The organism is Mesorhizobium sp. Root157 (assembly GCF_001427385.1).
Lineage (GTDB): Bacteria > Pseudomonadota > Alphaproteobacteria > Rhizobiales > Rhizobiaceae > Mesorhizobium.
Window position 1 is genome coordinate 229412 of the sequence record NZ_LMGJ01000033.1, and the last position, 49527, is coordinate 278938.

53 protein-coding genes, 1 other RNA gene and 1 pseudogene (1 of these 55 running past the window's edge) are annotated in these 49527 nt (G+C 62.0%); 27 read left to right on the top strand and 28 right to left on the bottom strand.

The window, feature by feature from the left end; genetic code table 11:
• From ASD64_RS15265 to ASD64_RS15275, 3 genes are all read right to left on the bottom strand, one after another.
• On the bottom strand, positions 1-521 hold the 5' portion of the coding sequence (locus tag ASD64_RS15265) for a carbohydrate ABC transporter permease (RefSeq protein WP_056106641.1). 409 nt of this gene lie to the left of the window's left edge; 521 of the gene's 930 nt are visible here — the first part of the coding sequence; it begins with the start codon at positions 519-521; its stop codon lies off the left edge, out of view.
• Between the two features lie 191 nt (positions 522-712).
• Positions 713-1972, bottom strand: a complete 1260-nt coding sequence (locus tag ASD64_RS15270) for an ABC transporter substrate-binding protein (protein WP_056106499.1) — start codon at positions 1970-1972, stop codon at positions 713-715.
• Positions 1973-1996: 24 nt separating this feature from the next.
• Positions 1997-2935: an N-acetylmuramic acid 6-phosphate etherase gene (locus ASD64_RS15275; RefSeq protein ID WP_056106501.1), complete on the bottom strand. Its 939-nt coding sequence runs from the start codon at positions 2933-2935 to the stop codon at positions 1997-1999.
• A 199-nt stretch (positions 2936-3134) separates the two neighbouring features.
• Here ASD64_RS15275 and ASD64_RS15280 point away from each other — a divergent pair, with 199 nt between their 5' ends.
• Genes ASD64_RS15280 through nagA form a run of 4 tightly spaced genes read left to right on the top strand, consistent with a single transcriptional unit; the run spans position 3135 to position 6985 of the window.
• Positions 3135-4016, top strand: coding sequence for an N-acetylglucosamine kinase (locus ASD64_RS15280; protein WP_056106503.1), 882 nt, complete (start codon positions 3135-3137; stop codon positions 4014-4016).
• The gene (locus ASD64_RS15285; protein ID WP_056106505.1) at positions 4009-4797 is read left to right on the top strand and encodes a GntR family transcriptional regulator; all 789 of its coding nucleotides are present in this window, start codon (positions 4009-4011) and stop codon (positions 4795-4797) included. The genes ASD64_RS15280 and ASD64_RS15285 overlap by 8 nt, the downstream gene beginning before the upstream one ends.
• Positions 4794-5825 (top strand): SIS domain-containing protein, encoded by a 1032-nt coding sequence (locus tag ASD64_RS15290; protein ID WP_056106507.1) that lies wholly within the window; start codon positions 4794-4796, stop codon positions 5823-5825. Before ASD64_RS15285 ends, ASD64_RS15290 begins: the two co-directional genes overlap by 4 nt.
• On the top strand, positions 5822-6985 hold the full coding sequence (gene nagA, locus ASD64_RS15295; RefSeq protein ID WP_056106510.1) for an N-acetylglucosamine-6-phosphate deacetylase: 1164 nt from the start codon (positions 5822-5824) through the stop codon (positions 6983-6985). The genes ASD64_RS15290 and nagA overlap by 4 nt, the downstream gene beginning before the upstream one ends.
• Before the next feature lie 21 nt (positions 6986-7006).
• Here the strand turns inward: nagA and rpe are convergent, their stop codons facing one another.
• Positions 7007-7684 carry a ribulose-phosphate 3-epimerase gene (gene rpe, locus ASD64_RS15300; RefSeq protein ID WP_056106512.1) on the bottom strand — a complete coding sequence of 226 codons (678 nt, stop codon included), beginning with the start codon at positions 7682-7684 and terminating at the stop codon, positions 7007-7009.
• A 165-nt stretch (positions 7685-7849) separates the two neighbouring features.
• Between rpe and ASD64_RS15305 the strand changes: the two genes are divergently transcribed.
• Entirely contained in the window at positions 7850-8173 is a 324-nt protein-coding gene (locus ASD64_RS15305) for a hypothetical protein (RefSeq protein ID WP_056106643.1), read from the top strand.
• A 111-nt stretch (positions 8174-8284) separates the two neighbouring features.
• Here ASD64_RS15305 and ASD64_RS15310 read toward each other — a convergent pair whose 3' ends face one another.
• From ASD64_RS15310 to ASD64_RS15340, 7 genes are all read right to left on the bottom strand, one after another.
• Positions 8285-9235 carry a 2-hydroxyacid dehydrogenase gene (locus ASD64_RS15310; RefSeq protein ID WP_056106513.1) on the bottom strand — a complete coding sequence of 317 codons (951 nt, stop codon included), beginning with the start codon at positions 9233-9235 and terminating at the stop codon, positions 8285-8287.
• A 16-nt stretch (positions 9236-9251) separates the two neighbouring features.
• Complete coding sequence (locus ASD64_RS15315; RefSeq protein ID WP_056106515.1) at positions 9252-10880, bottom strand: ABC transporter ATP-binding protein; 1629 nt, start codon at positions 10878-10880, stop codon at positions 9252-9254.
• Positions 10877-12028, bottom strand: a complete 1152-nt coding sequence (locus tag ASD64_RS15320; protein ID WP_056106517.1) for an ABC transporter permease — start codon at positions 12026-12028, stop codon at positions 10877-10879. The genes ASD64_RS15315 and ASD64_RS15320 overlap by 4 nt, the downstream gene beginning before the upstream one ends.
• Positions 12028-13131, bottom strand: a complete 1104-nt coding sequence (locus ASD64_RS15325; RefSeq protein WP_056106519.1) for a microcin C ABC transporter permease YejB — start codon at positions 13129-13131, stop codon at positions 12028-12030. The genes ASD64_RS15320 and ASD64_RS15325 overlap by 1 nt, the downstream gene beginning before the upstream one ends.
• Positions 13132-13179: 48 nt before the next feature.
• The gene (locus tag ASD64_RS15330; protein ID WP_056106521.1) at positions 13180-15048 is read right to left on the bottom strand and encodes an extracellular solute-binding protein; all 1869 of its coding nucleotides are present in this window, start codon (positions 15046-15048) and stop codon (positions 13180-13182) included.
• Positions 15048-16901 carry an extracellular solute-binding protein gene (locus ASD64_RS15335; RefSeq protein ID WP_244480806.1) on the bottom strand — a complete coding sequence of 618 codons (1854 nt, stop codon included), beginning with the start codon at positions 16899-16901 and terminating at the stop codon, positions 15048-15050. Before ASD64_RS15335 ends, ASD64_RS15330 begins: the two co-directional genes overlap by 1 nt.
• 185 nt (positions 16902-17086) lie before the next feature.
• Positions 17087-17755 carry a c-type cytochrome gene (locus tag ASD64_RS15340; RefSeq protein ID WP_056106525.1) on the bottom strand — a complete coding sequence of 223 codons (669 nt, stop codon included), beginning with the start codon at positions 17753-17755 and terminating at the stop codon, positions 17087-17089.
• A gap of 191 nt (positions 17756-17946) precedes the next feature.
• On the opposite strand from ASD64_RS15340, the gene ASD64_RS15345 reads away from it, so the two are divergent.
• Together ASD64_RS15345 and ASD64_RS15350 are read left to right on the top strand one after the other, a co-directional pair.
• A complete protein-coding gene (locus tag ASD64_RS15345) occupies positions 17947-18675 on the top strand; it encodes a 3-deoxy-manno-octulosonate cytidylyltransferase (protein ID WP_056106527.1) in 729 nt (242 codons plus the stop codon).
• Positions 18676-18687: 12 nt separating this feature from the next.
• Complete coding sequence (locus tag ASD64_RS15350) at positions 18688-19554, top strand: prephenate dehydratase (protein WP_056106529.1); 867 nt, start codon at positions 18688-18690, stop codon at positions 19552-19554.
• A gap of 95 nt (positions 19555-19649) precedes the next feature.
• Here the strand turns inward: ASD64_RS15350 and nudC are convergent, their stop codons facing one another.
• Together nudC and ASD64_RS15360 are read right to left on the bottom strand one after the other, a co-directional pair.
• Entirely contained in the window at positions 19650-20597 is a 948-nt protein-coding gene (gene nudC / locus ASD64_RS15355; protein WP_056106531.1) for an NAD(+) diphosphatase, read from the bottom strand.
• A gap of 40 nt (positions 20598-20637) precedes the next feature.
• A complete protein-coding gene (locus ASD64_RS15360) occupies positions 20638-21057 on the bottom strand; it encodes an HIT domain-containing protein (protein ID WP_056106532.1) in 420 nt (139 codons plus the stop codon).
• 231 nt (positions 21058-21288) lie between these two features.
• Between ASD64_RS15360 and ffs the strand changes: the two genes are divergently transcribed.
• From ffs to ASD64_RS15385, 6 genes are all read left to right on the top strand, one after another.
• Positions 21289-21385, top strand: an RNA gene (ffs, locus tag ASD64_RS20720) — signal recognition particle sRNA small type.
• 145 nt (positions 21386-21530) lie between these two features.
• On the top strand, positions 21531-23363 hold the full coding sequence (locus ASD64_RS15365) for a DNA polymerase III subunit gamma/tau (RefSeq protein WP_056106533.1): 1833 nt from the start codon (positions 21531-21533) through the stop codon (positions 23361-23363).
• A 36-nt stretch (positions 23364-23399) separates the two neighbouring features.
• The gene (locus tag ASD64_RS15370; protein WP_056106645.1) at positions 23400-23723 is read left to right on the top strand and encodes a YbaB/EbfC family nucleoid-associated protein; all 324 of its coding nucleotides are present in this window, start codon (positions 23400-23402) and stop codon (positions 23721-23723) included.
• A gap of 242 nt (positions 23724-23965) precedes the next feature.
• Complete coding sequence (locus ASD64_RS15375) at positions 23966-24748, top strand: cell wall hydrolase (protein WP_244480807.1); 783 nt, start codon at positions 23966-23968, stop codon at positions 24746-24748.
• Between the two features lie 74 nt (positions 24749-24822).
• Positions 24823-25428 (top strand): recombination mediator RecR, encoded by a 606-nt coding sequence (gene recR / locus ASD64_RS15380; RefSeq protein WP_056106535.1) that lies wholly within the window; start codon positions 24823-24825, stop codon positions 25426-25428.
• Positions 25428-26687 carry a lytic murein transglycosylase gene (locus tag ASD64_RS15385; RefSeq protein WP_056106536.1) on the top strand — a complete coding sequence of 420 codons (1260 nt, stop codon included), beginning with the start codon at positions 25428-25430 and terminating at the stop codon, positions 26685-26687. Before recR ends, ASD64_RS15385 begins: the two co-directional genes overlap by 1 nt.
• A gap of 15 nt (positions 26688-26702) precedes the next feature.
• Here the strand turns inward: ASD64_RS15385 and ASD64_RS15390 are convergent, their stop codons facing one another.
• Positions 26703-27704 carry an LLM class flavin-dependent oxidoreductase gene (locus ASD64_RS15390; RefSeq protein ID WP_056106537.1) on the bottom strand — a complete coding sequence of 334 codons (1002 nt, stop codon included), beginning with the start codon at positions 27702-27704 and terminating at the stop codon, positions 26703-26705.
• Between the two features lie 248 nt (positions 27705-27952).
• Here ASD64_RS15390 and ASD64_RS15395 point away from each other — a divergent pair, with 248 nt between their 5' ends.
• Positions 27953-28381, top strand: a complete 429-nt coding sequence (locus ASD64_RS15395) for a DUF6481 family protein (protein WP_056106538.1) — start codon at positions 27953-27955, stop codon at positions 28379-28381.
• 218 nt (positions 28382-28599) lie between these two features.
• Here the strand turns inward: ASD64_RS15395 and ASD64_RS21855 are convergent, their stop codons facing one another.
• Together ASD64_RS21855 and ASD64_RS15400 are read right to left on the bottom strand one after the other, a co-directional pair.
• Complete coding sequence (locus tag ASD64_RS21855; protein ID WP_274533364.1) at positions 28600-28725, bottom strand: hypothetical protein; 126 nt, start codon at positions 28723-28725, stop codon at positions 28600-28602.
• Between the two features lie 90 nt (positions 28726-28815).
• Positions 28816-30084, bottom strand: a complete 1269-nt coding sequence (locus ASD64_RS15400) for a DNA recombination protein RmuC (protein WP_056106539.1) — start codon at positions 30082-30084, stop codon at positions 28816-28818.
• Positions 30085-30187: 103 nt separating this feature from the next.
• Between ASD64_RS15400 and def the strand changes: the two genes are divergently transcribed.
• Genes def through truA form a run of 4 tightly spaced genes read left to right on the top strand, consistent with a single transcriptional unit; the run spans position 30188 to position 32932 of the window.
• Positions 30188-30718, top strand: a complete 531-nt coding sequence (def, locus tag ASD64_RS15405) for a peptide deformylase (protein ID WP_056106541.1) — start codon at positions 30188-30190, stop codon at positions 30716-30718.
• A 6-nt stretch (positions 30719-30724) separates the two neighbouring features.
• Positions 30725-31660: a methionyl-tRNA formyltransferase gene (gene fmt, locus ASD64_RS15410; RefSeq protein ID WP_056106543.1), complete on the top strand. Its 936-nt coding sequence runs from the start codon at positions 30725-30727 to the stop codon at positions 31658-31660.
• Positions 31657-32166 carry a GNAT family N-acetyltransferase gene (locus tag ASD64_RS15415; RefSeq protein ID WP_056106545.1) on the top strand — a complete coding sequence of 170 codons (510 nt, stop codon included), beginning with the start codon at positions 31657-31659 and terminating at the stop codon, positions 32164-32166. Before fmt ends, ASD64_RS15415 begins: the two co-directional genes overlap by 4 nt.
• 13 nt (positions 32167-32179) lie before the next feature.
• Positions 32180-32932: a tRNA pseudouridine(38-40) synthase TruA gene (truA, locus tag ASD64_RS15420; protein WP_056106547.1), complete on the top strand. Its 753-nt coding sequence runs from the start codon at positions 32180-32182 to the stop codon at positions 32930-32932.
• 2 nt (positions 32933-32934) lie between these two features.
• Here truA and ASD64_RS15425 read toward each other — a convergent pair whose 3' ends face one another.
• From ASD64_RS15425 to dapD, 4 genes are all read right to left on the bottom strand, one after another.
• The gene (locus ASD64_RS15425) at positions 32935-33528 is read right to left on the bottom strand and encodes a hypothetical protein (protein WP_056106549.1); all 594 of its coding nucleotides are present in this window, start codon (positions 33526-33528) and stop codon (positions 32935-32937) included.
• Positions 33512-34720 (bottom strand): succinyl-diaminopimelate desuccinylase, encoded by a 1209-nt coding sequence (gene dapE, locus ASD64_RS15430; RefSeq protein WP_056106551.1) that lies wholly within the window; start codon positions 34718-34720, stop codon positions 33512-33514. Before dapE ends, ASD64_RS15425 begins: the two co-directional genes overlap by 17 nt.
• A gap of 108 nt (positions 34721-34828) precedes the next feature.
• Positions 34829-35200 (bottom strand): DUF805 domain-containing protein, encoded by a 372-nt coding sequence (locus ASD64_RS15435; RefSeq protein WP_056106553.1) that lies wholly within the window; start codon positions 35198-35200, stop codon positions 34829-34831.
• 24 nt (positions 35201-35224) lie between these two features.
• Positions 35225-36079 (bottom strand): 2,3,4,5-tetrahydropyridine-2,6-dicarboxylate N-succinyltransferase, encoded by an 855-nt coding sequence (dapD, locus tag ASD64_RS15440; RefSeq protein ID WP_056106554.1) that lies wholly within the window; start codon positions 36077-36079, stop codon positions 35225-35227.
• Positions 36080-36223: 144 nt separating this feature from the next.
• Here dapD and ASD64_RS15445 point away from each other — a divergent pair, with 144 nt between their 5' ends.
• Entirely contained in the window at positions 36224-37063 is an 840-nt protein-coding gene (locus tag ASD64_RS15445; protein WP_156460173.1) for an LOG family protein, read from the top strand.
• On the opposite strand, the gene ASD64_RS15450 is transcribed toward ASD64_RS15445, so the two are convergent.
• Together ASD64_RS15450 and ASD64_RS15455 are read right to left on the bottom strand one after the other, a co-directional pair.
• On the bottom strand, positions 37041-37934 hold the full coding sequence (locus ASD64_RS15450; protein ID WP_056106556.1) for a DUF817 domain-containing protein: 894 nt from the start codon (positions 37932-37934) through the stop codon (positions 37041-37043). The genes ASD64_RS15445 and ASD64_RS15450 overlap by 23 nt on opposite strands.
• Positions 37931-38638, bottom strand: coding sequence for a pyrimidine 5'-nucleotidase (locus ASD64_RS15455; RefSeq protein WP_056106559.1), 708 nt, complete (start codon positions 38636-38638; stop codon positions 37931-37933). The genes ASD64_RS15450 and ASD64_RS15455 overlap by 4 nt, the downstream gene beginning before the upstream one ends.
• 162 nt (positions 38639-38800) lie before the next feature.
• On the opposite strand from ASD64_RS15455, the gene ASD64_RS15460 reads away from it, so the two are divergent.
• The 3 genes from ASD64_RS15460 to ASD64_RS15465 all read left to right on the top strand — a co-directional run bounded on the left by ASD64_RS15460 (position 38801) and on the right by ASD64_RS15465 (position 41287).
• A complete protein-coding gene (locus ASD64_RS15460; RefSeq protein WP_056106561.1) occupies positions 38801-39562 on the top strand; it encodes a GGDEF domain-containing protein in 762 nt (253 codons plus the stop codon).
• 130 nt (positions 39563-39692) lie between these two features.
• A complete protein-coding gene (locus tag ASD64_RS21405) occupies positions 39693-39851 on the top strand; it encodes a hypothetical protein (protein ID WP_200957836.1) in 159 nt (52 codons plus the stop codon).
• The gene (locus ASD64_RS15465; RefSeq protein ID WP_056106564.1) at positions 39848-41287 is read left to right on the top strand and encodes a GMC oxidoreductase; all 1440 of its coding nucleotides are present in this window, start codon (positions 39848-39850) and stop codon (positions 41285-41287) included. Before ASD64_RS21405 ends, ASD64_RS15465 begins: the two co-directional genes overlap by 4 nt.
• An 18-nt stretch (positions 41288-41305) precedes the next feature.
• On the opposite strand, the gene phhA is transcribed toward ASD64_RS15465, so the two are convergent.
• The gene (gene phhA, locus ASD64_RS15470; protein ID WP_200957837.1) at positions 41306-42139 is read right to left on the bottom strand and encodes a phenylalanine 4-monooxygenase; all 834 of its coding nucleotides are present in this window, start codon (positions 42137-42139) and stop codon (positions 41306-41308) included.
• Positions 42140-42276: 137 nt separating this feature from the next.
• On the opposite strand from phhA, the gene ASD64_RS15475 reads away from it, so the two are divergent.
• Positions 42277-42753: an Lrp/AsnC family transcriptional regulator gene (locus ASD64_RS15475; protein ID WP_056106566.1), complete on the top strand. Its 477-nt coding sequence runs from the start codon at positions 42277-42279 to the stop codon at positions 42751-42753.
• Positions 42754-42768: 15 nt separating this feature from the next.
• Here the strand turns inward: ASD64_RS15475 and argB are convergent, their stop codons facing one another.
• Positions 42769-43662, bottom strand: a complete 894-nt coding sequence (argB, locus tag ASD64_RS15480) for an acetylglutamate kinase (RefSeq protein WP_056106568.1) — start codon at positions 43660-43662, stop codon at positions 42769-42771.
• A gap of 150 nt (positions 43663-43812) precedes the next feature.
• Between argB and ASD64_RS15485 the strand changes: the two genes are divergently transcribed.
• The 4 genes from ASD64_RS15485 (at position 43813) to msrB (ending at position 46384) form a co-directional block, all read left to right on the top strand.
• Positions 43813-44352 (top strand): sigma-70 family RNA polymerase sigma factor, encoded by a 540-nt coding sequence (locus ASD64_RS15485; protein ID WP_056106648.1) that lies wholly within the window; start codon positions 43813-43815, stop codon positions 44350-44352.
• Positions 44349-45056: an anti-sigma factor domain-containing protein gene (locus ASD64_RS15490; protein WP_156460175.1), complete on the top strand. Its 708-nt coding sequence runs from the start codon at positions 44349-44351 to the stop codon at positions 45054-45056. The genes ASD64_RS15485 and ASD64_RS15490 overlap by 4 nt, the downstream gene beginning before the upstream one ends.
• A gap of 119 nt (positions 45057-45175) precedes the next feature.
• On the top strand, positions 45176-45733 hold the full coding sequence (locus tag ASD64_RS15495) for a fasciclin domain-containing protein (protein WP_056106572.1): 558 nt from the start codon (positions 45176-45178) through the stop codon (positions 45731-45733).
• A 150-nt stretch (positions 45734-45883) separates the two neighbouring features.
• On the top strand, positions 45884-46384 hold the full coding sequence (gene msrB, locus ASD64_RS15500) for a peptide-methionine (R)-S-oxide reductase MsrB (protein ID WP_056106574.1): 501 nt from the start codon (positions 45884-45886) through the stop codon (positions 46382-46384).
• Between the two features lie 95 nt (positions 46385-46479).
• On the opposite strand, the gene yihA is transcribed toward msrB, so the two are convergent.
• The 4 genes and pseudogenes from yihA to ASD64_RS15515 all read right to left on the bottom strand — a co-directional run.
• Positions 46480-47133: a ribosome biogenesis GTP-binding protein YihA/YsxC gene (gene yihA / locus ASD64_RS15505; RefSeq protein ID WP_056106576.1), complete on the bottom strand. Its 654-nt coding sequence runs from the start codon at positions 47131-47133 to the stop codon at positions 46480-46482.
• The gene (locus tag ASD64_RS15510; RefSeq protein WP_056106652.1) at positions 47130-47768 is read right to left on the bottom strand and encodes a CatB-related O-acetyltransferase; all 639 of its coding nucleotides are present in this window, start codon (positions 47766-47768) and stop codon (positions 47130-47132) included. Before ASD64_RS15510 ends, yihA begins: the two co-directional genes overlap by 4 nt.
• A gap of 232 nt (positions 47769-48000) precedes the next feature.
• Positions 48001-48340: formate--tetrahydrofolate ligase (locus ASD64_RS21745; protein ID WP_244480808.1), on the bottom strand; the 340-nt coding region annotated here is incomplete at its 5' end.
• 1 nt (position 48341) lies between these two features.
• Positions 48342-49527, bottom strand: a pseudogene (locus ASD64_RS15515) (formate--tetrahydrofolate ligase); the annotation flags it as partial.

Consider the following 49527-nt stretch of genomic DNA (forward strand, 5'->3'; position numbering starts at 1 on the left):
CACACCGAGATCAGGCCGAGTGTGGTGAGGGCGTAGTCCTCCTTGCCGAGCCAAGGTGTGAAAAGACTCTTCAAGCCTATCAGGTCGAGCAGGTTGGGCGCCACGCCCCAGAGCGGCGACAGGATCAGCTTCCAGGCGAAACCTACGATGACGAAGGACAGGATTGTGGGAATGAAGATGGCGGTTCTGTAGAAGGCGGAAAAGTGCAGCTTGGGGCTGGACAGAAGTGCTGCAAGCACGACCCCGATGGGGTTCTGAACCAGCATGTGAATGATGAAGAACCAGACATTGTTCCTCAGCGCATTCCAGAAATTCACCGACCAGTTGGGATCGCCGAACAAGGTGCGGAAATTGTCCAGACCGACAAAGACCTGACTCTGCGCAATGTTACGAAACAGGGCAAGCTGCAGCGTGCCGAACAGCGGCAGGATCATGATCGCCGTATAAACCAGCACCGCCGGCGCCAGAAAAATGGCGATGTGCCAGCGGAAAGGTCGCTTTGATGCTGCGGGTGCAGTCATGTGTTCGGTCTCCGCCCGGTCGCGGTCCAGTTCAGCGTGTACATAGAACGCCTTCATCGCGTCGAGGCGAACGACGTTGCCGCGCACGCCAACTGGCCCACTGCCGTGGAGCGTAAGGATCATGGCACGCGCATGCAATCGAGATCAGGTCCGGCCGGAGCAACACGCCCGGCCGGACCGCGAAGATCGACTTACTTCGCCGGCTTGTACCAGCTGTCGAGACCGTCCTGCAGCTTCTTGGCAGCGACTTCCGGCGTATCGGTTCCGTTGATGACGTTTGCCGATTCAACCCAGGTCTCGTTTTCCAGGTTCGGCGTACCGCGCGACAGGATCTGGTAGGTCGAACGGATCGTCGACTTGCACTTGTCGCGCCAGGACACGAATTCCTGGGCCAGCGGATCCGCCATTTTCACCGGTGTCGAATTCAAGCTGAAGAAGCCCGGCAATGCGTTCGCATAGATTTCCGCGAACTCGGGCGAAGCGACCCATGTCAGGAAGGTCTTGGCCGCGTCCGGGCTTTTCGAGGCGGCGTTGAGGCCGATACCGATGTCGGTGTGGTCGGAAATATAGCAGGTATCGCCTGCCTTCTTCACCGGCGGCGGAAACGCACCCATCTTGAACTGGGCCTGGGTGTTGAAGACCGAGATTTCCCACGAGCCGGCCGGGAAAATCGCCGCGCGGCCGAGCGTGAACAGGTTCTGGCTGTCAGGATAGGTCTGGGCTTCGAAGCCATCGCCGAGGTAAGGCTTCCACTTGGCCAGCGTCGCGAACGGTTCGACCCACTGCGGGTCGGTCAGCTTCTGTTCGCCCTTGAGCAGAGCCAGGCGGCCTTCCTCGCCATGCCAGTAGTTCGGGCCGATATTCTGGTAGCCCATGGTGGCTGCTTCCCACAGGTCCTTGGTGCCCATCGCCATCGGCACGAAGGTGCCGTCCGCCTTGATCTTGTCGAGGGCGGCGAAGAACTCATCCTCGGTCGCCGGCGGCGTGATGCCGAGCTGATCGAAGGCATCCTTGTTGTAGATAAAGCCATGGATGACGGATGCCATCGGCACGCAGAACGTTGCCTTGCCATCGTCGGTCGTCCAGGCGGATTTAGCGACGTCGGAGAAGTTCTCCATGCCGGACAGGCTGGTGAGATCGGCGAGCTTGCCCTTGGTGTAGAGGTCGAGCGAGGCGTCGAACGGCCGGCAGGTGATGATGTCGCCGGCCGAGCCCGCATCGAGCTTGGCGTTCAAGGCTGCGTTGTATTCGGTCGGTGCCGATGGTGAGAACACCACCTTGATGCCTGGGTTTTTGGCCTCGAACGCCGGGATCAACTTGTCCTGCCAGATAGCAAGGTCGTCGTTGCGCCAGCTTTCGATGGTCAGCGTAGCGTCCTGGGCGAAAGCGGCTCCGGCGGAGCAAAGAACGCTCGATCCCAGAAGAATTGCCGTCAAGAGTTTCGTGTTCATGCTCAGTCTCCCTGTTGACCTTTGTCAGGTTCGGTTTTTGACGAGATCGGAGGTCGCCTGCCCCCTGCTCCCCTCAATTGCGGAAAGGGCAGGCCTAAGCTTCTGGCCTGTCCCGTCCAGTAGTTTGCGAGCCGCCTCGGCGCTGCCGGCGCCTGCCGCAAGCAGGACGGCCGTCTTGACCTCTCCGCCGCCACGTTCCAGCAACGCCTGGGCTTCGTCCCCGTCGCGGCCGGTGATTGCGGAAACGATGCGGCTGGCGCGGTCGCGCAGCTTCTTGTTGTCGGCGGTAAGGCTGACCATGTAGCCGTCATGGACATGGCCGAGATGAATGGCGGCCAAAGTCGACATCATGTTGAGAGCGATCTTCTGGGCAGTACCGGCGCCCATACGGGTCGAGCCGGCAATCACTTCCGGCGGCGTCTCGATGAGAACGGCCACATCGGCCTTCTCGAACAAGGGAGCGCCCTTGTTGTTGGCGATGGCGATGGTGGCGGCACCGCTGGACTTCGCCTCCTCGAGCGCCCGCACCGCATAAGGCGTAGAGCCGCTGGCCGAGATGGCGATGACGCAATCGGCGGAACCGACACCGCAGTCCCCGATTGCCTTGGCGGCATCGGTCGCATCGTCTTCAGGCCCACCGGCAAGATTGTGAAGCGCTTCGTCGCCACCCGCGATCAGTATCGCGATGCGGTCGCGGGCAATGCCAAAGGTGCCAGGCAGTTCCAGGCCGTCTGCCAGCGCCATCAGGCCCGAGCTGCCGGCAGCCGCATAGACCAGCCTTCCCCCGCTGCCGAGCCTGTCGGCGATCAGCCGCGCTGCGACCGCGATCTGCGGTATGGCCTGGCGCACCGCACTTGCCGCCTCGACCTGAGCATCGGCCAGCGCGGAAAGCACGGCGTGCGGCGGCTGAATATCCAGCCCCCCGGCACTTCGGTGCAGCGCTTCCGTGCGCATTTCCGCCATCCCATTTCCTCCGATAGCAAAACAATACCAAAAAAATACCACTTGTCTACACGCATTAACGATTTCTCTCGCCTCAAACGAGCATTATCGTAAAAACATGTTATTTTTCAATAAAATACGCCTTAATCTTTTCGAAACAGAAATTAAGGCTTGGCTATTGGTATTTTATTGGTATCATCAAAACAGTGGAGGCATCGCGTTGGATTTCGTGCTCGGCATAGACGGCGGCGGCACCAGTTGCAGGGCGGCCCTTGCGACAGCGGATGGCGTTATCGTCGGGCGCGCCAAGAGCGGCGCGGCGAACATCCGCACAGATTTGACCGGCGCGCGGGCGCATATCGTCGAAGCTGCCAGACTGGCATTCCTCGACGCAGGCAAGGACCCGAACCTCATCCCCGACACGCCGGCCGTACTGGGCTTGGCCGGCGCCAATGTCGGAACCTATCGCCAGCAATTGCAGGCAATCCTGCCATTTAGCCAAAGCCGCGTCGAGACGGATGCGGAAATTGCGCTGGAAGGGGCGATCGGCGATGGCGACGGCGCGATCGCCGTGCTCGGCACCGGCACGGCCTACATGGCGCGCAAGGGCGGGGTATCGCGGGCCATCGGCGGTTGGGGATTCCAGGTCGGCGACCAGGGCAGCGGCGCGCGCATCGGCCGCGATCTCCTGGAGCAGACCTTGCTGGCCCATGACGGCATCCGCAAGGCTTCCCCGCTGACGCACGAGATGCTTGCCGTCTTTCGCGGCGATCCGCAGGATGTTGTCGAGTTCACAACCAATGCCAAGCCCGGCGACTTCGGCGGCTTTGCGCCCAAGGTGTTCGAGCACGCCGCCAAGGGAGATGCGGTGGCCAGTTGGATCATTGACCGGGCAGTAGCCGACGTCGAGGCATCGCTTGCAGTCCTCGACCTCAAGGCGGGCGATGCCTTGTGCCTGCTTGGCGGACTGGCCGGGCTTTATGCGCCGCGCCTGTCGGCCAACTACCAGGCGTTGCTGCGTCCGCCGCTCGGCGATGCGCTGAATGGTGCCGTGCGCATGGCCGCGCGCCTGTTCGCGCCCTCGGAGGCCGCGAATGGCTGACGTCTCCGATCAGATCTTCGCCGGGCTGAAGCAAGCGGGGCAAAGCGGGCTACCGCTCTACCTTCAGCTTCGCAAGAATATCGAGGACGCCGTCAAAACCGGACTGATCGGCCCCGGCGACGCCTTGCCGTCGGAGCGCGACATTGCCACCAAGGCCGATATTTCGCGCGTCACCGTGCGCAAGGCGGTGCACGATCTGGTCAAGGGCGGCATCCTCGTCCAGCGCCATGGATCGGGCACCTTTGTCGCGCCGCGCGTCGAGCGCGTGGAGCAATCCCTGTCGCGGCTCACCTCCTTCACCGAAGACATGGCCCGGCGTGGCATGACGGTTCGCTCGGCCTGGCTGGATCGAGGCATCTTCGCGCCCTCACCGGAAGAAATGATGGTGCTTGGCCTGTCGTCCAAGGAACTGGTCGCGCGCATCGCGCGCCTGCGCATTGCCGACGATACGCCGCTGGCGATCGAACGGGCGTCGCTTTCGACATCCATCCTGGCCGATCCGGCGGCAATCGATTCTTCGCTCTACAGTGCGCTTGAGAAAACGGGCAACCGGCCGGTTCGCGCCGTTCAGCGGATATCTGCCGCAAATTTGAACGAGACCGATGCCAAGTTGCTCGATGTACAGGCCGGTGTCGCGGGCCTCCATATAGAGCGCATCTCCTATCTGGCGAGCGGCAGGGTGGTCGAATTCACCCGCTCGATCTATCGCGGCGACGCCTATGATTTTGTCGCGGAGTTGCGGCTGAGCGGCCCTGACAACGAACTGGGAGGCCGACCATGACGGCACAGAAAACCCATATGCGCCGGGAGATCGAGGAGATACCACAGGCGGTCGCCCGCTTGCTCGATGGTTCGGCCCCTTCGCTGACTGAGGCGGGGCGCGGAATACGGGAACGCGATCCGAATTTCGTCGTTACCGTTGCGAGAGGCTCGTCCGACCACGCGGCGACTTTCCTGAAATACGCCATCGAACTGACCGCCGGACTGGCCGTGGCGTCGGTCGGGCCATCGGTGGCGTCCATCTACGGCGCCAAGTTGAGGCTAAACGGTTCCGCCTGCCTCGCCGTCTCGCAGTCTGGCAAAAGCCCCGACATCGTCGCCATGGCCGAGAGTGCCGGGCAGCGTGGTGCGCTGACCATCGCCTTGACGAATACGGCGGACTCGCCGCTCGCGCGAGCCTGCAACCACTCCATAGATATTCTGGCCGGGCCGGAGCGCAGCGTGGCCGCGACCAAGACATTCGTGAATTCCGCAGTCGCAGGCCTCGCCCTGATGGCCCATTGCACGAACGACGAGACTTTGCTCGCCGCGCTGCGGGAATTGCCCGGCAAGCTCGAACTGGCGATCGGCTGCGACTGGATGGCGCTTGCCGGCGCGCTGGAGGGTCAGAAATCCTTGTTCATATTGGGTCGCGGCCCATCCTTCGCCATCGCCAGCGAAGCAGCGCTGAAATTCAAGGAAACCTGCGCCATGCACGCGGAAGCCTACAGCACTGCCGAGGTGATGCACGGGCCGCTTGCCCTGGTAGGCCCGAAATTTCCTGTGCTGGCCCTTGCCTCGCGCGATGCCGCAGAACGGTCGGTCGCCGATACCGCCGACGCGCTGGCGGCAAAGGAAGCGGCGGCATTCGCCACCACCGGGTTGGCGAAACGCGCCCGGCATCTGCCGTTTGTCGCGACAGGCCATACGCTGACAGAGCCGTTGGCGCTGATCGTGTCGTTCTATTCCTTTGTCGAGGCCTTCGCCCGCCATCGCGGCCTCAATCCCGATGCGCCGCCCAATTTGCACAAGGTCACCGAAACCGTATGAACGGCCGCTTCGCCCTTTTCGCCGCGCGGATTTTCGACGGCGACGCCTGGCATGAAGACGCGGCGCTGGTCATTGCAAATGGCAGCATCGAAGCCATCTTGCCGCAAGGCTCGCTACCTGCCGACCTGAACCTGGTCGACGGCAAGGACGCCATCCTCGCGCCCGGCTTCACCGACCTTCAGGTCAATGGCGGCGGCGGCGTCATGCTCAACGACCACCCCGATGTCGCCTCGATCGAAACGATCTGCGCGGCCCATGCGCCGTTCGGAACCACGGCGCTGTTGCCGACCCTCATCACCGACACGCCGGAAATCACGGCGGCCGCAGTGTCGGCAGGCAAGGAGGCCGCAAAGCTTGGGGTTCCGGGGTTTCTTGGCCTGCATCTTGAAGGCCCGCATCTGTCGCTGGCCCGCAAGGGCGCACACGATCCCAAACTGATCCGACCGATGACTGGCGCGGACCAGTCGGCGTTGATTGAGGCAAAGGCCGGCCTGCCGGTGCTTTTGACGACCGTGGCACCGGAATCCGCGACCACGGACCAGGTCAGGGCGTTGGCGCAGGCCGGCATCGTCGTCAGTCTCGGCCATTCCGATGCCGGCTATGCCACCGCCGGCTCCTATGCCGAAGCTGGCGCTTCCGTCGTCACCCACCTGTTCAACGCGATGAGCCAGATCGGCAACCGCGAGCCAGGCCTAGCAGGGGCTGCCATCGACACGGGAACGCTCGCGGCCGGCCTGATCGCCGACGGCATCCATGTCGAGGCTGCAACCATCGGCATCGCGCTGCGCGCCAAGCTGGGACCGGCGCGGATCTTCCTCGTCACCGACGCCATGGCGACCATCGGCACCGACATGACGTCGTTTGCGCTTAACGGTCGCACCATCTACCGCAAGGAAGGCCGCCTGACACTTGCCGACGGCACCCTGGCAGGCGCCGATCTCGACATGATCTCGGCAGTCCGCTTCATGCACGAGGTGATCGGGGTGGAATTGGGAGAGGCGCTGCGCATGGCCTCGGCCTATCCGGCCCAGGCAGTCGGGCAATCGCACCGCATCGGTCGGCTGGCCAAGGGGCAGGCGGCAAATGTTGTCGCTTTGTCCGAAGACCTGGCCGTCAACGGCGTCTGGATCGGCGGCGACAAGGTGTTTAGCGCGAGTTGAGCCGTCGCGCGGCCGTGGTGTTCAGCGGATTGCGCCGTCTGCCGTGGAGCGGATCGCTTCGATATTCTTGCGATACGCCTCGACACCATCGCCTTTGAATACGGCAGCCCCTGCCACAAGAACGTCGGCCCCGGCAGCGGTCACCAGCGGCGCCGTCTCCGGGGAAATGCCGCCGTCGATCTCGATATGGATCGGCCGGTTGCCGATCATCGCCTTCACGCGCTTCACCTTATCGACCATTGCCGGAATGAAAGCCTGCCCTCCAAAGCCCGGATTGACCGTCATGATCAGGATCAGGTCGAGCCGGTCCAGCACATATTCGATGGCGCTCTCAGGCGTCGCCGGATTGAGCGAAACACCTGCCTTCTTGCCCAGGTTGCGGATGGTCTGCAGCGAGCGGTCGAGATGCGGCCCTGCCTCGGCGTGGACGGTGATGCCGTCACAGCCGGCATCGGCGAAGGCGGCCAGGTAGGGATCGACAGGCGCGATCATCAGATGACAGTCGAAATAGGCCTTGGTGCGGTTGCGGATCGCCTTGATGACCGGCGGACCGAAAGTGATGTTGGGCACGAAATGGCCGTCCATCACGTCGAGATGCACCCAGTCCGCACCGGCGGCAACGACGGCCTCGACCTCGTCGCCGAGCCTCGAGAAATCCGAAGCCAATACCGATGGCGCTATCAGGGTTTTTCCGCTCATGGCTGGCCTTCCCGGTTCGTGTAATTGTGGGCCTGCCTAAAGCCACGGGCCGCACTTGTCGAGTGGGCCGACGAGCGTTCCCCATCTTAGGGATTCTGGCCGCTGCCCACACAAAGCCAAAATCCTGCGCCACGGACATGGTGAAATCATCCATCGGAGTTGAATGTGAGATCGGCTATCGCGGCATCCGTTCTTTGCCTGACCGTTACCGGCTGCGCCAATTCGCTTGTCGTGGAGCAGGATCGCAATGTCGCCTCTTCGCTGCCCTACGACAGCGTTTCCTGTTCATCGCTTTTAACCGAGCGCGATCAATTGGCGCGAAGATACAATCTGCCGACGAATGCCAAGCCGATCTTCTCCAACCAGCCAATGGGGTTGGGACCTGTCATTCCAGATGTCCGTTCCGACCGCCGTCGGGGGATCGAAAAGGCAAGCGGCGAGATCGATGCGATGAACCGCTCGCTGGTTCGCCGCAGATGCGCCGGTTAAGCTAAAATCGGGCTACAGCATTGGGCCGAAAAGTGGACCCGGTTTTTGGATTGTTCCGACACTCCATCAAAGTGTTAGTGCGCCCTTTGTGCGTTCGAAAGGACGCACGACCTAGTAGCCGGCGGTGCGGTCGACGAGATTCTGCAGCGGTTCGCCACGCTCGAAGGCGGACATCTGCCGCAGCATGATCGGCACCAGATGGTTGGGGTCCGAAGTCGCAGCCGCATGCGGCGTGACGAAGATCTTCGGGTGGCTCCAGATCGGGCTGGTCCTGGGCAGCGGCTCGACCTCGAACACGTCGAGGCTTGCCTCCTTCAACGTACCGTCGTCCAGCGCCCGCAATATGTCGGCATCCTTCTGCAACCGGCCTCGACCAGCATTGATCAGCACCGCACCGCCGAGCCCATTGCGTTTGCGCAGTTCCTTGAGCAGGCCGTAGTTGACGATGCCTTTCGTCGCCGGCGTCAACGGCAGCAGGACGACCAGAATATCCGTTGCGTTGAGGAACGGGACCAGGCCGCTGTCACCGTTGAAGGTCGACACATCCGCCACCTGCTGTTCCTTGCGCGACCAGCCATTGACCCGGAAGCCCAGCGACAGCAACGCGCTAGCGGCCGCCCTGCCCAGGCTGCCAAGCCCCATGATGCCGACGGAAATGTCGTTGGCCGTGCGCTGCGGCGGCTCGTGCCAGATCTTCTTCTTCTGCTGGCCTTGATAGAGCATCGCCTGGCGATGATGTTCGAGCACCCGCCAGACGACGAACTCGACCATATGCTGGGTCAGGTTGTCGGCCACCACCTTGACGATCGGCACATCCGGAACGGTGGGGTCGGCCATGATGTGGTCGACGCCGGCGCCGATAGAAAAGATCGCACGCAGGTTCGGCAGATTGGTGAGGAGATTGGGCTTCTGCTTCCACACCACCGCATAGGCGATCGAGGGATCGGAAGGCCCATTCGGCTCAAGCACCACCTCGCGCTCCGTGGACAAAAGCTCATGCCAGCGCTGCGGATGAAAGCCGGTAACGGCGAGCAGGACACGGCCCTTGTCGAGTTTAGGCATTTCTAGCTTCTCCGCCCTAGTCGCTCACAACGCCGACCGGCGCCGTCTCGATCCTGAAGGCAGCCGACATCAGCGCCCGAGTATAGTCAGTCTGCGGGTTTCCGAAAATCTGCTCGGACGGTCCAGCCTCGACGATCTTGCCGTTGCGCATGACGATGACGTGGTTGGCGAGCGCGCGAACCACTTTCAGGTCATGGCTGATGAACAGGTAAGCCAGATTGTGCCTGGCCTGCAGGTCGCGCAACAGGTCGACGACTTGCGCCTGCACGCTCATGTCGAGCGCCGAAGTCGGCTCGTCTAGCATGACGAAACGCGGCTTCAGCACCATGGCGCGCGCGATGGCGATACGCTGTCGCTGGCCGCCGGAGAATTCATGCGGATATCGAAAGCGCGTCGCGGGATCGAGACCCACCTCGTCGAGCACGTCGACGACGCGCCGGTCACGGGCTTCCGGCGAAAGCTTCGGCTCGTGAATCTTCAAGCCTTCTTCGATGATCTCGGACACCGACATGCGCGGGCTAAGCGAACCATACGGGTCCTGGAACACGATCTGCAGTTCGCTGCGCAAAGGCCGCATGTCGTTGAACGACAGTTCGTTGATGTCCTTGCCGTCGAAGCGGATCTTGCCCGTCGAGGAGATCATGCGCGCCAGGGCAAGGCCGAGCGTCGTCTTGCCGGAGCCGGATTCGCCGACAACGCCGACGGTCTGGCCTTCGCGCACGGTGATATCGATGCCATCGACCGCCTTTACATGATCGACCGTCTTGCGGAAGAAGCCTTGCTTGATGGGAAACCAGACCTTGACGTCGTCGCCCGCCATGACCGGACGGGCTTTCTCATTCGCAGCCGGCGGCTTTCCCTTCGGCTCGGCGGCAAGCAGGTGGCGCGTATAGGCATGCTGCGGATTGGCGAATATTTCTCCGGTCGGACCTGTCTCGACGATCTTGCCCTTGGTCATCACGCAGACGCGGTCGGCGATCTTCCTGACGATGCCCAGATCATGGGTGATGAACAGCATCGACATGCCGTTCTTTTCCTTGAGATTGGCCAGCAATTCGAGGATCTGCGCCTGCACGGTGACATCCAGCGCCGTCGTCGGCTCGTCGGCAATCAGCAGTTCCGGCTCGTTGGCAAGCGCCATGGCAATCATCACACGCTGGCGCTGACCGCCGGAAAGCTGGTGCGGGTAAGCCGAGAGACGCTTTTCCGGCTCGCGGATGCCGACTTCGTTCAGCAGGTCGAGCGTGCGCTGCCTGGCCTGGCGATCCCCCATGCCCCGATGCAGCTTGAGCACTTCCACGATCTGCTGCTCGATGGTGTGGAGCGGATTGAGCGAGGTCATCGGCTCCTGAAAGATCATGGTGACCTTGTTGCCGCGCACCGAACGCAGACTTTTCTCGCCAAGGCAAAGCAGGTCCTTGCCGTCGAACAGGATCTGCCCGGACGGATGGCTGGCAGTCGGATACGGCAGCAACTTCAGCACCGACAGCGCCGACACCGACTTGCCCGAACCAGACTCCCCGACAAGCGCCACCGTCTCGCCCTTGGCGATATCAAACGACACACCGTCGACGGCCAGGGAGGTATTGCCCCCTTGCGAAAAGGCGACCGACAGGTCGCGGACTGCAAGCAGAGGCGCGCTCATCTGAACGTCTTCCGCGGATCAAAGGCGTCGCGGGTCGCCTCGCCGACGAAAATCAACAGCGACAGCATGATCGACAAAGTGGCAAAGCCGGTCATGCCCAGCCAAGGCGCATTGAGATTGCGCTGGCCCTGCTTGAGCAGTTCGCCGAGCGAGGCAGAGCCGGGCGGCAGGCCGAAGCCGAGGAAATCGAGCGAAGTCAGCGTCGAGATCGAGCCGTTGAGGATGAACGGAAGGAAAGTCAGCGTCGCCACCATGGCGTTGGGCAGAAGGTGGCGAAACATGATGGTGCGATTGGGTACGCCAAGCGCACGCGCCGCGTTGACATATTCGAAGTTGCGGGCGCGCAGGAATTCCGCCCGCACCACCCCGACAAAGGCGACCCATGAGAACAAGAGCATAAGGCCAAGCAGGATGAAGAAACCGGGCGGCAGGATCGCCGCTACGATCAGCAACAGGTAAAGCACCGGGATCGCCGACCAGATTTCGATGAAGCGCTGGAAGATCAGATCGGTCCAGCCGCCGAAATAGCCCTGCACGGCCCCGGCAGACACGCCGATGATTGCCGAGCCGAGTGTCAGTATGAGGCCGAACAGGACCGAGACACGAAAGCCGTATATGGCGCGGGCGAGAACATCGCGGGCCTGGTCGTCGGTGCCGAGCCAATTCCAGTTACCGGCGACACAGTTGGGGTCGGCTTCGCCTTGCGGATACTGGTTGCAGCGCGTCTTGGCGTCATATTGCCAGGATGGCCTGGCGGGCGCTGCCTCGGGAACCGAGTTGTTGACGGTGCGATAGGAATAGCGGATCGGTGGCCAGACCATCCAGCCATTGGCGTTGATCTCGTCCTGAATGACCGGATCGCGATAGTCGGTGACGGCATAGAAGCCGCCAAACTTCTCTTCCGGATAGGCGACCAGCACCGGGAACAGGATTTCGCCCTTGTAGGAGGCGATGACCGGCTTGTCGTTGGCAATGAACTCCGCAAACAGCGACAGCACGAACAGAGCGAGGAAAATCCACAACGACCAGTAACCGCGCCGGTTCGCCTTGAAATTCGCCCAACGCCGCTTGTTGAGCGGTGAAAGCCAAGGGCGCTTTACCCGGCCTGTCGGAACTTCAGCGCCGTTGCTCAACTCGAGGTTTGTCATCAGACGTCCCGCCGCTCGAAGTCGATGCGCGGATCGATCCAGGTATAGGTGAGGTCGGAAACCAGGCTGATGGCCAACCCGATGAGCGAGAAGATGTAGAGGTTGGCGAACACGACCGGATAGTCGCGCTCCACCACCGAGCGGAAGCCGAGCAGGCCCAGCCCATCGAGCGAAAAGATGTTCTCGATCAGCAGCGAGCCGGTGAAGAAGGCCGAAATGAAGGCGCCCGGAAAACCGGCAATGACGATCAGCATGGCGTTTCGGAACACGTGTCCGTAAAGAACCTGCCGCTCAGAGAGGCCTTTGGCGCGCGCCGTCACCACGTATTGCTTGCGGATTTCGTCGAGGAAGGAATTCTTCGTCAACAGTGTCGTGGTGGCGAAGGCCGACAGCACCATGGCCGTCAGTGGAAGCGCCAGGTGCCAGAAATAGTCGAGGATACGGGCCGGCCACGACAACTGCCCCCAATTGTCGGAGGTCAGGCCGCGCAGCGGAAACCAGTCGTAGAACGAGCCTCCCGCGAACAGCACCATCAACAGGATGGCGAACAGGAAGCCCGGAATGGCGTAGGCGACGATAACGATGCCGCTGGTCCACACATCGAATGCCGACCCGTCCTTGACCGCCTTGCGGATGCCGAGCGGGATCGAAATCAGGTAGGAAATCAGCGTTATCCATAGGCCGAGCGAGATCGACACCGGCATTTTCTCCAGGATCAGGTCGATCACCGAAATGTCGCGGAAGTAGCTGTCGCCGAAGTCGAAGCGAGCATAATCCCATATCATCTTGCCAAAGCGCTCTAGCGGCGGCTTGTCGAAACCGAACTGCTTTTCCAGCTTGGCGATGAATTCCGGATCGAGGCCCTGGGCGCCGCGATATTTGGAACTGACGTCGCCGCCGACATCGAGATTGCCGCCGACAATGTCGCCTCCGCCACCCCCGCCAATCCGGTCGCTAGCGTCGCCGCCCTGACCGGTCAGTTTGGCGATGACCTGCTCGACAGGGCCACCGGGGGCGAACTGGATGACTGCGAAAGAGATGGCCATGATGCCGAGCAGGGTCGGAATCATCAAAAGAACGCGACGCAGGATATAGGCACCCATCAGGCCGCTCTCACGGTCGCTCTAGGTGGCCGGCGCTTCGTTGCAATTTCACCCCTTACCAATCTTCGCCGCCTTGTCCTTGTCGAACCACCAAAGAGCCTCCATCGCAAACCCGTAATCCGGCTTCGGCTCCTTGAACCCGAACATATCCCAGAACGCGACGCGGTGATTCGCCGAATACCAACTTGGAATCCAGTCCATGCGCGCGCGCAAGACCCGATCGAGCGAACGCAGCACTGTTGTCAATTGCGCACGGTCCTCGACCCGGTCGATCGCTTCAACGAGCGCGTCGACCGCCGGGTCGACCGTACCGGGCAGGTTGCGCGATCCCTGGATATTGGCTGAGCGCGAATGGAAGATTCCGTCCATGCCCTCGCGCGTCGGCGTTGGCGAGAACAGCACCGCCATTGCGATCATGTCGAAATCGAAACTGGCCTGCCTGGCCTGATGTTGCGCCGATTCGACCAGGCGAATCGAGGCATCGAAACCGATGGTCTTCAAATTCTCCACCCACGGCGTGTAGACGCGCACCAAACCTTCATCGTCGGCAAGGAATTCCAGCTTGAAGGTATCGCCGCTGGCGTTCTGGAAGAACTCGCCGCTCCGTTTCCAGCCGGCGTCCGTCATCAGTTCTTGCGCTTGGCGCAGGAGCTTGCGGTCGCGTCCGCTGCCATCGGAAGCAGGCAAGGAATAGACCTCGCCGAAGACCTCGGGCGGAAGCTTGTCGCGCAGCGGTTCCAGCAGCGCCAGTTCCTCCGCGGAAGGAACGCCCGTTGCCCTGAAGTCCGACTTCTCGAAATTTGACTGGGAGCGTTCGTAAAGGCCGTAAAACAGCGATTTGTTGGTCCACTCGAAGTCGAAGCACAACCCGATGGCGCGGCGCACCCTGACGTCGCGAAACCGCTCGCGCCGCTGGTTCATGGCTGTCCCATACAGGAGCGGGCGCTTTTCCGAAGGAAACTCGCGTTTAACAACCTTGCCGGCGGCGAGCGCCGGAAAGCCGTAACTGGTCGCCCATACGCGCGAAGTCGCCTCCTCGCGGAAAGCGACGTCGCCCTTCTTGAAGGCCTCGAAGGCGGCCTGGCGGTCGCCGTAAAACTCGATGCGTAGCGTGTCGAAGTGGAACAGCCCCCTGTTCACGGGTAGATCTCGACCCCAATAGCCGACGACGCGCTCGAATTCGATGGTCTGGCCGGGCTGCACGTGCCCCACCTTGTAGGGGCCTGAGCCGAGCGGCGCCTTCATGCGCGAACTGTCGAACGGCGCGGTCGCGAAATAGGCCTTCGACAGGATCGGGAACGTCGCCACGTCCAGAATGGTGCGTTGCGACTGCTTGCCGGAAAAAGTGATCCGCAACGTTCCGGCATCGACGGCGGCAGCCGCCGTCATTTCCTTCAACGGCAAGGACAAGTCCGGATGCCCCTGTTCCTTGAACAGGTTGTAGGTGAAAGCGGCATCCTCCGCGGTCAGCGGCGACCCGTCATGCCAGCGCGCCTCCGGTCGCAAGGCAAAATCGAAACTGTTGCGGTCTGCCGCGATTGTAACCGTTTCAGCTAGCAGTCCATAGATCGAATCCGGTTCGTCCAGCGCACTGACCATGAGCGAATCGAAGCACATTTCCATGCGCGGCGGCGAATCGCCCTTGGACACGAAGCTGTTGAGCGTGTTGAAGGTCTGGGGGTTCTGGTTGAACAGCCATTGCGACGGGCCGAAGTTGAACGTTCCGCCCTTCGGAGCGTCGACATTCACATAGTCGAAATGCGAAAAGTCTGCGGGGTATTTCAATTCGCCGAAAGCGGACAGGCCATGCAGCTTCCGACCCGTCGGGCTGTTTGCAAAAGCCTTTCCGGGCAGGAGAGCAGCTGCCGCCGCTGCGGCACCCAGTGCGAGAAAATCGCGGCGCGAAATGGCCGTCATCAATCGACGCTCTTGTACTTGGCGGCCAGCGCTTTTTCCTTTTCGGGATCGATCCACCAGGAATCGATGTCGGGACCGATGTAGGTCGGCTGCTTTTCCGGCACCCCGAACTTGTTCCAGTAGGCCAGCCATACGTCAGGCCGGGTGAATTGCGGAACCACGTAGAAACTCCACAACAGCACCCGGTCGAGAGCGTGTGTCGCAGCGATCAGGTCGTCCCTGTCGGCTGCGAAGATCACACGCTCGACCAGCGCGTCCACCACCGGGTCCTTGATGCCTGAATAGTTGCGCGAACCGGCCGCGTCCGCGGCCTTGGCCGACCAGAAATCGCGCTGTTCGTTGCCGGGCGAATCCGATTGCGCCAGCACGACGGTGGTCATGTCGAAATCGAAATCGTTGACGCGATTGACATATTGCGACTGGTCCACAAACCTCAACGACGCGTCGATGCCGATTTTCTGCAGCATGGTGACATAGGGCATAAGCGTTGCTTCAGCCCCTTGCCGGTAGTCGAGGATCTCGAAGCGGACCGGTGCCCCGGACTGGGCGTTCACCATCTTTCCGCCCTTGATGACCCAACCGGCAGAGGCGAGGAGGTCGACCGACTGCTTCAGGATCTTGCGTTCGGCCTGCGGCGTGTCGAAGGCCGGAAGCTTCCATTCCTGCGTGAACAGTTCGGGCGGAAGCTTGTCCTTGTACTGGTTGAGAATCTCCAGTTCCTTGCCTTGCGGCAGGCCGCTCGAAGCCAGATCGCTGCCCATGAAATAGCTGGTGATGCGGGTGTTGAGACCGAAGGATTGCGTGCGGTTGATGGTGTCGAAGTCATAGAGATAGGAAAGCGCCTCGCGCACGCGTCGATCCTGGAAAAACGGACGGCGCGTATTGATCGCAAAACCCTGCATATTGGCGCGCGACATCGCCTTGAATTCTTCCTTGATGACATCGCCTGCCTTCAGCGCCGGGAAATCATACTTGGTCTTCCAGTCCCGACCGCTGTTTTCCTGATTTATGTCCTGCAGGCCGCCTTTGGTGAAGGCCAGCCACTCGGCGTTCTCATCGAGGAAATAGGTGTAGCGGCGGGTGTCCCAATTCTCGCGTCCGATCTTGACCGGCAGTTTGGCGCCCCAATAGTCCGGCACGCGCTCCCAGATGATTTCCGCTCCCGGCTTGAAGCTCTTGATCTTGTAGGCGGCGGAGCCGAGCGGAATTTCCAGCGTCGGCTTGGTGACGTCGCGCTTCTTGCCGCTGGCATCGGTCCCTTCCCACCAGTGCTTCGGCAGCACGACGAGGTCGCCCAGGATCTTCGGCAGTTCGCGGTTGCCTTTCTGGTCGAAGGTGAACTCGACCTCGCGGTCGGAAACGGCCTTCGCTTCCGTGACGTTCTCGAAATAGCGGTTGTACATCGGGCTGTTGGCCTTCAGCACGTTGAAAGACCAGACAATGTCATCGACGGTGATCGGCTGGCCGTCATGCCACTTGGCGCGCGTATCGAGCCGATAGGTCGCCGACGAATAGTCGTCCGGATATTTGTAGGCATCCGCGACCAGCGGATGCGAGACGCTGCCCTCGTCGACCGATTGTTCCATCAGCGTATCGTAGAGCAGCCCACCGCCGATCGGGGCGAAGCCGGCGGCGGGTGAACCCTGGACGATGTAGGGGTTGAAACTGTCGTAGGTACCCACAACCGTCGAATTGAGCGCGCCGCCCTTCGGCACATCCGGGTTCACATAGTCGTAGTGCTGGAAATTCTCGCCATATTTGGATTCGCCGATCAGGGATGAGGTGGTGTGCCATTCGTCGGCGCGACCGGTTTCAGTTCCGAAAATCAGCAGCGACGCCGCAAGGGAGGCCATCGCCCAAATGCCCGCTCGGTGAAACCTCATCGCATTCCCTTTGAAAAATATCCGAACCGCAATCTAGACCATCCGCCGGCGATGGGAACCGGCAAGGCAGCCGATGCCCCTGCGCCGTGCAGCTTTTCCAACAAAAAAGCCGGGCGAAACCCGGCTTTTTCATGAATATGGCGATTACGATTTCGTTATTGCGCCGGTGCGTGTGCTGCACCCTCTGCCGGAGCGGCGGCATCGGCGGGAGCGGCACCTTCCGCAGGCGCTGCACCCTCGGCGGGTGCTGCAGCGTCCGCAGGCGCGGCTCCGGCTTCCGGAAGCGGAACCGGGCTATCGGCCTGGGTGCGCAAATAGGCAATGAGGTTGGCCCGCTCGTCGTCCTTCTTGATGCCGGCAAAGCCCATGGCCGTGCCCTTGACGAAGTTCTTCGGCGAAAGCAGGAAATGGTTCAGGTTGTCGAAAGTCCACTTTTCGGCGCCGCCCTTGGAGAATTCCTTCATGCCGCCCGAATAGGAAAAGCCTTCATGCTCGGCGACTGGCCGGTCGACCACGGCCCAAAGATCGGGACCGACCTTGTTGGGGCCGCCCTTTTCGATCGAATGGCAAGCCTGGCACTTCTTGAAGACCGCCGCGCCCGCATCCGCGTTGGCGCTGGCCAGGAGTTTGGCGATCGGCTTGACCGCATCCGCGGCGCCTGCAGCCTCGCCGCCGGTAGCAGCCTCTGCAGCTTCGATGATGAAACCCGGCTTTTCCGGAGCATGCGAGGAAAACAGGGCATCGGAGGCCAGCCCGACCGAGAAAACGACGAAAACGGTGCCGAGCAGTCCGCCCAGGACCTTGTTGACCTCAAATGAATCCATGCGCCCCAGGCTCCCTTTTCCGGCGGACTACGCGGTCCCCCGTCCGTCGGTATTCTCGCTTGCCCTGTCAGGGCGGTCAAATCGGGCGGAAACTAGGTCTTTTGCTCGGCTCTTGCAACACCTATAAGGGCGCTTCCAGTGAGACCTTTTGACACTTTTTCACCTGAGTTTTTTGAAGCACACACCATCCGATGTCCACGCTCATCCTCATTCCTGCCCGCATGGCCTCGACCCGTCTGCCGGGCAAGCCGCTGGCCGACATCGCAGGCGAACCGATGATCGTGCATGTCGCTCGCCGCGCCGCCGACAGCGCCATGGGGCGCGTCGTCGTGGCCACGGATACGGTGCGTGTTGCCGAGGCCGTGCGGGCGCACGGCTTTGAAGCGGTGATGACCCGAGCGGACCACGAGTCCGGATCGGACCGTATTTTCGAGGCGCTTGAAGCTCTCGACCCGGACGGCAAGGTGACAACAGTCGTCAACGTCCAGGGCGATCTGCCGACGCTCGACCCGCAGCTTATCGGGGCCGCCTTGCTTCCGCTGGAAGATCCTCAAGTCGATATCGCCACGCTGGGCGTCGAAATCGTCCGCGAAGAGGAAAAAAACAATCCCAGCGTCGTCAAGATCGTCGGTTCACCACGCTCCGGCACTCGGCTCAAGGCGCTCTATTTCACCCGCGCCACAGCACCCTGGGGCGAAGGGCCGCTTTATCATCACATCGGGCTTTACGCCTACCGCCGCCAGGCCCTGCAGCGTTTCGTGGCACTTGGGCCGTCGCCGCTGGAGCGGCGTGAGCGGCTCGAACAATTGCGCGCGCTCGAAGCGGGAATGCGCATCGATGCCGAGGTCGTGCAATCCGTGCCGCTCGGCGTCGACACGCCCGAAGACCTCGAGCGCGCCAGACAAATGCTTTCCAGATAGTCAGGTCGGATAATGTCAGAAAAAACCAACAGAATAGCTTTCCAGGGCGAGCCGGGCGCCAATTCCGACACCGCCTGCCGCAATGTCTATCCGACGATGGAGCCGTTGCCGCGCCCCACCTTCGAAGATGCATTCAATGCGGTCGAGACCGGCAAGGCCGATCTCGCCATGATCCCGATCGAGAACACCATCGCCGGGCGCGTCGCCGACATCCACTACCTGCTGCCGGAATCGAAACTCCATATCGTCGGCGAATATTTCCTGCCGATCCATTTCCAGCTCATGGTGCTTCCGGGCGTGGCGCGCAGCGAAATCAAGACGGTCCACAGCCATATCCACGCGCTTGGCCAATGCCGCAAATACATCCGCAAGAACAACTGGAAGCCTATGGTGGCGGGCGATACGGCCGGCGCAGCCAAGCTCGTTGCCGAGAAGCAGGACAGATCGATGGCTGCGCTGGCGCCAATTCTGGCAGCGGAACTCTATGGCCTCGACATACTGGAAGAAAATGTCGAGGACACCGAACGCAACGTCACCCGCTTCGTCGTTCTTTCGAAAGGCAAGAACTGGGCCGACCGCGCCGTCAACAACTCCAGGATGATGACGACCTTCGTCTTCCGGGTCCGCAACGTGCCGGCAGCGCTCTACAAGGCGATGGGCGGCTTTGCCACCAACGGCGTCAACATGACCAAGCTCGAGAGCTACCAGCTTGGCGGGGAATTCACCGCGACCCAGTTCTACGCCGATATCGAGGGCCATCCCGACGACGCGCATGTCGCGCGCGCGCTTGAGGAACTACGTTTCTTCTCGCGCGAGGTTCGCATCCTCGGGGTCTACGAGGCCAACGAATACCGGGAAAAGGTAAGCGGCGCCTATTAGAGCGCGTCGCGATCTTTCAGATTCGCTGGCGCGCTCTAAGTTTTTGTTTTTATGCATGTCGCCCGAAACCGGTTCCCACTTTCGGGCGACATGCATTAGAGAATACCGCCTTCCGCCCACGTGCTGATGAGGTGGCGGGCAATGGCGCCCTTCGGCGGGACGGTCAGCCCTCCAGGATGCTCGTAGGCCAGCATCGAACGCACTTCGTCGCGAAAGAACCAGCGGCAATCCTCAAGCTCGCTGACGTCCGGCTGGATATCGTCGTTGAGCGGTTCGCCGAAGCACCCGATCATCAGCGAATAGGGAAACGGCCAGGGCTGGCTGGCGTGATAGACGACACGGCCAAGCCTGATGCCGGCTTCTTCGCGGGTTTCGCGCCGCACCGCGTCTTCGATGGTCTCGCCTGGCTCGATGAAGCCGGCGAGCGCGGAATACATGCCGGGCGCGAAGTGCTTGCCGCGGCCAAGCAGGCATTTCTCCCTCGTCGCCGTCAGCATGATCGCAACCGGGTCGGTGCGCGGAAAGTGATCGATGCCGCAAGCTTGGCAGTGCCTCCGGTAACCACCCGACCGCATTTCCGTCTGGCTGCCGCATGTGCCGCAAAATCGGTGGCTGGCATTCCAGGCGAGCAAGGCGGCTGCCTGCGCCATTGCGCCAAGCGCTGCTTCGTCGATCAGACCCTGAATGTAGACCGAGCGGTAGTCGACCGCCTTGATCGTTTCAGGAAGCTGTTCCGCCTCGCCCCCTGCCGGGACGGCCAGTGCCGGCCCCCAGTCGGCAGAGCCAAGCAGGATCGCCTGCTCTGTCAGGGCCGCAAGACCGCCCAGTTCGCCAACGGCAAACCAGGGGTCGAAAGCTTCGTCCTTCAGCTTGAGCAGGATCCTGCCGTCACGCAGGACGAGCAGCCGCGCCGATGGATCTGCCATCGCATTCGCCACACTGTCTTCGTCGCGATGTTCCGACTGGCGGTCGATGCGATTGCCGGAAAAGCCGACGAACTGGCTGGGCTCGCGCTCAGGCGCGTCGAACAGACGAAAAACCATTCTGGAAAGTATCCGAAGCGACCGTTGGAACCCGGCAGGTTTATAGCGCTGCCTTGATCGTTTCGGCAAACCGGCGAAGTTCGGAACCCTTGTAGGGTTCGCGAATGCCGTGTCCCCATACCGGACCCGGCCAGGCGGCGTCTCCTTCCGAGCGGGCCACGACGTGGACATGCAGTTGCCGCACGATGTTGCCGAGCGCGCCGGTATTGATCTTGGTGCAGCCGGTCACCTGCTTCAGCGCCTGCGCCGTCATGTTGACCTCAAAGGTCAGCATGGCCTGGTCGAGTGGCGCCATGTCATGAATTTCATCGATGCCCGGCCGCTGGGGGATAAGAACCAGCCACGGCCAGCGCCGATCATTCATCACGCGCAACTCGCACAGGCCGAGCCACATCAATTGCTCGCTGTCGGCCTCAAGCCGGGCGTCGAGCGTGAAACCGGCCTTCAGGCCAGGTAGCATGGGCGTTCCCCTCGAGCCTGCAGAGCCTACGAAGCCCTGGCGCTTGTGTGCGGGAAAGCGGAAAACCGCCGGCTCCCAAGTTAAAGCTTCGTCCGACATGGCACGTTCGGCTGTTCGAACGCTATTGCGAGCCCGACGCCGCTGCAAGCGTTTCATTGAGCCGGAGCCGCATCGCCGTTCGATTTCGACACGTACTTGCATTTCGGCATCGAATTGCCGATATGGAAAGCGGGAGGTTGGTGGTGGACGATCCACTCGCCAACCGGGTCAGGTCCGGAAGGAAGCAGCCCTAACGAGCCCGGAACGGGTCATTGTTCCAGCCTCCCACCTTCTTCACGACGCTGTATCGTCTATCTTGGTGGCCGCCCATCTTGGCGGCATTGACGATGCGCAGTCGTGCGGGCGAAACTGGTTTGAGCAACCGGCGCTTCCGGTCGCGGTCCGTAGATCCTCGCTGGGAGCCGTCCTGATCGATGAATGAAGCTGGAACGAGCGGATCAGGCAGCACCGGGGCAAAGCCGGCCACCGGGGCCTACCGCGTGCTCGCCCGAAAATATCGGCCGGCGAACTTTTCCGAACTGATCGGCCAGGAGCCGATGGTGCGCACGCTGACCAATGCCTTTGCATCGGGCCGCATCGCGCAGGCGTGGATGCTGACCGGTGTGCGCGGCGTCGGCAAGACCACCACTGCCCGCATCCTGGCCCGTGCCCTCAACTACAAGACCGACGCAATAGACCAACCCAGCATCGACCTTTCCGTGCCCGGCGAGCATTGCCAGGCCATCATGGAAGGCCGCCATGTCGATGTCATCGAGATGGACGCAGCCTCCCACACCGGCATCGACGATATCCGCGACATCATCGACCGGGTGCGCTACGCGCCGGTTTCGGCGCGCTACAAGGTCTACATCATCGACGAAGTGCACATGCTTTCCACGCAAGCCTTCAACGGCCTGCTGAAGACCTTGGAAGAGCCGCCGCCGCACGTCAAATTCATCTTCGCGACCACCGAAATCAGGAAGGTGCCGATCACGGTGCTGTCGCGCTGCCAGCGCTTCGACCTGAGGCGCATCGATGCCGGTGCGCTGGTTGCGCATCTGAGCGCAATTTCAGCCAAGGAAGACATCGCCATCGACGACGAGGCGCTGGCGATGATCGCGCGTGCCGCCGAAGGTTCGGCGCGCGATTCCCTTTCCATCCTCGACCAGGCCATCGCCCATGGCGGCGGCGGCGTCAGCGCGGATGCGGTGCGCACGATGCTCGGCCTTGCCGACCGCGCCCGCATCGTCGACCTGTTCGAACATCTGATGAAGGGCGATGTCGCCGCGGCCCTGGCGGAATTCCGCTCGCAATATGACACCGGCGCCGATCCGGCTGCCGTTTTGACCGACCTTGCCGAGTTCAATCATCTGGTGACGCGCCTGCGCTTCGTGCCGTCCGCACTCGAGGACGCATCGCTTTCGGAAGACGAGCGCAGCCGGGGTGCTGCTTTCGCCGAGCAGCTTTCGGTCAAGGTGCTGTCGCGTACCTGGCAGATGCTGCTGAAAGGCATTCCGGAAGTCCAAAGCTCGAACCGCCCGGTCAGCGCCGCGGAAATGGTGATGATACGCATTGCCCATGCGGCCGACCTGCCGACGCTCGACGAAGCGTTGAAATCCCTGGAAAGCGGGGCGCAGGCGCCGGGCGCTGCGCCGCGGTCCTCTGCCGGGCAGCCATCCCCTGGATCGGCTGGGCGTAACGATAGCGGCCCGGCCAGCGCTGTTTCCACCACGACTTTCGTGGCCGGTACTGGCGGCGCACAAACCATGCGTCTGGTCGAGACGGTGCCCGCGCCGATGGCCCTTACGTCGGCGCAACCGGCGCCCGAGCCTCAGCAGGCAGTCTCGGTCAAATCCATGGCCGACATCCTGGCGCTTGCGGAAACGCACCGCGACATGACCTTCAAGGTCCTGCTGAAGCGATGCGTCCGGCCGGTTCGCTTCGATGCCGATCGGCTCGATGTGAGCCTGACCGCCGACGCCCCCAAGATGCTGCTCAACGATCTGACCGCCAAGCTGCGCAGTTGGACCGGCCGCAACTGGCTGGTTTCGCTGTCGAAGGAAGAAGGCGGTCCGACCCTGGCCGAGATGGAATCGACCAAGCGCGAGAATGCCTTTCTCGACGCCCGGAGCGACCCCGCTGTCGCTGCCATCCTGGAACGCTTTCCCGGCGCAAAGATCATCGATGTGCGTATTCCGGATGCCGCTGAAGCCGGCGAGACGGACGAGGACATGACCGCCGAACCGCTGGTCGAAGACGACGACTGACGGCCAATCCCGCAGATCAACCGCAAAGGACCCATGATGAAAGATCTTCTCGGCCTGATGGGCAAAGCCAAGGAAATGCAGGCCAAGTTCCAGGCCATGCAAGATGAGATCGCCGAACTGGAGGCGACCGGAAAGGCCGGAGGAGACCTGGTGAGCGTCACCTTGAGCGGCAAGTTCGAGATGAAGTCGCTCAAGATCGATCCGTCGCTTTTCAAGGAAGACGACGTCGAAATCCTCGAAGACCTGATCCTTGCGGCACACAACGACGCCAAGGCCAAGGTGGAGCAGGTGATGCAGGAAAAGACCAAGGCGCTGACCGCCGGCCTGCCGATCCCGCCCGGCATGAAACTGCCGTTCTAAAGCAATCCCCGGAAAAGCGGGAACCGGTTGTCCACCCGGTTTCGGGATCACGACATACTTGATAAAGATTTTGGGCGCGCCGCATGAATCCGTCTGAATACGGCGCGCTTTAGCACAACCCAAGCGAGTCGATTGCCGGCGTCGATGCCGGAAAATTGGCGCTCTGCCTTTATTTTGCCGGAAACAGTCTCATTCTTGCCGCAACCTGGGGACGTGGCGGCAACAAAGAAGAGAGACGTTTGTTGATCGCCAAGCGATGGAAGACGCTGTGCGTCTTGAACGCCGTGGGTTGCCTTCTCCTGTTAGCCGGTTGCAGCCAGTCGACAAACAGCATGTCGGCGGCCAATCTCGCCGATGGCGTCGGGCCGACCCGCACGAGTTCCTATCGATACACCATGAAGGACCGGGAGTGCCTGCAGCGCGCCATGTTCTTCGAATCCAACCGGTCAAGCCGCGAAGGCATGGTCGGCGTCGGAACAGTGGTGATGAACCGCCTGAAATCAGGCCGCCATGGCAATACCATCTGCTCCGTCGTGGGAGAGCCACGCCAGTTTGCGGCAGGCGTGATGACACGGCCCATGAACTCGAAGGCGATGCCGGATGTCGCTTCGGCCGCTGAAGCTGTCCTCAAAGGCGAGCGCCACCCGAAGATGAAGAACGCGATGTTCTTCCACACTGCCGGATTGAAATTCAAGTACAACAACATGCACTATGTGGCGGTTGCTGGCGGCAATGCCTTCTACGAAAAGCGGAGCCGCAACTGGAAGCCGCTGCCCCCCGATTCCACGTTTCAGGTTGCGGCGGCCAGTCCGTCGGCGCAAACCCCTGCGACGCCAAGCAAGGTTGCGACCTTGCAGCCTGCCAAAGCGAAAGTGGTCGTCCCGGCATCTTCCGATAGGGATCCGGTCATGACCGCATCTGTTCCCGAAGTCCAACCGGTGATGGCGTTCGAACAGACGCCCGACGACACCAGTTCGATCGGCGCGCTGATCATCATGCAGGGCCAGACGCTTTCGTCAGACTGAAGCCTGCCGTTACAGCGCCGGGCCGCTGGCGGCAGATTGTTTTCAATGGTGCGGAAAAATCCTACAACCGCGCCATGTCCAAGCGAATCGCCGGCCCCGAAATCGAACGCCTGATCCAGCTTCTAGCCAAAGTGCCGGGGCTCGGACCACGTTCGGCCAGGCGTGCTGCCCTTCACTTGATCAAGAAGAAGGAACAACTGCTTGCACCCCTGGCGGTTGCCATGGGCGAGGCGGTCGACAAGGTTCGCATCTGCACCACGTGCGGTAATGTCGATACTTCCGATCCGTGCATGATCTGCACCGATGCGCGGCGCGATCCGGCAACCCTGATCGTGGTCGAGGATGTGTCGGATTTGTGGGCGCTGGAACGGGCTGCGGCGATGAACGTGCGCTATCATGTATTGGGCGGCACCCTGTCACCGCTCGACGGCATCGGTCCGGACCAGTTGAATATACGTTCGCTGGTTGACCGCGTCGCAACCGGCGAGGTGAAGGAAGTTATCCTCGCCGTCAACGCGACCGTCGAGGGGCAAACCACGGCGCACTATCTCACCGATCAACTAGGGGGCATGGACGTCAAGATAACGCGCCTTGCCCATGGCGTGCCGGTCGGCGGCGAACTCGATTATCTTGACGAAGGCACGCTTGCCGCAGCGCTGAAATCAAGAACGGCGTTTTAATGCCACTTAAGCTCACCACCCCCCGCCGCGTCCTCCTCGCAGCCGTCGTCGCCGTCCTGACCCTCGTCGGCCTCGCCTTCCCCGCCACTGCCGCCCAGATCGACGACCAGTTCCGCGCATGGCTCAGCAACGATTTGTGGCCGGAAGCCAAGGCAAACGGCATCTCGCAAAAGACCTTCGACGCGGCTTTTGCGGGCATAAAGCCGAACCTGAAATTGCCGGACCTCGTCATGCCCGGCGAAAAGCCGAAAACGCCGAAGAAGCAGCATCAGGCCGAGTTCGGCTCGCCCGGCAGCTACTTCGCCGAGAAGACACTACGGGCCGTGACGGCAGGCGGACGCGCACGTGCCGGCTCGAATGCCAGGACGCTTGCGGCGATCGAGAAGCGCTATGGTGTACCGGCAGGGATCGTTCTGGCGATCTGGGGACGCGAATCCGGCTTCGGCGCGGCGAAGCTACCCTATGACGCCTTCGAGGTGCTGGGCACCAAGGCGTTCATGGCGACGCGCAAGGACATGTTCCGCAAGGAAGTTCTGGCCGCTCTGGAAGTCGTCCAGCGCGGGCTGGTCGCCCGCAAAGCGATGAAGTCGTCATGGGCAGGCGCGCTCGGCCAGCCGCAGTTCATGCCGACTTCGTTCCTCGAACACGCGGTCGATTTCGACGGCGACGGCCGCCCCGACATCTGGAATTCCACGCCCGACACACTGGCGTCGATCGCGAACTATCTGGTCAACCATGGCTGGAACAAGGGGCGCGACTGGGGATTCGAGGTCACCGTTCCGGCGGGCGTGTCATGCGCGCTGGAAGGACCGGACCGCGGCAAGCCGATTGCCGAATGGGCGGCGATGGGTATTGCCCGCGTCAACGGCAAGCCTTTTCCGCCCAATGAGACCAGGGCCGAAGGCTTCCTGTTGATGCCGGCCGGTCGCAACGGCCCCGCCTTCATCGTCACTGCCAATTTTTACGTGCTCAAGGAATACAATATGAGCGACCTCTATGCCCTGTTCATCGGGCACGGGGCCGATCGCATCGCCTATGGCGACAAGACCTTTTCCGGGAATTGGGGGGCAGTCGGCGGGCTTTACCGTTCCGATATCGCCACCCTCCAGCGTGCATTGGAAGGGCATGGCTACGATGTCGGCAGCGCCGACGGGCTGCCCGGCTTCAAGACCCGCCGCTCCATCGGCGAGTGGCAGGTCAAAAGCGGCCGCAACGCCACATGCTTTCCCGACGCGGAATTGGTCAGACGCTTGAAATAGCCCCTCGGTTGACGATCAGGCGGCCTGAGCCAGCGACCGCTGTACATCCGCCAGAATCTCGAACGAGCGCACGCGCGCGCTGTGATCGAAAACCTGCGCGGTAATCATCAATTCATCGGCAGCGGTCCGTCGCGCGAAGGCGTCCAGGCCTTGCCTCACCGTATCCGCGGAACCGACGATGGCGCATGAGAGCGCCTGGCCAAGAATCGCGCGTGCTGACGGTTCCAGAGCATCGGCATAGCCTTCCACGGGAGGCGGGAGCTTGCCCGGCCGGCCGCTGCGCAGATTGACGAAGGCCTGCTGCAGCGATGTGAACAGGGTGGCCGCTTCCGCATCTGTCGGGGCGGCAACCACGTTGAGCCCCAGCATGACATGCGGCTTGTCCAGGTGTTCGGACGGCTGGAAGCGCGACCGGTAGATTTCAAGCGCATGATCGAGTTCGGCAGGAGCGAAATGCGAGGCGAACGCATAGGGCAGGCCAAGCATTGCCGCCAGTTGCGCTCCGTAGAGGCTGGATCCGAGAATCCAGACCGGCACCTGCTCGCCCTCTCCCGGTACGGCATGCACGCGCTGGCCGTCCGCCGCCGGCTGGAAATAGCCCATCAGTTCGACCACATCGCGCGGAAAATTGTCGGCACCGCCTTCAAGATTGCGGCGCAATGCATGTGCGGTCAGCATGTCGGTTCCCGGAGCGCGGCCGATGCCGAGATCGATGCGGCCAGGGTGGAGAGCCGCCAGCGTGCCGAACTGTTCGGCGATGACCAATGGCGCATGGTTGGGCAGCATGATGCCGCCGGCACCGACGCGGATGGTTCTGGTGCCGGCTGCGACATGAGCGATGACGACCGAAGTTGCCGCGCTGGCGATGCCGGGCATGTTGTGGTGCTCGGCCAGCCAATAGCGCTTGTAGCCGAGGCGTTCGGCATGGCGGGCGAGATCGAGTGTATTGGCCAGCGACTGAGCGGCATTGCCGCCTTCAACAATGGGCGACAAGTCGAGGACAGACAGTTCTGGCATGGGTCGGTTCCGCATTGCATTCCGGTCGCGCTGATATAGGAACGGGCTGTCTCTGCTGCAAATCGCCGGGGCACGACCATCGAAAACCGTCCATCGAGGACTTGCGTGGTTTGGCGTCGACGCCGAGGCTCTTGGTGTCATCGCAATGCAACATTGCCGAATTTCATGGCTGGCATGCTGTTTTGGCGCTTGAAGTCTTGCCTTTGACGCGTATGTAAGCCTCGCGAATTGACTTCAGGGAAATACAGTTGGCTATCTACAGAGAAAAAGACATTTTCGAGCGGCGCAATGCCGCGAATGAGGCAAAGAAGGCACTTCTCGAGCGTTTCAAGACACGGCCTGCGGCTGACGATCCGGCCGTATTGGCGCGTCAGGCCGAGCGCCAGGCGATTCTTGCCGCCCGCGCCGAGCGCGAAGCCGAGAAGGCAAAGCTGAAGCAGGAGAAGCTCGCACGCGAGGCCGCCGAACGGGCTGCGCGCGAAGCGGAGGCCGAACGAGCAAGGCTTGTAGCGGAAGCGAAAGCGGCTGAAGAAGCCAAGCTTCGTGAATCCGAGGAAAACGAGCGTATCGCTCGCCTCCTCGCCGATGAGGCTGAGCGGAAGGCCAAGCGGGATGCCCGCTATGCAGCCCGCAAGTCCCGCACCGGCAGAACGCCTCCCGGTTTCACCGCGCGCTAACGCAATTCCAGGAAAAGCGGGAAACCGGTTTCCGTCCGCAATTGCGTAGAAGCAAAGAAGTAGAGCGGTTCACCCATTCCGTCAGAATCGGAACCGCTCTACGCAATCCCGCGCCGGCCAACATCGGAAGATCGCCACCTGGGTGGCCGTCGTGGCCTTTGCGCTCGTCACAACGGCCGGCAGTCCCTTAAGACCGCCGGTAACTGTTTTGCGACCTTCTATTTTTCCTTGATTCTGGTCGCCTGAACCGGCGGCGCCTTGGCAGCCGGCGTCACGGCAGGCTTTTTTGCGTCCTTCTTCGGCTTCCGGGCCTCTCTGCCCGGCTTCATCTGACCCTTGGCCATGATTCGCTTTCTCCAATTCTCGGCAGGTGGAGTGAACCAAGACTGCGGATTTGATGCAAGCTCAACTGTGGCCATCTCTGGCGAAAAGAGTCACTCGCCGTCTTCAACGACCCGAAGCCGCAACTGGCCGGTCTTGGAGTCCGCGGCACGCGCGGGTTTCCCGTTCGTCGATACAGGACTCGACGGCCCCTCGCCCTCCGGTTCGCCCGAAGGCGATGCGCCAAATTCAAGCGCTTCGATCTTCTGTCCGCGCTTCGTCACCTTGGAGGTCGAGACGAGGATGTCGTCTATATCCTTCGATGCCTGGCCAAAATGGCTCTGCAATTTGCGCACGCGCTCATCGACGCGGGCAACGTCCTCCATCAGCCGGATCACCTCGCCCTGAATGAGATGCGCCTGCTCGCGCATGCGCGCGTCCTTGAGGATTGCCTGGATGACCTGGATCGACAGCATCAGCAGCGACGGTGACACGATGACGATGCGGGCGCGGTGCGCGCGCTGGACCAGAGCCTCGAAATTCTCGTGGATCTCGGCAAAAACGGACTCCGAAGGGACGAACATGAATGCCGTATCCTGGGTTTCGCCCTGGAGCAGATATTTGCCGGCGATATCGCGGACATGTACCTCGATATCGCGCCGGAAAGCCTGCGCGGCGACCTTCTGCAAGTCGGCGCTCTCGGCGGCACGTATGGCATTCCACGCCTCCAGAGGGAATTTGGCATCGATGGCGAGCGAAGGCGCGCCATTCGGCATCTTGATCAGGCAGTCGGGCCGGCTGCCGTTGGAGAGCGTGGCCTGGAACTCGTAAGACCCCATGGGCAGCCCGTCGGCAACGATCGCCTCCATGCGCGATTGCCCGAAGGCGCCGCGCGTCTGCTTGTTGGACAGGATCGCCTGAAGCTGCACCACCTGTCCGGCCAAGGACTGGATATTGCCTTGTGCAGTGTCGATCACGGCAAGCCGCTCCTGCAATTTGGCGAGGCTCTCATGCGTCGACTTGGTCTGCTCGGTCATCGTCTGGCCAAGACGGCCGGTCATCGCATCGAGGCGCTGGCCGATCGACTGGGTGAGTTCCGCCTGCCTGGCGCCGAACACTTCAGCTATCGCGCCCATGCGGCCCTGCATTTCGGCCTGGCTCTGAAGGATATCGGCCATGCGGGCCTCGGCATCCCTGGCCTGGTCGGCCGCTTCAACCGCTGCCACGGCGCGCGCCTGGCCGGTTCGCCAAAGCGCGACGAGCAGTACAATGAAAAAGCCGGAAAGCAGGATGCAGCCGAAGACAAGCGCCTGCCCGGCGGTAATCGATGTCGCGCCGAGCCGCGCGATCGGCTCCGAAAGAATACCTGTCATCTCGTTCATCGAGACAGCATATCCGATTCGCCTGCGCCTGATAGATCAAAACGTGAACGGCCGAATGGAACCACTGTTGACGCCTCGATGCCGAGGTCTTAGGTGAAGCGCCATGACGATAAAGCCGCTCATCATTCTTCCCGATCCCGTCCTGCGCCAGAGTTCAAAGCCGGTCGAAAGGGTCGACGCACCGTTGCGTAAGCTGGCCGACGACATGTTGGCGACGATGTACGATGCGCCGGGCATCGGGCTTGCGGCTATTCAGGTCGGTGAGCCTGTTCGCATGCTGGTCATCGACCTTGCCAAGGAGGACGAGGCGCCTGCGCCGCATGTCTTCATCAATCCGGAAATCCTCGAAAGCGCCGATGCACGTTCCGTCTACGAGGAAGGCTGCCTGTCGATCCCGGACTATTATGCGGAAGTCGAGCGGCCAGCCGGCGTGCGCGTGAAGTATCTCGATCGTGACGGCAAGGAGCAGGAGATCATGGCTGACGGCCTGATGGCCACCTGTCTGCAACACGAGATCGACCACCTGAACGGCGTTCTCTTCATCGACCATATTTCCAAGCTGAAGCGGGATATCGTGATGAGGAAATTCAAGAAACTGGCCAAGGACAAGCCGGCAAGCCGGATGGTCGGATAGGGCGGCATGGCCCTTCGCGTCATCTTCATGGGCACGCCGGATTTTTCCGTACCGACGCTGCGCGCCATCGCCGAAGCCGGTCATGAGGTCGTCGCCGTCTACACCCAGCCGCCACGCGCGGCAGGCCGGCGCGGACTGGAACTGACGCCCTCGCCGGTCCAGCGTGAAGCCGAGCGGCTTGGCGTCCCGGTCCTTGTGCCCACCTCCCTGAAAAGCGACGAGGCCCAGACCGAGTTCAAGGCATTGAATGCGGATGTTGCCGTGGTCGTCGCCTACGGCCTGTTATTGCCCAAACCGATTCTCGATGCGCCGCGCCTCGGTTGCCTGAACGGCCATGCCTCGCTGCTGCCGCGCTGGCGAGGCGCCGCCCCCATCCAGCGCGCCATCATGGCCGGCGATGCCCAGACCGGCGTCATGGTGATGCGCATGGAGGAAGGCCTGGACACCGGCCCGGTTGCGGTAGGAGAAACAGTTGAGATCGGACCGGATATGACGGCGGGAGACCTGCACGACAGGCTGATGGCGGCCTGTGCGGGCTTGATGGTCGAGGCGCTGGCAAAGCTTGAGAAAGGTGCCCTCGTCTTCACGCCGCAGTCGGATCGAGGCGCGATCTACGCGAAAAAAGTGGAAAAAGCCGAGACTCGTGTGGATTGGCGCTTGCACGCAAGTGCGGTGCATAACCATATTCGCGGCCTGTCGCCGTTTCCGGGCGCCTGGTGCGAAGTGGAAGCGGGCGGCCGGCTGGAGCGGCTGAAATTGCTTCGCTCGACACCTTCTGAAGGTGCGGGCGAGCCGGGAGGAATTCTCGACGACCGCCTGAGCGTCGCCTGCGGTTCAGGCGCGGTCAGGCTGGTCGAAGTGCAACGGGCGGGCTCCAGGCCCGTCTCTGCATCGGAGTTCCTTCGTGGCGCAAGACTGGAAAAAGGAATGAAATTGTCATGAGCATGATGTCGATCCGCGCGGCAACACCGCGCGACCGCGAGGCGATCCGCCTCGTCGAAGAACATGCTTTCGGCCAGCACGCGGAAGCCGGCCTTGTCGATGCGCTGGTGGGCGACGGCGATGCCGTCGTCGAACTGGTGGCGGAAGAAGACGGCCAGGTGATCGGCCACATCCTGTTTTCCCGCCTGCTGGTCAAGCAAGCCGGCGCTTCCTTTGCCGCGGTTGCGCTGGCGCCGCTGGCCGTCGAGCCGTCCTTCCATGGCACCGGCATCGGCGGCGCCCTGGTCCGCGAGGCCCATATCCGCTTGAAGACCGCCGGCGAAAAGCTTTCGGTGGTGCTGGGCGACCCGGCCTATTACGGCCGGTTCGGATACAGCCACGCCCGCGCAGCCAAGTTCGAAAGCGACTACCAGGGCGATGCCCTGCAGGCATTGGCATGGGACGAGGCGCCGGAAAGCGGCAGGCTCGTCTATGCCCCTGCCTTCAGCACGGCGCTCGCGGCCTGATCCAGCACCCGGGATGCCGCGCTATCGCCTCGACGTGGAGTATGACGGCGGCCCCTATGCCGGCTGGCAGCGTCAGGCCGACCAGCATTCGGTCCAACAGGCGATCGAGGCAGCGGTCGAGAAGTTCAGCTCCGAAACGATCTCGCTTCGCGGCGCGGGCCGTACCGATGCCGGCGTCCACGCTACCGCCCAGGTAGCGCATCTCGACCTCACGAAGGAATGGCCGGCGGACACCGTGCGCGATGCGCTAAACGCGCATCTGCAACAGGCTGGCGAACGCGTCGCCATCCTCAAGGCCGCAAGGGTTGCGGCGGAGTTCGATGCCCGCTTCTCGGCACTCGGTCGCCACTATCTCTACCGCATCTCCAATCGTCGCGCGCCGCCGGCACTCGACAAGGGCAAGGTCTGGTGGGTGCCGAAACGCCTCGATGCGGACGCCATGGATGCCGCCGCCAAGACCCTGCTGGGAAGGCACGACTTCACCACCTTCCGTTCCGCACAATGTCAGGCCAACAGCCCGTTGCGCACTCTCGATCGGCTGGATGTTGCCCGTGACGGCTACGATATCGAGATCCGAGCCTCGGCCCGGTCGTTCCTGCACAATCAGGTCCGTTCGATGGTGGGCTCGTTGAAGCGGGTCGGCGAGGGCGCATGGACAAGCGCCGACCTCAAGGCTGCGCTCGACGCACGAGATCGTGCGGCCTGTGGGCAAGTGGCCCCGCCGGACGGACTGTACCTGGTGGGCGTGGACTACCAGGCAGACTAATTTTAGTCAGGAATACTGATACCGAGCATGGCCTGTAGGCTGAACAGGACAATCAGCGAGGCGACCAGCATGCCGGCGAACACGGCCGATCCGATGGCGGCACCCTTGCCGATCACCGCATTGGTCATGCGCCACGTCAGGGCCAGCGACAGCAGGAAGAAGAACAGCGTCAGCATCGCCGCAAACTGGTTTGTCGATGGCAGAAAAAGCCTGACAAGGGCAGACGGCAACAGCATCCAGGCAATGAGCGCGGACGCCCAGTTGCTGGCCACCACATAAGCGACAAAGCGCGTTGCTATCCCCGCGTGGCGCGCAACGACGGCGAGGGCGACAAGCGGCAGCGTCCAGGTTCCGACATCGACGATCGCAACCCGGATCAATATGCCCAGCCGCCCCGTCAGCGCTTCAGGATCGCCGATCTCGTTGGCGACACCCACCCAGCCGACGATGAGCGCCGGAGCCGCCACGATCAAGGCGAAGAAGGAATTCCAGAAGCCGTCGGCTGAAAGATCGAGCAGGCGAACACCATCGGGCTTGCCCATCATCAATTGCCAGGCGCCGTTCAGAGATGCTTGAACCTCATCCGCCGAGAGCATGGCCAGACCCGAACCAGTCGTCGATGAAGCGCTGATAGATTTGCGTCAGCGTTTCGAGATCGGCCACCGCAACCCGCTCGTCCACCATATGCATGGTCTTGCCGACAAGGCCGAATTCCACCACAGGACAATGATCCTTGATGAAGCGTGCGTCTGAGGTTCCACCCGACGTCGACAGGGCGGGGCTCTTGCCGACCACAGCCTTGACGGAGCCGCTGAGCGTCTCGATCAGGCGGTCGTCGCGCGTCAGAAACACGTGGCTCGGCCGGTCGCGCCAGGCCAGATCGAAGTCGATGGCTTCCTTGCGCCCGGCCCGATATTTCCGCTTGCGGCTGGCCGCGTCCAGCCGGTTGTGGATTTCGGCCTGAACCTTCTCGGCCGTCCAGGTGTCGTTGAAACGGATGTTGAAGGCGGCGGTTGCCTTGGCCGGTATCACATTGGTGGCCGCATTGCCGACATCGATGGACGTGACTTCGAGATTGGTCGGCTGGAAATCCTTGGTTCCCTTGTCGAAAGCGGGGTGGAGCAGCGCGTCGACCATCGTCATCAGCCCACGCACCGGATTGTCTGCCAGATGCGGATAGGCAGCATGCCCCTGGCGCCCGTTCACGGTGACGATGCCGGAGATCGATCCGCGCCGGCCGATCTTGATCATGTCGCCCAGCGTGTCTGGATTGGTCGGCTCGCCGACGATCGAGGCATCCCACTTCTCGCCCTTGGCCGCCGCCCATTCGAGCAGTTTCACCGTACCGTTGATGGCAGGGCCTTCCTCGTCGCCGGTGATCAACAGCGACACCGATCCCTTGGGTCCTCCCTTTTCCTCGACATGGCGCGCAAGGGCCGCGATGAAACAGGCGATGCCGCCCTTCATGTCGACGGCCCCTCGCCCATACATTTCGCCATGCGCGATTTCGGCGGCGAAGGGGGGATGGGTCCATGCCGTCTCGTCACCGACCGGAACCACATCCGTGTGGCCGGCAAACATCAGATGCGAGCCGTTTCCGGAGCGGCGCGCGTAAAGGTTTTCGATATCGGGGGTGCCGTCTTCAGAGAAAACCGGCCGCTCTGTCGTGAAACCCAGGGGCTTCAGCATTTTTTCGAGCGCGCTCAGCGCCCCGCCTTCGGCAGGCGTGACGGAAGCACACCGGATCAGGGTGGCGAGATTCTCAGCGGGATCGGTCGGCAGCATCATGGCCAAAGCGATAGTCGAAAGCGCCGGGGCTGTCACGGCCTGTCAGTAAGGCCAGCGACGGACCCTGTGACCGCGCCGCCAAAAAGACGATGCGCGTCGACCGGCGGCTCAGGCCGGCGCGTTGGTACGCTGGCCGAAGCGATTCGGGCCGGGCTGGCCGGGAAACAGGCACAGCACCAGAAAAGCCGCGATCGATATCACCGGGATGAAAAGAACGACCGCCGCAAGTCCCGTCTTGCCCAGATCGTGCAGCCGCTTCACGGCGAGCGCCACGTTCGACCATAGGGAAGCGAGGAAGACGATCATGAAGACCATCGACCATAGCGCGCTTTCGGGCGTCCCTTCCATCACCAGCGTAAAGCGATAGAGCGGAAATGCCTGCGCGATCGCAACCAGCAGCCCGCCAAGGAAGTAGGCGGCGCGGCTGACGCGACCCGAAACGCCGAAGAAAAGCCAGAGAAGCTGGGGTCTGTCGGGCAAGTCTGTCACCTGATGGAGGAAGTCTTAGTCTCTCAGCAACTCGTTGATCGAGGTCTTCGAGCGGGTCTTGGCATCGACGCGCTTGACGATAACGGCGCAGTAGAGGTTCGGCCCCGGCTCACCGTTCGGCAAAGGCTTGCCCGGCAGCGAACCCGCGACGACGACGGAATTGGCCGGCACCTCGCCATAGAAGACTTCGCCCGTCGCCCGGTCGATGATCTTGGTCGACTGGCCGATGAACACGCCCATGCCGAGCACCGAGCCTTCACGCACGATGCAGCCTTCGACCACTTCCGAACGCGCGCCGATGAAGCAGTTGTCCTCGATGATGGTGGGGCCAGCCTGCATCGGCTCGAGCACGCCGCCGATGCCGACGCCGCCTGACAGATGCACGTTCTTGCCGATCTGGGCGCACGAGCCGACCGATGCCCACGTATCGACCATCGTGCCGGAATCGACGTAAGCGCCGACATTGACGAAAGACGGCATCAGCACCGCGCCCGGCGCCACATAGGCGGAGCGCCTGACCACGCATGACGGCACAGCCCGAAAGCCGGCCTTCTCGAAATCCACCGCGCCCCAGCCATCGAACTTCGAAGGAACCTTGTCCCACCACGCCGCTTCGCCGGGGCCGCCCTTGATGATTTCCATCGCATTGAGGCGGAAGGACAACAAAACGGCCTTCTTCAGCCACTGGTTCACATGCCAGCTATTGTCCTGGCGCTTTTCCGCGACGCGGACTTCGCCACGGTCGAGCAGGCTAAGCGAGGTTTCTATCGCCTCGCGGACTTCACCGCGCGCGGCTGTCGAAATGCCGTCGCGTTCCTCAAAGGCCTTGTCGATGGTCTTTTCGAGGTTCGCCAGATCGGGCTTCGACATCGGGTGCTCCGTTACACGTGCTGTTAAGGGGCGGCTCTTAACCTGTTTATAAGCCGCGCGGACCCTATTTGAAGGTATGGAGAGGGTCAATCGCGGCTGGGTCACGTGGCGGCGCTGCCAGGCAGCATTTTTGGGGTACTTCATATGAATCCGATGGAAAAAGCCGGATGGACGCCACTGCCGCACTCGAGCGAGGACCTGGAGCGGGCAAAAAGCGCGCCCGACACGCCTCAGACGCGGGCTGCGACTTATCGTCTGGCCTGGAACGATGAAGAGTTCATGACGCGCCGCGAGTTGCGGCCAGTGCGCCTGCAGCTCGAATTGCTGAAGCCAGATATGATCCTTGCCGAGCGCGGCATCCGCTCCACGGTGATTCTCTTCGGCGGAGCGCGCATTCCCGAACCGGGCGGCGAGGCCTGGGCGGCGAAGAACGAGACGCAAAAGCGCAACCTTGAAGAAAACAGCAAATACTACGAAGAGGCCCGTAAATTTGCCCGCCTGTGCTCACAGCAGTCGGCGTCCTCCTACTTTCGCGAGTTCGTCGTGGTGACCGGCGGCGGCCCCGGCGTCATGGAAGCGGGCAATCGCGGCGCCGACGATGTCGGCGCCCCCTCGATCGGGCTCAACATCGTATTGCCGCACGAACAGGCGCCGAATGTCTATGTCACGCCGGAGCTATGCTTCAACTTCCACTATTTCGCCATCAGGAAGATGCACTTCGTCATGCGCGCCAAGGCGGTTGCCGTCTTTCCCGGCGGCTTCGGCACGATGGACGAGTTCTTCGAGACGCTGACCCTCATCCAGACAGGGCGGATGGAGCGCGTTCCCGTCATCCTGTTTGGAAAATCGTTCTGGCACCGCGCGATCGACCTGGACTTCCTGGCCGAGCAGGGAACCATCAGCCCGGGCGACCAGGACATTATCGACTTCGTCGACACCGCCGACGAAGCCTGGGAGATCATCAAGCGGTTTTATCGGCTCTAGCCACCACCTTCGTCTCCTCCGCAGCTTCAAGCGGCTGCGGTCGGCGAACGAGTGTGACCAGCACGAAGGAAATGATCATCAAGAGGTACCACGAGCCGAGCTTGCCGATGCTCACCGGCGTCCAGGCTGCGTGCTGCCCCGGATAGACCCAGGCCCGCGACCACGTGCCGATGTTCTCCGCGAACCAGATGAACAGCGCCACCAGTACGAAGCCGAGCAGAAGCGGCATGCGCAGACGAAAGCGGAAAACGCGATAATGGACGAAAGTGCGCCAGTAGAGCGCGATCGAGGCAGCGAAAAGCCCGTAGCGCAGGTCGAGTGTGAAATGGTGGGCGAAGAAATTGACGTAGATCGCCATGCACAGCACGACCGTCGCCCATAGCGGCGGATAGTTCGAATAGCGCATGTCGAAGATGCGGCTGATACGGGCGAGATAGGAACCCACGGCGGCATACATGAAGCCCGAGAACAGCGGCACCTCGCCGACGCGGAAGAAATTCGCCTCTGGATAGATCCAGGAGCCTGCCGAGGTCTTGAACAGTTCCATGACGGTTCCAACAACGTGGAACACGAGGATGACCTTCGCTTCGGCCCCGGTTTCCAGCCTAAACGCCAGCATGGCAAGTTGGATCGCCAGCGCTGCCAGAAACAGGAAGTCGTAGCGGGCGAGGAAGGCCTGCTCCGGCCACAAAAACCTCGTCGCCAGGATCAGGAACAGCATGGCTCCGCCAAACAGGCAGGCCCAGCCCTGCTTCAGGCCGAAGACCAGGAATTCGACGGCATCTCCGGAGAGGCCGCCGGCAGGCAATCTATCGAGGACGCGGTGGGCGGCGGCATCTATCGCCGCCTCTACCGAGGTGAATCGCGTCAATCCTGCCCTTCCACGATTGCGCTCAGGAAGCCCGACAGGTCGTCGGTGACGAAATCGACGTCGTCTTCATTGTCAGGGTCGCGTTCCCAGATCTCCGAGAATGTCGGCTCGAAATTGCGCGGCACGATCAGCACCGTCGTCATGCCGAGCGCCTTCGGCACGGCGAGATTGCGGGCCAAGTCCTCGAACATCACCGTATTGGGCCCTGTCACCGCGTGCAGGGCGGCAAACTTTTCATAAGTCTGGCGGGCCGGCTTCGGCGTCAGCCCGGCTGCGACGATGTCGAAGATGTCGTCGAAATCCTCGAGAATGCCCAACTGGCGTGCAGCGCGCTCGGCATGGCCGCGGTCGCCATTGGTGAAGATGAACTTGCGCCCCGGCAGTTGACGGATTGCGGCACCGAGGACCGGATCGGGCACCAGCCATGAATAGTCGATGTCGTGAACTTTCATCAGGAAGTCGTCGGGATCGATATTGTAGCGCGTCATCAGGCCGCTGAGCGTCGTGCCGTACTGCAGATAGAGTTCCTTCTGCAGTTTGCGCGCGTCCTCACGCGGCAGCGTCAGAAGCTCCTGCACATACGCCGTCATCTTCGCATCGATCTGGGAAAACAGATTCGAATGATGCGGATAAAGCGTATTGTCGAGGTCGAACACCCAGTCGGTGACGTGGGTAAAACGGGTGGGATCTGGAAGCTCGGTCATAAGGCCCTTATGGCATGAAATGGCGTTTGGGGGGTGGAGATTTATCCACAACTTCTACGCGTCGAAACGCGACGAAATCGGCAAGCAATTCGAATTTTAAACATGTAGGAAACTCGACCTTCAGGGCTTGCTGCCAAACAGACGCACGATCAGGGGGCCGGGATGAAGTCAGTAATTGTTAGAGCCTTTCTGGTCGCCGTCGCTTCATCCATTGCCTCCATTCTCGTCGCTTTTGCGGCGGTTTCCGCAGCCGGGAAAAACCTGGACGGGCTTGCCTTGATACTCTGCATCGTCTGCCCGCTTTTCATTGCGTGGCCGGCAACCGCCTATACGTTCTGGCAAAACGACAAGTTGAAGAGCGCGCATCGCGAACTTTCGCGCACGCACGCACAACTGGCGGCTGCACATCGCCGTCTGGCGGACAAGGCCCGTCACGACGACATGACGGGGATGCTGAACCGTGAAAGTTTCTTTGCAACGCTCGATCGGTCGCGGCGCAAATCCGACCGCGGCGCGTTGCTCATCATCGACGCCGATCATTTCAAGTCGATAAACGATCGCTTCGGCCATTTGGTGGGAGACGAAGCCCTGTTGCTGATCGTCGAAGCGCTGCGCGGCGGTGTCAGAAGCGGCGACGTGCTGGGCCGCATAGGCGGTGAGGAGTTCGGCGCCTTCCTGGTCGGCGCCGACGAAAACGAAGCGATGCGGATCGCCGAACGCATGCGCCAGGAAGTCGAACAGATCCGCTTCCATCCCGATGGCGATCGCACCATTCCCCTGACCGTAAGCATCGGCGGCACGATTTGCGGCGAGGGAACCACGGTATCGGACCTGATGCGCAGCGCCGACAGGCGGCTTTACAACGCCAAGAACCGTGGCCGTAACCTTGTCGTCTTCGAGCGGGACATGCCGGAAGCGGCATGACAACGTCCGCGGCGTCTGCTGGTCAGCGAAAGTGAGCCTTCGGGGCAACGCCGCCTTTACCTGAAAGGTGTATCAACGCCTGAAAGATGGAACCGCAGATCCAACGCTCTGTACAGTTGAAAACATCCCCATGCTTGAAAAGAACCCCTCACGCCGCGCCATCGTGAATCTGCTTCTGGCGCTGCCGTTTGTCCCCACCCTGCTTGGCCGACCCAAACCACCGGCCAAGGAGGCTGAGGCAATTGTCGAAGTGAACGGCTGGATCCTGAAGAAAAGCGACCTCGCATGATCTTCGACAGCTACGAGGCCTTTGAGGCTGCGGCGCTTGCGCCCAAGGTCGTGGTGATCGGCTCGGGACCGGCAGGCATCACCATCGCCCGCAAACTCGCCGCCGCCGGGATAACCGTGGCGATCCTCGAGGCCGGCGGGCGGGAATACAGCGATGAATCGCAGGATTTTTACCGCGGCAGAACCGTTGGCGACCCCTATTTCGATCTCGATATCACCCGCCTGCGCTATATGGGCGGCAGTTCCAACCATTGGGCCGGATGGTGCCGGGTTCTCGACGCGCATGATTTCCAGCCCAAGGCCTGGGCGCCGGATACCGGCTGGCCGATCGAGCGCAAGGACATCGAACCGTTTCTGTCCGAAGTTCACGATATTCTCGAACTCCCGGAATTCCGCGCCGATGTGCCGATCTCGGACGACATGCGCTGGGTTCAACTGATCAAAAGCCCGGCCGTTCGTTTCGGCGAAAAATACGCGGACGAGTTGGCCAACAGCCAGAACATCGCATTGGTGCTGAACACCTCTGTCACCGAACTTGCCGGCGACGGCAGCAAGATAACCGGCACCAGGATATGGTCGAACGGACGGCAAGCCGGCTTGCTGCAAGCGGACTACTTCGTCGTGTGCGCTGGCGGGCTGGAAAATTCCCGGCTGTTGCTGTGGTCGAACCAGACTTCCAATGGGGGCGTCGTGCCGCATACCGAGGCGCTCGGCAAATACTGGATGGAGCATCCGACTTTCGAGGGCGGTAACGCAATCCTTGCCGACTATGACGAGTTCGAGGTGGACGCGGCCAACGAAGCATTCTTCTCGCCGTCGCCTGCCGCAATGGAGCGGCTCGAAATCATGAATTTCGGCATCCGGCTGATCGAGACGCCCTATCCCGGCGCCAAGCGCCTCATCGCCGATCTTGCCTGTTCAGCGCCGGACCTGGCGGAATGGGCCGCCGTCAAGCTCGGCCAGCACCTGCGATGCGCCGCCCAGCTTTATGTCGCCTGGGAACAGGCGCCGCGCGCCGACAATCGCATCGAGCTTTCTGCGACCGACATGGATCAGGCAGGCGTGCCGCGCATCGAACTGCACTGGAAGAAAAGCGATCTGGAACGGCGAACCATCCTTGAAGGCTTGCGCCTGTTCGGCCGGACAATGGCTGAGAAGAACCTCGGGCGGGTCCGCATAGACGACTGGCTGACGTCCGGCGCGGACTATCCCACCAATCAGGAACTGGCCGGGCACCATCATATGGGCGGCACGCGCATGGGCACCGACGTTGCCAGGAGCGTGGTCGACGCCGATTGCAAGGTGCATGCAATGGCCAACCTCTATGTCGGCGGTTCGTCAGTGTTCTGTACCTCGGGGGAGTGCAACCCGACGACCACTATCACGGCGCTGGCCTGCCGGCTCGGCGATCATCTCGCCAGGAAAATCGCCGCCTAGCGGTCGCTGCTTTGCGGTCTATAGGCTGGCCGGATCGAGCGTCGGACGGTCCTTCCAGTGCTGGACGATGGATTTCAGATCGGCCTTTTGAAAAGCGTCCCGTAGAACGTCGAATGACGGCAGTACGAAATAGGCACGCTGGAACTTGTCGATCTCGTAGGTGGTTCGCATCACCGTCTCGAGATCGAACGGAACGCGATGCACCTTGGCGTCCGCTACGGCGAAGCTGAGTTCAGTATAGGACGACATCAGCCCTGCTCCGAAGGCTTTCAGCTGCTGCCCCGGCTCCTGGATCAGCCCGTATTCGGCAGTATACCAATAGAGCCGGGTAATCATGTCGTCGCCGTCCAGCGCAATGGCTTCCTCTGCCCGCGCGCCGTAGCTTTGCATGAAGTCGGCGAACACGGGCTGGGTGAGGATCGGCACATGTCCAAAGAAGTCATGGAACATGTCCGGCTCGACGATGTAGTCGAGTTCCTGCTCGGTCCGCAGCCAGTTGGTGACCGGGAAACGCCTGTTGGCCAGGTGCTCGAAGAACGGCGGCGCAGGGATCAGTCCGGGCACGGCAACGATTTCCCAGCCGGTGAGTTTGCGCAAGCGTTCGCTTATGTCGTCGAAATCGGGAATGCGGTCGAGCAGGCCAAGCGCCTTCACGCCATCGAGGTAGGAGTGATGTGCCAGGCGCTCGGTCAACCCGGTCTGCCGGTCGCACAGCGTGCGCCAGACCTTTTGTTCCGCCGGACTGTAGTTGTAGTCCTGCCGGACAGTGAAATCCGCGCGACACACGGAGTAGTCGCCCCGCAGCCCCTGTGCTGCGCATTCGCGTGCATATTCGGCGACGTTCATCGTCATGATCGCTTCTCCCACGGCAATCAACCTCATTTGCCGACCATGTTACCTCGTCCAGCCGAGACGAATCGGCTTTCCGGGTCGTAGCAGCGACGGTTTTGAGGTAACATTCGCCCGACAACTACTTCAGGAGAGAGAAATTGCCTCAATTCGACGATTTCGAAATCCGCATGCTCGATATCCTGCAACGGGACGGCCGCAAGCCGGTTTCGGAACTGGCGCAGGAAATCGGTCTTTCGACCACCCCTTGCGCGCGGCGCTTCGAAGCCCTCCAGGACACCGGCGTGATCAAGGGCTTTGCGGCACGGATCAGCCGCAGGGCGGTCGGATTGTCGGTGGAGGTCTTCATCCAGGTTCGGCTCACCAGCCACAGCGACGGCTCGCCCGAAACCTTCATCGCCGCCGTCGAGCGCATGGATGAGGTTTCGTCATGCTGGACGATGACGGGAGACCACGACTTCCTGCTGCATGTCATGGTGCCGTCTGTCGACGACCTCAACGCCTTTGTCATGCACAGGCTGATGCGGCTAAAGGGAGTACGCGACGTTCACACCCAACTGATGCTGCAGAACATCAAAGGCCCCGGCCACGTGCCGCTGGCGCACCTCAGGCGATAGGCCCGAGCGTCCAGATCAGGGAACGATCAGCGTGCCGGCGCCGTGCTCAGTGAACAGTTCCAGAAGCACCGAATGAGGCGTCTTGCCGTTCAGGATGACGACGCCTTCGACGCCACGCTCGATCGCCTCGATGCAGGTCTCGACCTTGGGGATCATGCCGCCCGAAATGGTGCCGTCCTTGATCAAGGCCCTGGCTTCGGCCACCGTCAGTTCGTCGATCAGCTTCTTGTTCTTGTCGAGCACGCCCGGAACGTCGGTCAAAAACAGCAGCCGCTTGGCTTCGAGCGCGCCGGCGATGGCGCCGGCGAAAGTGTCGGCATTGATGTTGTAGGTGTGGCCGTCGCGGCCCGGCGCAACCGGCGCCAGAACCGGGATCATCTCGGAACGGGCCAGAAGATCGAGCAGGGTGCGGTCGACCTCGACCGGTTCGCCGACGAAGCCCAGATCGAGCACGCGCTCGATATTGGAATCGGGATCGATCATGGTCTTGCGCGCCTTTTCGGCGAAGACCATGTTGCCGTCCTTGCCGCACAGGCCGATCGCCCACTCGCCCTCGGCATTGATGAGCGCCACGATCTCCTTGTTGATCGAGCCGGCCAGCACCATTTCGACGATCTCGACGGTCTTGCGATCGGTTACCCGAAGCCCGCCCTCGAACTTCGATTCGATGCCCATCTTGGTCAGCATCGCGCCGATCTGCGGCCCGCCGCCATGCACCACGATCGGGTTGACGCCGGACTGCTTGAGCAGCGCTATATCACGGGCAAACGCCTTGCCGAGTTCGATGTCGCCCATGGCGTGGCCGCCATACTTCACCACCACGGTCTTGTTCTCGTAACGCTGCATGTAAGGCAGCGCCCTGGAAAGAAGAGCGGCCTGCATTTCGGCGGTGGCGGTGATTTCCGTCATCGATGCGTTTCCCGGCTTGCTGAAAGGGACGGCGGCGTCTTAGCTGGAAACAGGGGCAGGGGCAAATAGCTTGTCGCCTTTTGGCAGCCGATGGCCGTTGCCATCGATGCGGCGTTGCAAATGGCCGGCGATCGCCTAGTTTCAACAGCGATGGTGCCGCAGGATATCTCCAAGCTCATCGTCCGGACCTCGATGAAGGATCGGGCGGCTTTTGATCTGCTCTACCGGCAGACGAGCGCGAAACTTTTTGGCGTGTGCCTGCGTGTCTTGAACGATCGGGGCGAGGCTGAAGACGCGCTGCAGGAAATCTACGTCAAGATCTGGACCAAGGCCGACCGTTTCGCGGTGTCGGACCTCAGTCCGATCTCCTGGCTGGTGGCGATCGCGCGCAACCATTCGATCGACCGCATCAGGGCGCGGCGCCGGCCCACAACCGATATCGACGCCGTGCTCGACGTGGCCGATCCTGCTCCCGGCCCCGAGGCGGCTGCGGTGGCCGGCGATCAGGCCGGCCAGATCCATCGCTGCCTGGAGGAATTGGAAAGCGACCGGGCGGCTGCGGTCCGTGGTGCTTATCTGAAGGGTGAAAGCTATGCCGAACTGGCCCAACGCCACCGCGTGCCACTGAATACGATGCGAACCTGGCTGCGGCGCAGCCTTATGAAACTGCGGGAATGCCTGGAAAGATGACGCTGTCGCAAGAAAACGGCCCGGAACGGGAAAGCGACGACCTGCTCGCCGCCGAATACGTTCTTGGCGTGCTTTTGGCCGAGCAACGGCAGGAAGCGAGCCGACGCATCGACGCCGAGCCGGCCTTCGCACGGTTGGTCGACGCCTGGGAAGTGCGGCTGTCGCCACTGGCCGAGGCGTATCCGGAAGCCGAGCCGCCTCGATCGCTCAAGGCTGCCATCGACGGCCGGCTTTTCGCCTCCCCCGGCGCGGCGCCGCGCGCGAGCGTTTGGACAAGTCTTGGCTTCTGGCGCGGCCTCGCCGTTGCAGCCCTTGCCGGCCTGGTCCTCACTGTCGCCCTGCCCTACATGCAGCCGCCGGCCGAGCAGATGCGGCTGGTCGCCTCGCTCGCCGCCGACAGCAGCGATGTGAAGTACCTCGCCGTCTATGACGCCGCCCACCACAATGTCGGCCTGTCGCACCTCTCCGGCGAGCGCGACCAGGGCAAGGATTTCGAACTGTGGATGATCGAGGGCGACAAGCCGCCCGTTTCCCTCGGCGTCATTCCTGTCGGTGCGGTCACCCAGTTGCCGGTCGCGCCGCCCATCCAGAAACAGCTCGAGCAAGGTGCCGTTCTAGCCGTCAGCGTCGAACCTGCCGGCGGTTCGCCGACCGGACAGCCAACCGGCCCCGTCGTCGCAACAGGCGATCTGAAGAACATCTGAGGCGTTCGACCTGTTGTCCTATTGCCGGAATTTTTCCCACCCGATGAAACTCCCGCGAAGCCCTCTCGTATCTCCTTGCGGCCCCACCGACGGGGTTCTCGAAACCCAAGGAGATTCATATGCGCAAGTTCGCCACCGCACTGTTCGCCGGCGCTGTCGCCCTGTCCGCACTCGGTACTGTCGCCTATGCCGAAAATCCGATGGTCGGCGGCGCCGCCATGTTCGCCGACAAGAACATCGTCGAGAATGCCGTGAACTCGAAAGACCACACCACCCTTGTTGCGGCGGTCAAGGCTGCCGGCCTGGTCGAGACCCTCCAGGGCCCAGGCCCGTTCACGGTGTTCGCGCCGACCAACGCGGCATTCGAAGCCCTGCCCGCCGGCACTGTCGATACGCTGTTGAAGCCTGAAAACAAGGAGCAACTCGTCAAGGTCCTGACCTGCCATGTCGTCGGCGCAAAGGCGATGACAGCAGACGTGATGAAGATGGTCAAGGACGATGGCGGCGCACACAAGGTCAAGACCGCCGGCGGCTGCGAGCTGACGCTGAAGGACGAAGGCGGCAAGGTCACCGTGACCGACGAGAACGGCAATGTCGCCAACGTCACCGTCGCCGACGTGGAACAGTCGAACGGCGTCATCCATGTCGTCGACAAGGTGCTTCTGCCGAAGATGTAGCGCCGGCAAGCTTGCCGACGAACATCGGGAACCGAAAGGCTGCGCGGCTGATCACGAAGCCGCGCAGCGTCGAATCGGACAGGCCGTCACCGCTTTTTGACTTCCCGTTGGCGATCATATCTGGCAAAGCAACGCTGGAGGAACCGCATCATGAACCGTCGTCAATTGCTCCTGAACGGAGCCGCATCCGCTGCCTTCCTGGCCGCTGCCTCGGTCCTTTGGCGTGCAGGCCGCATCGGCGAGGCGCAGGCCAAAACTTTCGCCGTGACCAAAACCGACGCGGAATGGAAGTCGATCCTGACCGCGGAACAATATTCAGTGCTGCGCCATGAGGCGACCGAGTTTGCCGGCAGCAGTCCGCTGCTTGGCGAGCATCGCAAGGGCACCTTTGCCTGCGCGGGATGTGAACTGCCGCTCTACGCGTCCGAGACGAAGTTCGAATCCGGCACCGGCTGGCCGAGCTTCTGGGAATCCCTTCCCCAAAGCATCGGCACCCGCGAGGATTCGACCCTTGGCATGGTGCGGGTCGAATGCCATTGCAGCCGCTGCGGCGGGCATCTTGGCCACATCTTCGACGACGGCCCGCCCCCGACCGGCAAACGCCACTGCATCAACGGTGTCGCGCTGAGCTTCAAGCCGGCGACGGCCTAAAAGCAATTCCAGGAAAAGTGGGAACCGGTTTTCCGTCCGGGATTGCGTAAAAACAAATAGTTAGAGCACATCGTAGGAACCGCTCTGTTCGAACGCTACAGCCCCTTGGCCGCCAGAATGATGGCCGCATGCAATTCGTCCAGCCCTTCGCCCTTTTCGGACGACGTGGCCAGCACGAACGGAAAGGCGGCGGGCCGCTTGCGAATCTTCTGCAACGTGTCCTCGATCAGCCGCGGCACGCCGGCCGCCTTGATCTTGTCGGTCTTGGTCAGCACGATCTGGTAGGAGACCGCCGCCTTGTCGAGCAGCGACAGCACGTCTTCGTCGTTCTTCTTGACCCCATGGCGGGAGTCGATCAGCACGTAGACACGCTTCAGCGTCACGCGGCCCTTGAGATAGTCGAAGACGAGCCTGGTCCAGGCGTCGACCTGGTCCTTGGGCGCCTGCGCATAGCCGTAGCCCGGCATATCGACCAGCGCCATCGGCGGCAGGTCACCGCCTTCGCCCGAAAACCCGTCCGGCACGAAATAGTTGAGTTCCTGCGTGCGACCCGGCGTATTGGAGGTGCGCGCCAGACCCTTGTGGTTGACGAGCGCATTGATCAGCGACGACTTGCCGACATTGGAACGGCCGGCGAAGGCGATTTCAGGCGGACCTTCAGGCGGCAGGAATTTCATCGACGGCACGCCGCGAATGAACACCCAGGGCCGCGTGAACAAATTGACGTCGAGTTTCTCTTGCGTGGTCAAGCAGCGGTCTCCAGTCGGTCAAGATCGCTGCCGCGAATGGCATCGAGATTGCGCGTGATCTTGTCGATCGGCCAATCCCACCAGGCAAGCCGGATCAGCTTTTCGACGGTTCGTTCATCGAAGCGCGTCTTTACGACCTTTGCCGCGTTGCCTGCAACAATGGCATAAGGCGGCACATCGTGCGTGACCACCGACTTGGCCGCGACGATGGCGCCATGGCCGATGGTGACGCCGGGCATGACGATCGCCTCCATGCCGATCCACACGTCGTTGCCGATGACGGTATCGCCGCGATTCTCCTTCTCCCAGCTTGCGATATCGAAGCCCTCTTCCCAGCCGTGTCCAAAGATGTTGAACGGATAGGTCGAAAACCCGGACATCGCATGATTGGCGCCGTTCATGATGAAACGGGCGCCTTCGGCAATCGCGCAAAACCTGCCGATCACCAGCCTGTCACCGATGAACGGATAGTGGTGCAATACGCACCTCTCGACGAATTTATCGGGCCCCTCCGGATCGTCGTAGTAAGTGAAGTCGCCGATCTCGATGTTGGGCGCATCCACCAGCGCCTTGAGGAAGCCGACGCGCGGATGCATGAAGATCGGATGCTTGACGCCAGGATTGGGTCCGGTCATGGCTGCGTCCATCTCGAGAGGCCTCGGGCAATGGAAACCGCCGAGCCCGATTGCCGGTTCCAGACCGGCGCCCCATCCGCAATTTGACCGGATGGCCGGCATCGATCTTCAAAGGCGCTTATAGGAAACGTACGGACGGGCGTCCAGCCATCCACCTCCAACCTATGCCCCGCCAAACGTGAAAGAGGCGCCTGATGGCGCCTCTTTTGTACTGCATCGAATGCCGCCGGCCTCAGCTGAGGCCGTCGATATCGCCATTGTCGTTGAGATGGATGGCCTCTGACGACGGCTTGGAGGGCAGACCGGGCATGGTCATGATCTCGCCGCAGATGGCCACGACGAAGCCGGCACCGGCCGAGAGGCGCACTTCGCGCACCGGCACYGTGTGGCCGGTCGGCGCGCCGCGCAGGTTCGGATCGGTCGAGAACGAATACTGCGTCTTGGCCATGCACACCGGCAGGTGGCCGTAGCCYTGCTTTTCCCACTGGTGCAACTGGTCGCGCACCGACTTGTCGGCAATCGCCTCCGAACCGCGGTAGATGCGCTTGACGATGGTGTCGATCTTGTCGAACNTGCTTTTCCCACTGGTGCAACTGGTCGCGCACCGACTTGTCGGCAATCGCCTCCGAACCGCGGTAGATGCGCTTGACGATGGTGTCGATCTTGTCGAACAGGCCAAGCTCGTCCGGATAAAGCGGCGCGAACTGCGAGGCGCCGCCCTCGGCGATCTCGACCACCTTCTTCGCCAGTTCCTCGATGCCGGCCGAGCCATTCGCCCAGTGCTTGCACAGGATCGCTTCGGCACCCTGTTCCTTGACATAGGCCTTCAGCGCCTCGATCTCGGCCTCGGTGTCGGAATGGAAGTGGTTGATCGCCACCACCACCGGAACCCCGAACTGGTGCACGTTCTCGATGTGGCGGCCAAGGTTGGGGCTGCCCTTCTTCACCGCCTCGACATTCTCAGGGCCAAGATCTTCCTTCTTGACGCCGCCATTCATCTTCATGGCGCGGATCGTCGCCACGATCACCGCCGCCGCAGGCTTCAGGCCCGCCTTGCGGCACTTGATGTCGAAGAACTTCTCGGCACCCAGGTCGGCGCCGAAGCCGGCTTCGGTCACCACATACTCGCCCAGCTTCAGGGCRGTGGTGGTGGCCATCACCGAGTTGCAGCCGTGCGCAATGTTGGCGAACGGGCCGCCATGCACGAAGGCCGGGTTGTTCTCMAGCGTCTGCACCAGGTTCGGCTGGATGGCGTCCTTCAACAGAACCGCCATGGCGCGGTGCGCCTTCAGATCGCGGGCRAACACCGGGGTCTTGTCGCGCCGRGAGGCCACGATGATGTCGCCAAGCCGCTTTTCCAGGTCCTTCAGGTCGCGGGCCAGGCACAGGATCGCCATCACTTCGGAGGCAACGGTGATGTCGAAGCCGGCCTCGCGCGGATAGCCGTTGGCAACGCCGCCCAGCGAGCACACGATCTCGCGCAGCGCCCGGTCGTTCATGTCCATGACGCGGCGCCACGTCACCCGGCGCGTGTCGATGCCAAGTTCGTTGCCCCAGTAGATGTGGTTGTCGAGCAGCGCCGACARAAGGTTATGCGCACTCGTGATGGCGTGGAAGTCGCCGGTGAAGTGCAGGTTCATGTCGTCCATCGGCACRACCTGGGCATAGCCGCCGCCGGCAGCGCCACCCTTCATGCCGAAGTTCGGACCAAGCGAAGCCTCGCGGATGCAGATCACCGCCTTCTTGCCGATGCGGTTCA

What these genes read in the sequence shown, in the direction of transcription:
- ASD64_RS15270 (WP_056106499.1), bottom strand. Translation starts at nt 1,972, where the DNA reads ATGAACACGAAACTCTTGACGGCAATTCTTCTGGGATCGAGCGTTCTT.
- ASD64_RS15275 (WP_056106501.1), bottom strand. Translation starts at nt 2,935, where the DNA reads ATGGCGGAAATGCGCACGGAAGCGCTGCACCGAAGTGCCGGGGGGCTG.
- ASD64_RS15285 (WP_056106505.1), top strand. Translation starts at nt 4,009, where the DNA reads ATGGCTGACGTCTCCGATCAGATCTTCGCCGGGCTGAAGCAAGCGGGG.
- ASD64_RS15290 (WP_056106507.1), top strand. Translation starts at nt 4,794, where the DNA reads ATGACGGCACAGAAAACCCATATGCGCCGGGAGATCGAGGAGATACCA.
- nagA (WP_056106510.1), top strand. Translation starts at nt 5,822, where the DNA reads ATGAACGGCCGCTTCGCCCTTTTCGCCGCGCGGATTTTCGACGGCGAC.
- rpe (WP_056106512.1), bottom strand. Translation starts at nt 7,684, where the DNA reads ATGAGCGGAAAAACCCTGATAGCGCCATCGGTATTGGCTTCGGATTTC.
- ASD64_RS15310 (WP_056106513.1), bottom strand. Translation starts at nt 9,235, where the DNA reads ATGCCTAAACTCGACAAGGGCCGTGTCCTGCTCGCCGTTACCGGCTTT.
- ASD64_RS15315 (WP_056106515.1), bottom strand. Translation starts at nt 10,880, where the DNA reads ATGAGCGCGCCTCTGCTTGCAGTCCGCGACCTGTCGGTCGCCTTTTCG.
- ASD64_RS15320 (WP_056106517.1), bottom strand. Translation starts at nt 12,028, where the DNA reads ATGACAAACCTCGAGTTGAGCAACGGCGCTGAAGTTCCGACAGGCCGG.
- ASD64_RS15325 (WP_056106519.1), bottom strand. Translation starts at nt 13,131, where the DNA reads ATGGGTGCCTATATCCTGCGTCGCGTTCTTTTGATGATTCCGACCCTG.
- ASD64_RS15330 (WP_056106521.1), bottom strand. Translation starts at nt 15,048, where the DNA reads ATGACGGCCATTTCGCGCCGCGATTTTCTCGCACTGGGTGCCGCAGCG.
- ASD64_RS15335 (WP_244480806.1), bottom strand. Translation starts at nt 16,901, where the DNA reads ATGGCCTCCCTTGCGGCGTCGCTGCTGATTTTCGGAACTGAAACCGGT.
- ASD64_RS15340 (WP_056106525.1), bottom strand. Translation starts at nt 17,755, where the DNA reads ATGGATTCATTTGAGGTCAACAAGGTCCTGGGCGGACTGCTCGGCACC.
- ASD64_RS15345 (WP_056106527.1), top strand. Translation starts at nt 17,947, where the DNA reads ATGTCCACGCTCATCCTCATTCCTGCCCGCATGGCCTCGACCCGTCTG.
- ASD64_RS15350 (WP_056106529.1), top strand. Translation starts at nt 18,688, where the DNA reads ATGTCAGAAAAAACCAACAGAATAGCTTTCCAGGGCGAGCCGGGCGCC.
- nudC (WP_056106531.1), bottom strand. Translation starts at nt 20,597, where the DNA reads ATGGTTTTTCGTCTGTTCGACGCGCCTGAGCGCGAGCCCAGCCAGTTC.
- ASD64_RS15360 (WP_056106532.1), bottom strand. Translation starts at nt 21,057, where the DNA reads ATGCTACCTGGCCTGAAGGCCGGTTTCACGCTCGACGCCCGGCTTGAG.
- ASD64_RS15365 (WP_056106533.1), top strand. Translation starts at nt 21,531, where the DNA reads ATGAATGAAGCTGGAACGAGCGGATCAGGCAGCACCGGGGCAAAGCCG.
- ASD64_RS15370 (WP_056106645.1), top strand. Translation starts at nt 23,400, where the DNA reads ATGAAAGATCTTCTCGGCCTGATGGGCAAAGCCAAGGAAATGCAGGCC.
- recR (WP_056106535.1), top strand. Translation starts at nt 24,823, where the DNA reads ATGTCCAAGCGAATCGCCGGCCCCGAAATCGAACGCCTGATCCAGCTT.
- ASD64_RS15385 (WP_056106536.1), top strand. Translation starts at nt 25,428, where the DNA reads ATGCCACTTAAGCTCACCACCCCCCGCCGCGTCCTCCTCGCAGCCGTC.
- ASD64_RS15390 (WP_056106537.1), bottom strand. Translation starts at nt 27,704, where the DNA reads ATGCCAGAACTGTCTGTCCTCGACTTGTCGCCCATTGTTGAAGGCGGC.
- ASD64_RS21855 (WP_274533364.1), bottom strand. Translation starts at nt 28,725, where the DNA reads ATGGCCAAGGGTCAGATGAAGCCGGGCAGAGAGGCCCGGAAGCCGAAG.
- ASD64_RS15400 (WP_056106539.1), bottom strand. Translation starts at nt 30,084, where the DNA reads ATGAACGAGATGACAGGTATTCTTTCGGAGCCGATCGCGCGGCTCGGC.
- def (WP_056106541.1), top strand. Translation starts at nt 30,188, where the DNA reads ATGACGATAAAGCCGCTCATCATTCTTCCCGATCCCGTCCTGCGCCAG.
- fmt (WP_056106543.1), top strand. Translation starts at nt 30,725, where the DNA reads ATGGCCCTTCGCGTCATCTTCATGGGCACGCCGGATTTTTCCGTACCG.
- ASD64_RS15415 (WP_056106545.1), top strand. Translation starts at nt 31,657, where the DNA reads ATGAGCATGATGTCGATCCGCGCGGCAACACCGCGCGACCGCGAGGCG.
- truA (WP_056106547.1), top strand. Translation starts at nt 32,180, where the DNA reads ATGCCGCGCTATCGCCTCGACGTGGAGTATGACGGCGGCCCCTATGCC.
- ASD64_RS15425 (WP_056106549.1), bottom strand. Translation starts at nt 33,528, where the DNA reads ATGCTCTCGGCGGATGAGGTTCAAGCATCTCTGAACGGCGCCTGGCAA.
- dapE (WP_056106551.1), bottom strand. Translation starts at nt 34,720, where the DNA reads ATGATGCTGCCGACCGATCCCGCTGAGAATCTCGCCACCCTGATCCGG.
- dapD (WP_056106554.1), bottom strand. Translation starts at nt 36,079, where the DNA reads ATGTCGAAGCCCGATCTGGCGAACCTCGAAAAGACCATCGACAAGGCC.
- ASD64_RS15445 (WP_156460173.1), top strand. Translation starts at nt 36,224, where the DNA reads ATGAATCCGATGGAAAAAGCCGGATGGACGCCACTGCCGCACTCGAGC.
- ASD64_RS15455 (WP_056106559.1), bottom strand. Translation starts at nt 38,638, where the DNA reads ATGACCGAGCTTCCAGATCCCACCCGTTTTACCCACGTCACCGACTGG.
- ASD64_RS15460 (WP_056106561.1), top strand. Translation starts at nt 38,801, where the DNA reads ATGAAGTCAGTAATTGTTAGAGCCTTTCTGGTCGCCGTCGCTTCATCC.
- ASD64_RS21405 (WP_200957836.1), top strand. Translation starts at nt 39,693, where the DNA reads ATGCTTGAAAAGAACCCCTCACGCCGCGCCATCGTGAATCTGCTTCTG.
- ASD64_RS15465 (WP_056106564.1), top strand. Translation starts at nt 39,848, where the DNA reads ATGATCTTCGACAGCTACGAGGCCTTTGAGGCTGCGGCGCTTGCGCCC.
- phhA (WP_200957837.1), bottom strand. Translation starts at nt 42,139, where the DNA reads ATGACGATGAACGTCGCCGAATATGCACGCGAATGCGCAGCACAGGGG.
- argB (WP_056106568.1), bottom strand. Translation starts at nt 43,662, where the DNA reads ATGACGGAAATCACCGCCACCGCCGAAATGCAGGCCGCTCTTCTTTCC.
- ASD64_RS15485 (WP_056106648.1), top strand. Translation starts at nt 43,813, where the DNA reads ATGGTGCCGCAGGATATCTCCAAGCTCATCGTCCGGACCTCGATGAAG.
- ASD64_RS15490 (WP_156460175.1), top strand. Translation starts at nt 44,349, where the DNA reads ATGACGCTGTCGCAAGAAAACGGCCCGGAACGGGAAAGCGACGACCTG.
- ASD64_RS15495 (WP_056106572.1), top strand. Translation starts at nt 45,176, where the DNA reads ATGCGCAAGTTCGCCACCGCACTGTTCGCCGGCGCTGTCGCCCTGTCC.
- msrB (WP_056106574.1), top strand. Translation starts at nt 45,884, where the DNA reads ATGAACCGTCGTCAATTGCTCCTGAACGGAGCCGCATCCGCTGCCTTC.
- ASD64_RS15510 (WP_056106652.1), bottom strand. Translation starts at nt 47,768, where the DNA reads ATGACCGGACCCAATCCTGGCGTCAAGCATCCGATCTTCATGCATCCG.